This is a genomic window from Pararhizobium polonicum (genome assembly GCF_001687365.1).
GTDB lineage: Bacteria > Pseudomonadota > Alphaproteobacteria > Rhizobiales > Rhizobiaceae > Pararhizobium > Pararhizobium polonicum.
Genome location: NZ_LGLV01000023.1, coordinates 1 through 53,980, shown reverse-complemented (window position 1 = coordinate 53,980; position 53,980 = coordinate 1). Strand labels below are relative to the sequence as shown.

At 59.5% G+C, this 53,980-nt stretch carries 45 protein-coding genes, 5 pseudogenes and 1 other annotated feature; of the genes and pseudogenes, 11 read left to right on the top strand and 39 right to left on the bottom strand.

The genetic code is table 11. The features are described 5' to 3' along the window. From ADU59_RS28480 to ADU59_RS28435, 10 genes are all read right to left on the bottom strand, one after another. A partial coding sequence (locus ADU59_RS28480; RefSeq protein WP_068959072.1) for an aldehyde dehydrogenase family protein occupies positions 1-1,374 on the bottom strand: 1,374 nt, incomplete at its 3' end. Positions 1,375-1,433: 59 nt separating this feature from the next. Continuing rightward, positions 1,434-2,564, bottom strand: a complete 1,131-nt coding sequence (locus ADU59_RS28475) for a fumarylacetoacetate hydrolase family protein (protein ID WP_068959049.1) — start codon at positions 2,562-2,564, stop codon at positions 1,434-1,436. Continuing rightward, positions 2,564-3,055, bottom strand: a complete 492-nt coding sequence (locus ADU59_RS28470) for a RidA family protein (protein ID WP_068959047.1) — start codon at positions 3,053-3,055, stop codon at positions 2,564-2,566. Before ADU59_RS28470 ends, ADU59_RS28475 begins: the two co-directional genes overlap by 1 nt. Beyond that, positions 3,052-4,626, bottom strand: coding sequence for a GMC family oxidoreductase (locus ADU59_RS28465; protein WP_068959045.1), 1,575 nt, complete (start codon positions 4,624-4,626; stop codon positions 3,052-3,054). Before ADU59_RS28465 ends, ADU59_RS28470 begins: the two co-directional genes overlap by 4 nt. Before the next feature lie 80 nt (positions 4,627-4,706). Continuing rightward, positions 4,707-5,456: an SDR family NAD(P)-dependent oxidoreductase gene (locus tag ADU59_RS28460; protein WP_068959043.1), complete on the bottom strand. Its 750-nt coding sequence runs from the start codon at positions 5,454-5,456 to the stop codon at positions 4,707-4,709. Positions 5,457-5,473: 17 nt separating this feature from the next. After that, complete coding sequence (locus ADU59_RS28455; protein ID WP_068959041.1) at positions 5,474-6,223, bottom strand: MBL fold metallo-hydrolase; 750 nt, start codon at positions 6,221-6,223, stop codon at positions 5,474-5,476. Between the two features lie 20 nt (positions 6,224-6,243). Beyond that, entirely contained in the window at positions 6,244-7,455 is a 1,212-nt protein-coding gene (gene argE / locus ADU59_RS28450) for an acetylornithine deacetylase (protein ID WP_158515779.1), read from the bottom strand. Continuing rightward, complete coding sequence (locus ADU59_RS28445) at positions 7,452-8,417, bottom strand: ABC transporter permease (RefSeq protein ID WP_068959039.1); 966 nt, start codon at positions 8,415-8,417, stop codon at positions 7,452-7,454. The genes argE and ADU59_RS28445 overlap by 4 nt, the downstream gene beginning before the upstream one ends. Further along, a complete protein-coding gene (locus ADU59_RS29860) occupies positions 8,414-10,954 on the bottom strand; it encodes an ATP-binding cassette domain-containing protein (RefSeq protein WP_202970092.1) in 2,541 nt (846 codons plus the stop codon). Before ADU59_RS29860 ends, ADU59_RS28445 begins: the two co-directional genes overlap by 4 nt. 21 nt (positions 10,955-10,975) lie before the next feature. Beyond that, positions 10,976-12,007, bottom strand: a complete 1,032-nt coding sequence (locus ADU59_RS28435; RefSeq protein WP_068959038.1) for a sugar ABC transporter substrate-binding protein — start codon at positions 12,005-12,007, stop codon at positions 10,976-10,978. Positions 12,008-12,172: 165 nt separating this feature from the next. Between ADU59_RS28435 and ADU59_RS28430 the strand changes: the two genes are divergently transcribed. Genes ADU59_RS28430 through ADU59_RS28420 form a run of 3 tightly spaced genes read left to right on the top strand, consistent with a single transcriptional unit; the run spans position 12,173 to position 15,365 of the window. After that, a complete protein-coding gene (locus tag ADU59_RS28430; protein ID WP_068959036.1) occupies positions 12,173-12,940 on the top strand; it encodes an IclR family transcriptional regulator in 768 nt (255 codons plus the stop codon). A 20-nt stretch (positions 12,941-12,960) separates the two neighbouring features. Beyond that, positions 12,961-14,247 carry a type III PLP-dependent enzyme domain-containing protein gene (locus ADU59_RS28425; RefSeq protein WP_158515778.1) on the top strand — a complete coding sequence of 429 codons (1,287 nt, stop codon included), beginning with the start codon at positions 12,961-12,963 and terminating at the stop codon, positions 14,245-14,247. 23 nt (positions 14,248-14,270) lie between these two features. Continuing rightward, the gene (locus tag ADU59_RS28420) at positions 14,271-15,365 is read left to right on the top strand and encodes a hypothetical protein (RefSeq protein ID WP_068959034.1); all 1,095 of its coding nucleotides are present in this window, start codon (positions 14,271-14,273) and stop codon (positions 15,363-15,365) included. Positions 15,366-15,368: 3 nt separating this feature from the next. On the opposite strand, the gene ADU59_RS28415 is transcribed toward ADU59_RS28420, so the two are convergent. The 6 genes from ADU59_RS28415 to ADU59_RS28390 form a co-directional block, all read right to left on the bottom strand. After that, positions 15,369-16,559 (bottom strand): MFS transporter, encoded by a 1,191-nt coding sequence (locus ADU59_RS28415; RefSeq protein WP_068959032.1) that lies wholly within the window; start codon positions 16,557-16,559, stop codon positions 15,369-15,371. A gap of 139 nt (positions 16,560-16,698) precedes the next feature. Continuing rightward, a complete protein-coding gene (locus ADU59_RS28410) occupies positions 16,699-17,505 on the bottom strand; it encodes an ABC transporter permease (RefSeq protein WP_068959030.1) in 807 nt (268 codons plus the stop codon). A gap of 2 nt (positions 17,506-17,507) precedes the next feature. After that, entirely contained in the window at positions 17,508-18,374 is an 867-nt protein-coding gene (locus ADU59_RS28405) for an ABC transporter permease (RefSeq protein ID WP_244506536.1), read from the bottom strand. Positions 18,375-18,377: 3 nt separating this feature from the next. Then, positions 18,378-19,460, bottom strand: a complete 1,083-nt coding sequence (locus ADU59_RS28400) for an ABC transporter ATP-binding protein (RefSeq protein WP_068959028.1) — start codon at positions 19,458-19,460, stop codon at positions 18,378-18,380. Positions 19,461-19,603: 143 nt separating this feature from the next. Beyond that, positions 19,604-20,746 carry an ABC transporter substrate-binding protein gene (locus ADU59_RS28395; RefSeq protein WP_083198461.1) on the bottom strand — a complete coding sequence of 381 codons (1,143 nt, stop codon included), beginning with the start codon at positions 20,744-20,746 and terminating at the stop codon, positions 19,604-19,606. A 137-nt stretch (positions 20,747-20,883) separates the two neighbouring features. Further along, positions 20,884-22,215, bottom strand: a complete 1,332-nt coding sequence (locus ADU59_RS28390; RefSeq protein WP_202970091.1) for an aspartate aminotransferase family protein — start codon at positions 22,213-22,215, stop codon at positions 20,884-20,886. Positions 22,216-22,298: 83 nt separating this feature from the next. Between ADU59_RS28390 and ADU59_RS28385 the strand changes: the two genes are divergently transcribed. Beyond that, entirely contained in the window at positions 22,299-23,234 is a 936-nt protein-coding gene (locus tag ADU59_RS28385; protein ID WP_068959024.1) for a LysR substrate-binding domain-containing protein, read from the top strand. Between the two features lie 760 nt (positions 23,235-23,994). On the opposite strand, the gene ADU59_RS28375 is transcribed toward ADU59_RS28385, so the two are convergent. After that, positions 23,995-24,864: an alpha/beta hydrolase gene (locus tag ADU59_RS28375; protein WP_068959020.1), complete on the bottom strand. Its 870-nt coding sequence runs from the start codon at positions 24,862-24,864 to the stop codon at positions 23,995-23,997. A 322-nt stretch (positions 24,865-25,186) separates the two neighbouring features. Then, positions 25,187-25,282: pseudogene (locus ADU59_RS31510) on the bottom strand (hypothetical protein); the annotation flags it as partial. Between the two features lie 53 nt (positions 25,283-25,335). On the opposite strand from ADU59_RS31510, the pseudogene ADU59_RS31285 reads away from it, so the two are divergent. The 3 genes and pseudogenes from ADU59_RS31285 to ADU59_RS28360 form a co-directional block, all read left to right on the top strand. Then, positions 25,336-25,491: pseudogene (locus ADU59_RS31285) on the top strand (GntR family transcriptional regulator); the annotation flags it as partial. Positions 25,492-26,130: 639 nt separating this feature from the next. Beyond that, positions 26,131-27,336 carry an acyl-CoA dehydrogenase family protein gene (locus ADU59_RS28365; protein ID WP_202970090.1) on the top strand — a complete coding sequence of 402 codons (1,206 nt, stop codon included), beginning with the start codon at positions 26,131-26,133 and terminating at the stop codon, positions 27,334-27,336. Positions 27,337-27,353: 17 nt separating this feature from the next. After that, positions 27,354-27,923: a flavin reductase family protein gene (locus tag ADU59_RS28360; protein ID WP_202970089.1), complete on the top strand. Its 570-nt coding sequence runs from the start codon at positions 27,354-27,356 to the stop codon at positions 27,921-27,923. A gap of 73 nt (positions 27,924-27,996) precedes the next feature. Here ADU59_RS28360 and ADU59_RS28355 read toward each other — a convergent pair whose 3' ends face one another. The 13 genes from ADU59_RS28355 to ADU59_RS28295 all read right to left on the bottom strand — a co-directional run bounded on the left by ADU59_RS28355 (position 27,997) and on the right by ADU59_RS28295 (position 40,553). Continuing rightward, positions 27,997-29,106 carry a helix-turn-helix transcriptional regulator gene (locus ADU59_RS28355; protein ID WP_158515777.1) on the bottom strand — a complete coding sequence of 370 codons (1,110 nt, stop codon included), beginning with the start codon at positions 29,104-29,106 and terminating at the stop codon, positions 27,997-27,999. Positions 29,107-29,298: 192 nt separating this feature from the next. Next, positions 29,299-30,051, bottom strand: a complete 753-nt coding sequence (locus tag ADU59_RS28350) for a hypothetical protein (protein WP_202970088.1) — start codon at positions 30,049-30,051, stop codon at positions 29,299-29,301. Between the two features lie 132 nt (positions 30,052-30,183). Next, on the bottom strand, positions 30,184-31,170 hold the full coding sequence (locus ADU59_RS28345; protein ID WP_068959014.1) for a SphA family protein: 987 nt from the start codon (positions 31,168-31,170) through the stop codon (positions 30,184-30,186). A 116-nt stretch (positions 31,171-31,286) separates the two neighbouring features. Continuing rightward, positions 31,287-32,141: an alpha/beta fold hydrolase gene (locus ADU59_RS28340; RefSeq protein ID WP_068959011.1), complete on the bottom strand. Its 855-nt coding sequence runs from the start codon at positions 32,139-32,141 to the stop codon at positions 31,287-31,289. Between the two features lie 69 nt (positions 32,142-32,210). Next, positions 32,211-33,230: a VOC family protein gene (locus tag ADU59_RS28335; protein ID WP_068959009.1), complete on the bottom strand. Its 1,020-nt coding sequence runs from the start codon at positions 33,228-33,230 to the stop codon at positions 32,211-32,213. Between the two features lie 72 nt (positions 33,231-33,302). Continuing rightward, positions 33,303-34,316, bottom strand: a complete 1,014-nt coding sequence (dmpG, locus tag ADU59_RS28330) for a 4-hydroxy-2-oxovalerate aldolase (RefSeq protein WP_068959008.1) — start codon at positions 34,314-34,316, stop codon at positions 33,303-33,305. Further along, entirely contained in the window at positions 34,316-35,254 is a 939-nt protein-coding gene (locus ADU59_RS28325; protein WP_068959006.1) for an acetaldehyde dehydrogenase (acetylating), read from the bottom strand. Before ADU59_RS28325 ends, dmpG begins: the two co-directional genes overlap by 1 nt. Continuing rightward, positions 35,251-36,072 carry a 2-keto-4-pentenoate hydratase gene (locus ADU59_RS28320; RefSeq protein WP_068959004.1) on the bottom strand — a complete coding sequence of 274 codons (822 nt, stop codon included), beginning with the start codon at positions 36,070-36,072 and terminating at the stop codon, positions 35,251-35,253. The genes ADU59_RS28325 and ADU59_RS28320 overlap by 4 nt, the downstream gene beginning before the upstream one ends. Before the next feature lie 365 nt (positions 36,073-36,437). Next, positions 36,438-36,707 (bottom strand): cytochrome C oxidase subunit IV family protein, encoded by a 270-nt coding sequence (locus ADU59_RS28315; protein WP_068959002.1) that lies wholly within the window; start codon positions 36,705-36,707, stop codon positions 36,438-36,440. A 3-nt stretch (positions 36,708-36,710) separates the two neighbouring features. Next, positions 36,711-37,310 (bottom strand): cytochrome c oxidase subunit 3, encoded by a 600-nt coding sequence (locus tag ADU59_RS28310; RefSeq protein WP_068959053.1) that lies wholly within the window; start codon positions 37,308-37,310, stop codon positions 36,711-36,713. Between the two features lie 300 nt (positions 37,311-37,610). Beyond that, complete coding sequence (locus tag ADU59_RS28305; RefSeq protein WP_068959000.1) at positions 37,611-38,126, bottom strand: MarR family winged helix-turn-helix transcriptional regulator; 516 nt, start codon at positions 38,124-38,126, stop codon at positions 37,611-37,613. 41 nt (positions 38,127-38,167) lie between these two features. Next, entirely contained in the window at positions 38,168-38,779 is a 612-nt protein-coding gene (locus tag ADU59_RS28300) for an alpha/beta hydrolase (protein WP_068958998.1), read from the bottom strand. A gap of 43 nt (positions 38,780-38,822) precedes the next feature. Further along, positions 38,823-40,553, bottom strand: coding sequence for an FAD-binding protein (locus ADU59_RS28295; protein ID WP_083198458.1), 1,731 nt, complete (start codon positions 40,551-40,553; stop codon positions 38,823-38,825). A 181-nt stretch (positions 40,554-40,734) separates the two neighbouring features. Here ADU59_RS28295 and ADU59_RS28290 point away from each other — a divergent pair, with 181 nt between their 5' ends. Next, on the top strand, positions 40,735-41,178 hold the full coding sequence (locus ADU59_RS28290; RefSeq protein ID WP_068958994.1) for a pseudoazurin: 444 nt from the start codon (positions 40,735-40,737) through the stop codon (positions 41,176-41,178). A 23-nt stretch (positions 41,179-41,201) separates the two neighbouring features. Here the strand turns inward: ADU59_RS28290 and ADU59_RS31280 are convergent. Then, a pseudogene (locus tag ADU59_RS31280) lies at positions 41,202-41,459 on the bottom strand (IS1595 family transposase); the annotation flags it as partial. 266 nt (positions 41,460-41,725) lie between these two features. Between ADU59_RS31280 and ADU59_RS29845 the strand changes: the two are divergent. Beyond that, positions 41,726-42,704: pseudogene (locus ADU59_RS29845) on the top strand (IS3 family transposase); the annotation flags it as partial. Continuing rightward, positions 42,007-42,123: a sequence feature (AL1L pseudoknot), on the top strand. It overlaps the preceding pseudogene by 117 nt. 254 nt (positions 42,705-42,958) lie before the next feature. On the opposite strand, the gene ADU59_RS28270 reads toward ADU59_RS29845, so the two are convergent. Genes ADU59_RS28270 through ADU59_RS28245 form a run of 6 tightly spaced genes read right to left on the bottom strand, consistent with a single transcriptional unit; the run spans position 42,959 to position 49,814 of the window. After that, positions 42,959-43,918 (bottom strand): glycoside hydrolase family 26 protein, encoded by a 960-nt coding sequence (locus ADU59_RS28270; protein WP_068958987.1) that lies wholly within the window; start codon positions 43,916-43,918, stop codon positions 42,959-42,961. A 1-nt stretch (position 43,919) separates the two neighbouring features. Beyond that, positions 43,920-44,447, bottom strand: a complete 528-nt coding sequence (locus ADU59_RS28265; RefSeq protein ID WP_068958986.1) for a DUF995 domain-containing protein — start codon at positions 44,445-44,447, stop codon at positions 43,920-43,922. Further along, the gene (locus ADU59_RS28260; protein WP_068958984.1) at positions 44,440-45,903 is read right to left on the bottom strand and encodes a UDP-glucose dehydrogenase family protein; all 1,464 of its coding nucleotides are present in this window, start codon (positions 45,901-45,903) and stop codon (positions 44,440-44,442) included. The genes ADU59_RS28265 and ADU59_RS28260 overlap by 8 nt, the downstream gene beginning before the upstream one ends. A gap of 32 nt (positions 45,904-45,935) precedes the next feature. Continuing rightward, the gene (locus tag ADU59_RS28255; protein ID WP_068958982.1) at positions 45,936-47,798 is read right to left on the bottom strand and encodes a glycosyltransferase family 2 protein; all 1,863 of its coding nucleotides are present in this window, start codon (positions 47,796-47,798) and stop codon (positions 45,936-45,938) included. Continuing rightward, complete coding sequence (galE, locus tag ADU59_RS28250) at positions 47,782-48,774, bottom strand: UDP-glucose 4-epimerase GalE (RefSeq protein ID WP_068958980.1); 993 nt, start codon at positions 48,772-48,774, stop codon at positions 47,782-47,784. The genes ADU59_RS28255 and galE overlap by 17 nt, the downstream gene beginning before the upstream one ends. A gap of 11 nt (positions 48,775-48,785) precedes the next feature. Beyond that, entirely contained in the window at positions 48,786-49,814 is a 1,029-nt protein-coding gene (locus ADU59_RS28245; protein ID WP_425332065.1) for a UDP-glucuronic acid decarboxylase family protein, read from the bottom strand. A 1,194-nt stretch (positions 49,815-51,008) separates the two neighbouring features. On the opposite strand from ADU59_RS28245, the gene ADU59_RS28240 reads away from it, so the two are divergent. Continuing rightward, entirely contained in the window at positions 51,009-51,893 is an 885-nt protein-coding gene (locus ADU59_RS28240) for a glycoside hydrolase family 26 protein (protein ID WP_068958978.1), read from the top strand. Positions 51,894-51,965: 72 nt separating this feature from the next. Here the strand turns inward: ADU59_RS28240 and ADU59_RS28235 are convergent, their stop codons facing one another. Next, positions 51,966-53,552, bottom strand: a complete 1,587-nt coding sequence (locus tag ADU59_RS28235) for an ArnT family glycosyltransferase (RefSeq protein ID WP_068958976.1) — start codon at positions 53,550-53,552, stop codon at positions 51,966-51,968. Between the two features lie 102 nt (positions 53,553-53,654). Between ADU59_RS28235 and ADU59_RS28230 the strand changes: the two are divergent. After that, a pseudogene (locus ADU59_RS28230) lies at positions 53,655-53,980 on the top strand (adenylate/guanylate cyclase domain-containing protein); the annotation flags it as partial.

Below are 53,980 nucleotides of genomic sequence, written 5' to 3'. Positions count from 1 at the left end.
CTCGCGCGAACCGAAGCTGGAGGCCTTGCGGCCGCCGAACGGCACGTGGAAATCGACACCGGCCGTCGGCAGGTTGACCATCACCATGCCGGCTTCCGAATTGCGCTTGAAGTGCGTCGCATGCTTCAGGCTCGTCGTGGCGATGCCGGCCGACAGGCCGAACGGCGTGTCGTTGGCGACGCTGAGCGCTTCCTCATAATCCTTCACCCGGATGACGGAGGCGACAGGCCCGAAGATTTCCTCGCGCGAGATGCGCATCTGGTTGGTCGCTTCGGTAAACAGCGTCGGCTGCAGGTAGAAGCCCGGATTGTCGCGCTTGATCGTTTCGCCGCCGAAGGCGAGCTTGGCGCCCTCCTGCTTGCCGATGGCGATATAGTCGGTGTCGGTGGCAAGCTGGCGCTCATCGACCACCGGTCCAATGTGCGTACCAGCCTTCAGCGCATCGTCCACCACCAGCGTCTTCAGCTTCTCGGTGAGCGCTGCCACGAACCTGTCGTGGATGCCTTCGGTGACGATCAGACGCGACGATGCCGTGCAGCGCTGGCCGGTCGAGAAGAAGCCGGAATTGGCAGCGGCTTCGACAGCAACGGTGAGATCGGCATCGTCAAGCACGACCATCGGGTTCTTGCCGCCCATTTCCAGCTGGAACTTGCGGTTATGCTCGATCGAGGCGGCAGCGACGCGTTTTCCCGTGCCCGTGGAGCCGGTAAACGTGATGCCCGCCAGATCCGGGCTGTCGAGCATCGCCTGACCGACGACGGAGCCCTTGCCCATGACAAGGTTGAGCACGCCCTTCGGCAGGCCGGCACGATGCAGGATGTCGGCGATCGCCCAGGAGCAGCCCGGCACCAGTTCGGCCGGCTTGAAGATGATGGTGTTGCCATAGCAGAGCGCCGGGGCAATCTTCCAGGCCGGAATGGCAATCGGGAAGTTCCACGGCGTGATGATGCCGATGACGCCGATCGGCTCGCGGGTGATCTCGACGCCGATGTTCGGGCGCACCGAAGGCAGGGTCTCGCCGGCCAGACGCAGCGCTTCGCCAGCGAAGAAATCGAAGATCTGGGCGGCACGGATGGTTTCGCCGATGGCTTCCGGCAGCGTCTTGCCTTCTTCGCGGGCAAGCAGGTTTCCAAGCTCTTCCTTGCGGGCGAGAATCTCGTCGGCGGTCTTCTTCAGGATGGCGTGGCGCTCGAGGATGCCCGAACGCGACCAGGCCGGAAACGCAGCCTTGGCAGCGGCGATCGCGGTCTTTGCATCGTCGGCGCTGGCGCTGGCATAAAGACCGACCACTTCCTTCGTGTTCGAAGGATTGATGTTTTCAACGCCGTTGCTGCCGACCCATTCGCCGGCAATCAGGTTGTGATGGAGTGTCACAAGCGTTCCTCTATCCATTCAGCTATCTGTGCGAAATCGTTCATCGATCCGTATTCAAATCAAAGCAGTCCGCGACGTGCGAGATTGCGCATGAGATGGGATGCTCCAAAACTCCAGGGCGCGCACTCCGTCGAATGGCGAACGCGATTACTCAGGCTGCCGAGTTTGGAGTTTGAAATCGTAACGATGTCATCGATCTTGTGGGTGAACCCCTGCCCCGGCACATCACGATCCTCGATGGGCGCGAACAGGGTGCCCATGAACAGGACGAAACCGTCGGGATATTGGTGATGACGGCCTGCGGCCTGCGAAACCAGATCAAGCGGGTCACGACTGATTTCCCGCATCGAACTCAGACCATCGAGCACGAACCCATCCGTTCCCTCGACGCGAAGCTCGACTTCGGCCGCGCGAACGTCATCGATTCCATAACTCTCGTCAAACAGCCGGATGAACGGGCCTATGGAACAGGACGCATTGTTGTCCTTTGCCTTGCCGAGAAGAAGGGCCGAGCGGCCTTCCACGTCACGCAAGTTGACATCGTTGCCGAGTGTCGCGCCTTTGACGACGCAACCGCTATCGACGACGAGAACCATCTCGGGCTCTGGATTATTCCAGCTTGAAACCGGATGCAGTCCCACGTCGGCTCCGTGGCCAACCGAGGACATCGGCTGCGCCTTGGTAAACACCTCTGCATCGGGACCAATACCCACCTCAAGATATTGGGACCACAGGCCAGCCTTGATCAGTTCGGCTTTGACAGTGGCCGCTTGCGGCGAACCTGGCTTGATATCCTTCAGACTGTCGCCGACCACTGCGCTCACACGTTGTCGGATGTCGTGGGCCAGTGCCGCGTTTCCAGCCGACCGCTCCTCTATGACGCGTTCGACCATCGAGCGCGCGAAGGTGACCCCGCAAGCCTTGATCGCCTGAAGGTCGATCGGCGCCAGCAGATGCGCGACGTTTGGGTCCGCCGTGCGATTCAGAAAGCTCTCGACAGGCCCGAGGGACGTCCCTTTCGCAGCCCGGACATATGATACGAGATCAGGGCGCTCCATGAGGTCGCGCATCGTCGGCGCCACCGCAGACGTTATATCCTCGAGTTGTCCATTGCGGATCGTGACAAGCGCGGGTCCGCCACATTCGGGCAACCATGCCCGCCCTACGAATGTACCTTCGCCATAGGGCATCAGTGTTCCTCCTGCGGCAGGATGCGCATGATGGCTTCAATCTCAACGGTCACGCCGTTGGGAAGCGAGCCCATTCCGACAGCCGACCGGGCATGTTTGCCGCGTTCTCCAAGCACGGCAACGAGCAGATCGGAGCAACCGTTGATGACCTCCGGATGCCGCGTAAAATCGGGAGTGGCCCGCACCATGCCGAACAATTTCAACACCTCGACATTGGCAAGACCGCCTACCGCCCGGTTGGCGGTGGCCAAAAGGGCAAGCCCGACAGTACGTGCATGTTGATACGCCTCTTCGACCGTGACGTCGGAGCCGACTGTGCCGGTAATCCAGGCACCGGCGGACGATCTTGGCCCCTGCCCCGAGAGATAGAGGATATCGCCGCATAAGCGGAACGGAACGTAGTTGCCGCCGGGCGAGAATTCTTCTGGAAGCTCAAGCTGGAGCGCGCGCAGCCGCTCGTGCGGGCCGTCAATTTTGTCAGCCACGGTCATTGCCCTACGTTGCGCCGGATATCGGCGGCAATCTTTTCGCCGATCATGATGACGGACAGATTGGTGTTGGCCTGGCAGTCGAGCGGCATGATCGAGGCATCCGCCACGCGCAGACCAGCGAAGCCACGGACACGACCACCGGTATCGACAACGCTGCCGGGGTCTCCAGTTCCGCCCATGCAGCATCCTCCCGTCCCATGCTGCGCATCGGACGACTGTTCGAGCAGGAATTCATCGACCTGATCGTCGGTGGCCGCATCGAGCCAGGACAGGGGCAGGTCGCTGTCGCCCAGCAGCATCCGTTCGGTGATCTGTTGCAGCGCCGGCTGCTTGGCGATCTCACCGAGATGACGGTAAGCAAGACGCATCCGCTGAAGATCGAGCGGATCATCAAGCATGTTCTCATCGATAACAGGCTGGTCGGACATCAAGGGCGATGACAGCCTGACGCTTCCCCGGCTCTTGGCCTCCATGAGGATGAGGTTGATCATCGATTCACCGAACTGGGCGCTGTCGGATTCGACACCGATCCCACCATGGTTCATGGCGTTGTAGAGGATGTCGTGCGGTACGCCACCCGGAACACCCGAACTCATTTTTACACAGCAATTGGTGTGGCGCTGGTTCGGGTCGGTCGCCTTGAACTGAGGCTTCAGCTTCAGCTCGATCCGGCAATAGGGATGGTCGAAGAACCCCTCCCCGACCGGAAGATCGGAAACGACTTCGATACCGTGCTGCGCCAGCAGGGCGGATGGCCCGATGCCCGAGCGTTGCAGGATCGTCGGCGAATGGATCGCGCCGGCGGACAGGATGACGAGGGGTGCGCGGAATTCATGACGCTCCCCCTGGACCACGGCGACGACGCCGATCGCGATCTGCCCATTGAGCAGAACTTTGTCCACCTGCGCATCGCCGATAATCGTCAGGTTTGCCCTGTCCCGCGCCGGCTCGAGATAACCGTCGCTGACCGCAACCCGCTTGCCGTCGCGGCTGTTGATGGCGAAGGTGCAGACGCCTTCGGCATCCGGGGCGTTGAGATCGTCGCACCAGCGGTGACCGAGTGCCATGGCGCTGTCGCGCATGGCCTTGTCAACGTTGCCCCATGTTTCGAACGGAGCGCGATAGATCGGAATGGGGCCTCCCTTGCCGTGATAATCCGCCACGATGGGATCATCCTCGAGCTTCTTGAAAAACGGCAGAACATCGTTGCCGGACCAGCCATCGCAGCCGATGTCGGCCCAACGGTCAAAAGCATGCAGCAGGCCGCGAATGGCGATCTGGGCGTTGACGGCGGTGGACCCGCCCAGCCCCTTGCCGCGCCAATAGATGCGATGGTCCTGGCGCTTGGTGCGTCGTGCCATCAGATCCGTGTACATGTACCGATCCTGAAAGTGCTTCGGCAGGATCAGGTTGAACGGGTTTGCGCTCTGCATCTCCGGGGGCTGCTCGGCGCTACGATAGCTTGGGCCGGCCTCCAGCAGCAAAACGCGGCGATCCGCATCCTCGCTCAGTCGAGCGGCCAGAACGGCGCCGGCAGAACCGGCACCAACAACGATGACATCGTATTCCATTGGTTGTTCCCATCTTTTGGTCGCGGGTCGCCTTTTGACGCCGCGACGGAATTGCATTGCCCCTCCGGGCGGGTCCGAGGTCAGTTCAGAATCTGTGCGGACATGCCACCGTCCGCGATGATGTCGGTTCCGGTGATGAACCGGCTTTCCGGCGATGCAAGAAAGAGAACCGCGGCCGCGATGTCTCCCGGCATGCCCGGCTTGCCGCCCGGCAGAACGCGCGCGAAAACTTGCCGCGTCGCGTCCGTCTCAAAATTTCCTTCAGTCGCCGGCGTCGTCACCGGGCCCGGCGCCACCATGTTGACCGTGATTTCGAACGGCGCGAGATCGACGGCCGCAGCTTTGGTCAGGAGACGCACGCCGCCCTTGCTGGCGACATAGGGTGCTGCATGTCGTTCTGCCGCAAACGAGTTGACCGAGCCGATCAGAATGATCCGCCCCTTTGTGCCTTGCTCGATCATTCGCCTGGCAGCCGCCCGGCAAACCAGAAACGAACCCGTCAGGTTGGTGTCGATGTATTTCTTCCAGGTCGCCAGAGTGAGGTCCTGAAACGGCCCGCTTCCGCCGAGAGCTGCCGCGGAGTGCACCACGATATCGATCGCACCCCATCGCTCCATGATGAGATCAAAGGCGCGCTCGACAGCGCTCTCGTTGCAGACATCACAGACTTCATGCATCCGTGTGTCCGACGTCTCGCGCGTCGCTCCTCCAAGCGTTCTGTCCAGAATGGCGACACGCGCGCCCTCGGCAGCGAACGCCTGGGCAGATGCCGCGCCGATGCCGCTGGCGCCTCCGGTGATAACAACGACTTTCCCATCGAATTTCGCCATTTATCCGGGCCCTCCTTCTATATGTTGGCAAGGTCGAGGGCCACCGGGGGCTTCATCGACCTGATGGAAGCCATCGCCACCTGCGCATGACGGGTTCCGCCGGACAGCACGAACATGCCATGCCCCGGCAACAGCGCGTCGAACGCGCGGGCGGCAAGACTTTCTATGCTGCCGCAGGATTGTGCGACGTCGAAATCGTCGGTCGCCTGGTAGATGATGCGGCCGGAGTGGAAAAGCGCATCACCCGAGACGAGGGACGTCACGCCTCCCAACTCGACGATGTAGGACATGTGATCGGCGCTGTGGCCGGGCGTCGAAACCGGCGTAACCGTCATCCGTCCGATCGTCATTGCTTCCCCCGGCGCGACGATCCCGTCAGGTCTGGGGGACCTATAAGTGTAGTCGGGCGGATAGACGCCGGCGGCCCTTGCCTTGTCCAGGCTTATGCCTTTTTCTCCCGCGGCCATCACTGCAGCCGTATCCGCTCCACACAACAGCTTGGCGCCATGCTCAGCCACAATGGCTGCGGCGCCTGCGGAGTGATCCGCATGACCGTGCGTCAGAAACACATGCGTCAGACCGCCGAGAGACAACCCGTCCCGCTCGATCTCGGCATAGATTCGCTCCATTGCGCGTCCGGCACCGGTGTCGAAGAGGACCAGCCCCTCGCCCGTATCGAACAGATAGCAATTGCAGTCGAAGTCATCGGTGAGCGAGCAACCCTGCACGCCCGACGCGACCAGATAGGTGTCTTTGGCAATTCGCATATGCTTTTTCCGTCCAACCTTTATTGACCGGTTTCCCGCGCGTAGTCCGCCAGCCGCTCCATGAAGTCGAGGCAGCGGTGGAGCTGATCGATCTCGATCCATTCATCCGGGGCGTGCGCCTGCTGGATGTCCCCTGGGCCGCAAACAACGGTGACGAAGCCCGCCTCCTGATAAATGCCGGCCTCCGTTCCATAAGATACGGCCAAAGCCCGATTTTGCCCCGCAAATTTCATCGCAAGGGCTGTCGCCTGCGATTGCGGATCCCCCACCAAGGGCGGCGTATCATAGACAAGACGCGTGACAATGGATGGCACCAGATGTCCCGAGGCTCGATAGGTTTCAAGTTTCTCTGAGACGTGGCACTCGAATGCCTGCCTGATATCGACGAGCTGCCCAGGAAGGATCGGACGAATTTCCCAGTCAAAAGCGCAATTGGCGGCGACGATGTTGCGAACCTGACCGCCAGTTATCGCGCCGACATTGATCGATGGATATGCGTAGGGAAAGGCCTCATCCGCCTGTTTGGTTGCCTGATGCGCGCCAAGCGATGTCAGCGCTCCGATCAATTCCCCGGCAATCTGGATGGCGCTCTGGCCGAGATGAACCTGGGACGAATGTGCCGCCTTGCCGACGATCTCGGTGGTGAAACCGACCGAGCCCTTGTGGCGATCCACCACAGCCATGGATGTCGGCTCCCCCACAAAGATCGCCGCCGGCCGGATGCCCCGCTGCTTCAGGAACTCGACCAATTCCCGCGCTCCCAGGCAACCGACCTCCTCGTCGAACGTGATGGCGAGATGAACGGGATGGCGAAGGCTACCATGTTGAAACAGCGTGGCGGCAGCCATCGCACAGGCGACGAAGCCCTTCATGTCCGTCGTGCCGCGGCCATAGACTTTGCCGCCTTCCCGGGTCAGGGAGAATGGTGGCCTCGTCCATTCCTGGCCGGTCACCGGCACGACATCGATATGTCCCGAGAGAACAAGGCCACCTTCGCTGCCTTCACCGAAGCTGATCCAGAGATTGTCCTTCTCCTGTTCCGGGCTCGGCAGCCTTTCGATCGTCGCCCCGAAGCCGGAGAGGTATTCGCAGATGTAGTCGACGACGTCCCGGTTCGAGACCGAGCTGATGGACGGAAAGGAAACGAGCTTGTCGAGAACAGCGATCGCTGTTTCGAGAAGGGTGTCGACGTCGCCCGTCGCGCGCTCCTGTATGGCAGGGTTGACAGTCACTTGGTATTTTCCTTGAGAAATTTGCGCCGAGCCGAAACGATCCCGGCATCACAGAGAAGAGCTGCGATCACGAGCGCGCCCTTCATGAGATCGAGGCTGGACGGATCGATGCCGACCACGCGCAGTGCATTTGAAAACAGGCCGACGATCAGCGTACCGGCGACGACACCGAGCACTGTACCGCGGCCGCCGAAAATACTGGTCCCCCCCAGGACGCAGGCAGCGATGGCGTCCAGCAACAGCGACTGTCCCCCGACATTGGGCGTTACGATCGGCGTTCTGGCAACCAGCATCACGGCCGACAGGAATGTGAAAGCCGACGCGACGACATAGGTCATCAGGAGGACCTTGCCTGTCGGCACGCGGGCCAGAGCCGCGGCAGCGGGATCGGAACCGGTCGCGTACACCCGAAGACCGAAACGCGTTTGATGCATCAGTGCATAGGCAATCACTGTGATCAGGCTTGCAGCCACAAGGGAAACCGGAACCCCGCCGAGCCTGGCGATCCCCAGGAATTTAAGCGAAGGATCAGACAGGATATAGACGCCGCGTTTTGCCAGGAGAAGCGCCACGCCCTGAATGCACGACATCGTTGCCAGAGTTGCGACAAAGGCGGGAACACGCAGAACGCTGATCAAAAACCCGTTGATCATGCCGATGAACAGAACCGCTGAAAGACCGGAAAGCAAAGCAAACGGCAGATCGAGCCCCATGCTGAACGCGCTGGCGATAACGATGCTGCCAAGTGTCACCGTTATTCCGGCAGACAGATCGATGCCACCGGTCAACAACACGATGAAGGCTCCGAGAGCAAGCATGAGGACAGGTACGCTCTGCGTGAGGATGTTGATGAGGTTCTGGGACGCCAGGATCCGCGCATCGATGACACCGCACGCGAGGATGGTCGCAACCAGAAGCGCGATGGGTCCGATATTCGCCAAGAGCTTGCTTCGCGCGTTCATGACTGCGCCCCCTTTCGGCTTTCTTCAGTCGAACCGAACGCGAGTTCCATGACGTCACGTTCACTGGCGCCGCGCGGCAATTCCCCGACGCTGCGTCCCTCGCGAATGACGACGATGCGATCGGAGACGCCCAGCAGTTCAGGAAGCTCACTCGAGACGAGAAGAATGGCAGCCCCGGCAGCTTTCAATTCGCCGATGACCTTGTGAATCTCTGATTTTGCGCCGACATCCACGCCGCTCGTCGGCTCGTCCAAAAGAACGATGCCCGGATTGACCGCAAGCCATTTGCCGATGACGACCTTCTGCTGATTGCCACCGGACAGGGTACCGACTTTTTTTGTCGGAACGGGCGGACGGATATCAAGCTGCCGGATCAACCGGTCGGCCATGGCCTTCGCACCGGAAGTCGACACCACGCCTACCTTGCTGTGACGCCGCATCCAGACCAGACCGAGATTGTCGGCGATGCTGAGGCCGCCGACGATACCTTCGACATGGCGGTCTTCCGGTATGAAGGCGACCCCCGCTTTTGCGGACTGCAGCTGATCACCCGACTTCAGAGCCTGACCGCGCAGGAACACTTCGCCCGTAGAATAGCGATCCATGCCGGCGATGCAGCGCAAGATGTCGGATCGTCCGCTGCCCATCAACCCCGCCAGTCCAACGACTTCGCCCTGCCGAACGGTCAGGGACACATCATGCAGAAGGCCGCCGGAGAGGTTTCTGATATCAACCATGTTCTTTCCGATGGTTGCAGCGCTCCAGGGAAAGACATTTCCGAGATCACGGCCGACCATCATGTGAACGAGTTGCCGTTCCGACATGGTCGACAACGCCACGTCGCCGACGAGCTTGCCGTCTCTCAGGATGATGGCGCGCGATGCGAGCTCGCGAACTTCCTCCATCTTGTGCGAAATATAGAGAACGGCGCATCCCTTTGCCTTGAGCTTGCCGATAATCGTGTAAAGCTGGTCTCGCTCGCGGTTGCTCAGAGCACTCGTCGGCTCGTCCATGACCACCAACCATGCCGATGCCATCAACGCCTTGGCGACTTCCAGCATCTGGCGCTGCCCGACCGTCAGCTGGCGTACGGGCGTATCGACATCGCAATCCAGACCGACTTCACGCAATGCCTCCGCAGCCTTGCTGCGCATGACGGAGCGCCGCAACCAGAAACCACTACGTACGGGTTCGCGGCCAAGTGACAGGCTTTCGGCAACCGTCAGGTCGGGAACAAGACTGAAATGCTGGTGAATGACGGCAATGTCCTGCCGCTCGTCGTTACCGCCTGCACGATCGAGTCCGGAAAATTCGACAGTGCCTTCCTCTGCGGAATGGACACCGGAAATGCACTTGATCAATGTCGACTTACCGGCACCGTTCTCGCCCATCAGCGCGACGACCTCGCCACTGTTCAGTTCGAAGGAGATATTGCTGAGAACCTTGACGCTGGCGAAGCTTTTCGAAAGACCGGTGACTTTCAGCGAGCGCTTCGCATCGCGCGGATCGGCGACGTTCGCATCGGCTGCCGGCGTGACTTTCTTCGCTCCCGGAGCTCCCCACGGCACTCCGCCACGTGCCAGGACCGCACCGAGGATCAGGGCGCCGGACACCATGTAGATGACCTGTTGGGAAACCTGCAGGAACGACAGGCCACTGTTGATCGTGCCGATAGCGATGGCACCGAGCATCGTGCCCGCGACGGAACCCTTGCCGCCAGCCAGACTTGCACCGCCGACGACCGCAGCCGTGATGGCCGCAAATTCCAGCCCCGTTCCGGCCAGAGGTTGCGCGGACCCCAGGCGGCCGATACCGATGATGGCCGCGACGCCGGCGGAAGCTCCGCAGAGAATGTAGGTAATCGTCTGGGTCTTCTTGACGCTGATGAGGGAAGCCTGAGCGGCGTTTCCATTGCCGCCGACGGCATAGATCGAGCGTCCCAAGACCGTCCTTTTCAGCAGGAAAGTCCATGCGGCGCAAAGTAACGAAGCTATAAGCAATCCGGCAGGCAAGCCAAGCACCGTTGCCTGCCCGGCCCACAGCATCAGCGCATTGCTGACAGGAATGCTAGACGCGTGCGAGATGCTCAGGGCCGCGCCCTTGGCAAGGGCCATCGTGCCGAGACTGGCGACGAACGAACTGATGCCGAAGCCGGCGATCAGGATCGCATTGATGCCGCCGAAAGCTGCGCCGACCGAAACGGCGGCAAGAAAGCCGAGAACACCGGAATCCGACGCCTCAATGACCATCGCGGCCACGATGCCGGCCGATGCCATCGTGCCGCCGACAGAAATGTCGATACCGCGCGCGATGATGACGCCGGTCATACCGAATGCGACGACGGCAACGATGGCGCTTTGCTGGCCGATATTGAGGAGATTGCCGAGCGAAAGAAACGAAGACTGCGCAAATGTAAACGCTGCAACCGCGAGGAAGATCAGCGCGACGAGCAGAAGCTCGTCGCGCATTTCCGTGAGGTTGCCAAGTTTGCCAGCCGTCGAACCATTGCCGGGAGGTTTTGAAGTGATCTTGGCCACGTCATTGTCCTCGGGTTTGGTTCAGTTTTCTACGCTCATTGCAGACGTGGGATTCTTCGGGCCAAACTCGTTGGAGTAGTCGACGCCAACTTCCTTTGCCTTTTCCGGCGTGATCGTGGTCAGCTTCTGGCCGACCTTTGCGAGTTCTGCAGCCGAAGCGTCGGTCGCAATGAAGTGGGTCGGCATATAAAGGTCCCTGGGAAGCTTTTCGCCATTGGAAAGACGGGCGGCCACAGCAACATTCCAGTAGCCGACGCGATAGGCACCGGTCAGGACGTCCAGCGACATCGCGCCGCTTTCCATCAGAGGCGCCATTTCCGCGTCGCCGTCATAACCGGCGATTTTCAGCGTCTTTCCCGCTGCCTCGGCAACCGAATTTGCACCCAGGCACATCGTGTCGGAAATGCAGGACAGCCCCTTCAGATCAGGATAGGTGGTCAGCCAGGTCTGAGCGACGTCCGCCGCCTTTGACGGATCCCAGCCGGCCGGCTGAATGCCGACGACCTTCACATCCGGAAACTCCTTGGCGAGCGTATCCGTAAAACCCTTTTCCCGCGTGTCGGAGACGTAATTGCCGCGCGCACCGATCAGGAGGGCGACCTCGCCCTTGCCGCCGATGGAGTGCGCGAGCGCACGGGCGACTTCGGCCATGTTTCCATAGTCTGGATAGAGGGTCGCGTAGTTGCCTGCCGCTTCAACCTTGTTACCCATCGTGATGACGTTGATCCCGGCATCCTGCGCCTTCTTGATGACAGGAACCAGAGCATTCTTGTCGAGCGGATCGATCAGGATGGCGCTCGCCTTTTGATTGATGAAGTTCTCGATCAGCGAAACCTGCTTTTCCGGGCTGCCTTCCGCACTCTGCCAGGACGTCGTCACGCCATAGTCGGCGGCGGCCTTGTCGCCGGCTTCCTGCATGCGAACGAAGAAGGAGCTTTGGAGATCGATTGCGACGATGCCGATCAACTTGTCCTGCGCAGCGGCAGGTGAGACATAGAGTGCGATACCCGCTGCGGAGGCGAACATGATCCTGGTCAATTTTGCGATAGTCATTTTGTTTCCCTCTGGATGACAACCCGTTGTGATGGCGATTTTGATTCTATCCCTCTCGAGCCGCCAATGACCTCGGAGTGTTAATTCAAAGCACCACATTTTGTTTTACATGTAAAGTGCAATTCGTATATGAAACGAACATTGCCAAACGAAGGAGACCTGTTAATGTCAGATGAAGAGTTGAGCACGGACAAATCCTACTCGGCGCCGGCATTGGAAAAGGGCCTCGATATTCTTGAGAGCCTTGCGGAGAAGGAATCCGCCGTGTCGCTGCGGGAATTGGCCGAACGGCTCGGCAAGAGCAAGAACGAGATATTCCGGATGATCCATGTTCTGATTGCCAGGGGTTATGTACAGCGCGACAGCGATACCGACGAATTGAGCTTGAGCCCCAAGCTATTCGCCCTGGGACTTCGAACGCCGCAATCACGAACGTTGCTCGAGAACGCCTTGCCGGAGATGCGAAAGCTTGCCGAAGACGTCAACCAGGCGCCCCATCTGGTCGTCATCTACAAGGGACGGACAGTCATCATCGGATCCATCCCAACGAATTCGGACGTCACCTTCAATATTCACCTCGGTTATGGCCGCCTTGCCTCGGAAGCTGCGAGCGGCCGCGTGATCATGGCCTTCCAGCCGGACGAAAAACGACAGATCATGCTGAAGGACTGCGACGCTCAGCTCGGGAAGAAAGTCGACAGAAAAGCGATCACCGATGTTCTCGATGGCATCGTCGAACGCGGCTACATCCTTGGGAAGAGCACGGACTTCGTTGGCATCACGGACATCTGCTGCCCGATCATCGACGCTGACGGAAACGCGGTTGCGAGCATCATCATTCCCCATGTCGACCGCGTGGCCGACACCCAGAACCTAACCGATGTGGTCGATGCCGTGAAGCGCGCATGCGAACGCATCTCGCATCGATTATAAAATCTCGAAAGGAAAAGACGTTGACCATCATCGATTTGCCGACGCCACAGGACCTGGTCCTCGACTCCACGACCCGAGGCGTGCCGCCAGGTATTTCGTTGCATGATAGCGCCATCACATCGGAACACTGGTCTCCGCTCGACGGAAGCATGACACTGCCGGTTATGACCCTTGACCAGTCTGTACTGCTTGCAAACACGAACCACTTTCTGGCGTTTGCAAAAGATGAAGGCGTCTTTCTGGCACCGCATGCCAAGACGCCGATGATGCCGCAATTTGCAGCATCGCTTGTCGCAAGAGGTGCGTGGGGCGCAACGGTCGCCAATGTTCAGCAACTGTCTGCGATGCAGGAACAGACCATAAGCGACATTATCTATGCCAGCCCTCCCGGGGGGCGCATAGGCGCTTCCCATCTTGCCGCAGCGATCGGTCGCCGCCCGGCCTCGAAAGTCTTCGTATTCCTGGATTCCGTCGAGACCGTAGATGCACTGCATCAGGCGCTCGCACGCGTCGATGGCGCCTGTGCCTACGGCCTCGTCGAGGTTGGCTTTGGCAGAACCGGCGCCCGCAACCTCGCAGCATCCATTGCCATACGCGACGCAATCCTGTCCACAAAAGGGCTGATCGCGTTGGCCGGCGTCGCGACCTACGAGGCCGCAGCGGTGGTCAAGGATGTCGATCATCGCAAAACGTTCGATCGACTTTTCAAGCTTGTGGAGGAGACATTTCTCAGCGTCCACGATGCAGTGTCCAACGATACCCCGCTGATTATCAGCGCCGGCGGTTCGACCTATTTCGACGACGTTATCCGGGCGCTGCGACCACTTTCGAAGAAATACGACGTGCCGCTCGTACTTCGCTCAGGTGCCATCTTCTTTTCCGATGACGGTCTTTACAGCCGGGCGTTCGAAGCAATGGCAAAACGCGGATTTGCCGCGCCAATCGCCCGTGCGATCAGGCCGGCCCTTTCACTATGGGCCGAGATCATCTCCCGGCCGGAACCGGGTCTGGCCATCGCAGGATTCGGAATGCGTGACGCGCCGAACGATCAGGGCCTCCCGGTCATTCGCCGCGTTTTTCGCAACGGCAGCGACATCGGTATCGGCGGCGAACAACTGCCGGTCGTCGACAAGCTCAACGATCAGCACGCCTTCATCGGCAGCGGTGCAGTTGATGATGTGCGCGTCGGAGATGTTCTGGAGCTTGGCATTTCCCATCCATGCACTGCGTTTCAACGCTGGAATGCCGTCTACGCAACCGACGAAAGGCACGTTGTTCAGGCCGTCCTCAGAACCCATTTCGGTTAGAATTCACGTAGGAGACAGCAGCAATGGGTAACACCACGAACAGCTTTGTTCTGTCGGCAGACGGCATAGAGGTTACGCTCGATCTCGATGTCGGCCATATCTCGTCCTTCATCGTCAGGCGCTACGGGCGGACATTTTCCCCGTTCCACAGAGCGCCATGGATCGACGAGCCGCTCGATGCCTCTACTCCCCCTCACCTGCAAAGATTATCGATCGATTTCTTCTGCGCGCCGTTCGGGCAATCGGATGTCGAGTCGGCTCCCGCCCATGGCTGGTCGGCCAACGCTCCCTGGGTTTTGACGGACCTGGAAAGGCTGCCGAACGGGTCGCGCGCAACCTTCGTGCTGTCACGGACCATCATGTCCGCCACATTGACGAAGACGTGCACGGTCAAGGATGGCCACCCATTTCTGTATCAATCGCATCGGTTTGACGGTGGCATAGGCCGCTTGCCGGTCGCCTATCATGCGATGGTCGATCTGCCCCATGGTGGCATTCTGTCCGTCTCCCCCAAAATACGTGCCGAGACCATGCCCGACAGGCTGGAAACCGACGACATCAAAGGCAGATCCATCCTAGCTTACCCCGCTTCGTCAGATGATTTGAGGACGTTTCCGCGCGAGGATGGCGGCGTCTCGGATCTTCTGCGCTACCCTCTCGATGATCGTCACGTCGATCTCGTCATGCTTCACGAACAACCGTCGAATCCGTTGGGATGGGCCATTGCGGCGCGGCCGGTCGAACGCGACATGGCGATTGTCCTGAAACCACCGGGCGTTCTTCCCAGCACCGTGCTCTGGTACTCGAACGGCGGCCGGCACTACGCGCCCTGGAACGGCCGTCACCACGGCGTTCTGGGCATCGAAGAGGCAAGGACGTTTTTCGGTTACGGCCATAAAGCCTCGATTGCACCGAATGCGCTGTCGGGCTCGGGTATTGAGACATCGCTGTCTGTGGTGGAAACACGCGAGGTCAGAACCGTGATCGGTGCAGTCGAAATGCTTGCCGATGGCCTCGTTCGATCCATCACACCGGGCAATGACACGCTGCAGATAACAGGTGGAAAAGGCGAAACGATCGACATCCCTTTCGATACTGCATTTCTGTTTGAAGCATGAGGTTCATGCCCTTTGCTCGCCGCCTCCATCATCGCCTTTCGCCTGTTTGATGCCAAGGGCGCCGGTTGCCAGCAAGCTGACCGCGACAATCGGCAGGCAGGCGCCGAAGGCCCAGCGGATGCCGATATGTTCGGCGACAAAACCGAGAAGAGGCGGTGCGAGCAGGAAAAGCACGAAGGTGATCTGTGCAAGTGCCGCAACGTTGACAGCTGCGGAGCGATCGGTTCGCTGAGCGGCAGCGGACATGGCCAGCGGAAACAAGACACTGGTGCCAACGCCCATCAAGAAGAATCCCGCCAGTGCGAACACGGCGCCGGGTGCCAAGAGAACGGCCAGAACACCCGCCATGAGGATGCACAGCATGACGCGTGCGACTTTCACAGGCGAATACCGCTCAACGAAACCATCGGCAAAGAAGCGAAAGAACGCCTGGCTTCCGGCACCGGCTGCAGCCGCGAAGCCGGAGAGGAACGGCGACACGTCGAATTCCTTGCGCATGTAGATCGCCGACCAGTCTGCGCCTGCCCCTTCCAGCACCATGGCCGAAGCGCTGACGGTGACGAGGACGAGGATCCCGAAGGTCGGAAATGCGAAAAGCGGCGCCGCCTGCTCTTCATGCACTGTGACGCGGGGTGGTGCCGGCTGGATCGTCGATAGCAGAATGGCCGTGACTGCGCAGATCACCGGCACCATCAGGCACAGCTGCAGGGTCGGCGGCAGCCCGGTCTGGGCAAAACCGGCACTGACCAGGCCGGCTGTAAAGAAACCGAAACTCCAGAAGGCATGGCAACGGTTCATGATGCGCCGGCCGACGAGGTTTTCAACGCGGTCGGCCTCGAGATTCAGCACAAGCTCGAGCATTCCCATATTCAGGCCGACAGGGACAAGAAGAACAAAAAACAGCAGCGGACTGGATGCGCTGCTCGCCAGCGCGAACAGAACCGACAGCGCCGGTATAAACGTGAGGATAATCATGCGCGCGTCGAATTTCGCTGCAAAGCGTCCGCCGAAGGTCAAGGATAGCAGCGTTCCCGCCGCTATGCCGATAAGCGCGCCGCCCAAAGCCCCCTCGCCGACAGCCATGTTCTTCTGGATATCGGGCAGGCGAGGATAAAGAGATCCGATACAGGCCGCATAGGTGAAGAAGGCGGCAAAGATTTGTTGCTGAGGTGGCAACGCAAGCGCAAATCGCATGAAATAGGCCTTCCGGATGCTGGCAACGCAACACCCGCAAGCAGCGGCCGTTGCGAAGTAAAAAGGCTTTCGCCTGTCTGAAAAGGAAGGGCCACCGCAGCATTTGGTGCTGCAGTGGCCCTGTTTGCCGATAGGATTTTCAAGCTACCCCATTCTTGCGCGACCGGATCATCAGGTAAAGCCCGAGGATGGCAGCGAAGACGGCGATATTGATGATCGAGGACAGGGCGTAGAGTTCCGGCTTGACCCCGTAACGCAGCGCACCCCAGGCGACCGACGGCATGGTCGGTGTCGCCCCCAGCAGATAGAACGAGATATCGAGACCGTTGAGCGACAGAACGAAGGCGACGATCAGGCTGCCGAGAATGCCGGACCATGTCAGCGGCAGCATCACTTCGATGAAGGCCCGGAACGGAGAGGCACCGCAGACGATAGCTGCCTCGTTCATCCGCCAGTCGTATTTGTAGAGCATGGCGGCCATGATCAGAAAGCTGAAGCTGAAGCAGTGGACCGAATTGGCGATGATCGCGCTCACCATGTTTCCCTGCAGTCCGAACACCAGATAGTAGAGCGACATGCTGGAAATGCCGAGCAGGATTTCCGAAACGAACAGCGGGCCGGCGAAGAAGACGGCGTAGAACAGCGTCCGCTTTCCGCCGAAGCGCAGCACGCCGACCGTGGCGAGGAAGCCGAGCACCGTGGACAGGATCGACGTACAGGCTGCAATGATCAGGCTGTTGACGAAGGCGCTCTGGTAGACCGAATTGGTGTAGAGCCGCACATAGCTGCCGGTGTTGAATTCCGGCGGATACGGGAAGTTCGGATGGCTTGAGAGCGAGGCGAACAGGATGTGCAGGATCGGCATGTAGAGGAAACAATAGGCGACAACCAGCACGCTCCCCATCGCCCATTTACCGAGATTTTCCTTGAAGACAATCATATCCATAATCAACGCCCCAATCCGGTAAAGCCCGTGCGGCGCAGGTTGACACCGAGGCTGAGGATGGCCAGTGCCGCCACCGAAAACAACACGAGCACGACACCCATAGCGGCTCCCAGCGCCCAGGTTCCGGACTCGCCGAACTGCTGCGCCATCGACATGCCGTAAAGCGTGCCATTCGGGCCACCGAGGAACCGCGGCACCAGCGATGCCGAAAGCGTCGGGATGAAGCAGAGCAGGAAGCCGACGATCGTGCCGGACAGATTGAGCGGCCAGATGATTTCGAGGAACACCCGGATCCGCCCGGCCCCGCAGGCGCTGGCAGCACTGGCGAGCCGCAGGTCGAAATTCAGCAGCGACAGGTAGATCGTCGTCACGACCATCGGCAGATACAGATAGACGAAGGCAATGAAGGAGGCAGTGTTGGAATACATGATGAAGCGCAGGGGTGCTGCGCCCATTTTTAAAAGCGCCCCATTGACCAGACCCGCCGGCCCGAGCATGCCCTGCAGCGCGATGAGACGGAGCACCTCGCCGGAGAGGAACGGCACCGCGAGCAGAAGCGAGAAGATCAGCTTATAGCGGCCACCGTAGCGCACGATGAAGAACGCGATCGGCCAGGAAACCACCACGAGGAAAACCGAGACGCAGATCGCCATGATCAAAGAGCGGATGAAGAAGGTGATATAGGCCGTCTCCGTCGCCAGCGTCACGTAATTGAGCGTCGTCCATTCCCGGACGATCTTGTAATTTTCGGTCTGCCAGAAGCTCAGGATGACCAGCGCGATTAGCGGCAGGACAAAGAACAGGATCAGGAACGCCGCCGGAATATGCAGGAACATGCGTTTGTTGATGGCATTGTCTGTGTCGGACATGGATCAGCCCTCCGCCGCAAAGACGTGGCACTGTGCCGGATCCCACGACAGTGAGACCCGGTCGCCGATCGACAGATGATCCTTGCGCTTGGGCTGCACCGCGATGATGCGGGTCTTGTTGGCCGTTTCCAGAATATATTCGACGAAGGGGCCACGCAGCACCACGTCGGCAACTGAGCAGGGAATGCCCGTCGATTTCTCTGTCCAAGGCGACAGCTCGAACCGCTCATTCTTCACGAAGACATCAACGCGTCCGTCCGCCCCCATCCCGTCGACGGGTTGATGGGCGAAGGTATAGTCGTGTGCCTTGATGGTGATGTTGCCGCTTGAACGGTCGAAAACACCATCGAACCGGGTCGAACGGCCGACAAAACGGGCGACGAAAGGTGTTGTCGGGTGATCGTAGATCGCCTGCCGTTCGCCGAGCGCTTCCAGCCGGCCCTTGTGGATCACGGCGACGCGGTCGCTCATGCTGAGCGCCTCTTCCTGATTGTGGGTGACATAGATGAAGGGAATGCCGAGCTGTTTCTGATAGCGGCGGATTTCGACCTCCATCTCCTGGCGCAGTTCGCGGTCGAGATTGGCAAGAGGCTCGTCGAGCAGAAGCAGTGTCGGATTGGCAACCAGGCCGCGGCCGAGCGCGACGCGCTGCTGCTGGCCGCCGGACAACTGATTGGGGTAGCGGTCCATCAGTCCACCCAGCGACAGGATGCCTTCGGCCCATTCGAGTCGTTCGACGATCTTCTCCGGCGTTTCCCTGGTCATGCGAAGGGGGAAAGCAAGGTTTTCACGCACCGTGCGATGCGGAAACAGGAGGAACTCCTGGAACACCATACCGATACCGCGCTTGTGCGGCGGCAGATTGGTGACGTCCTCTCCTTTTATGAAGATCTTGCCCGAAGACGGGCGATCGAGCCCGGCGATCAGGCGCAGCAGCGTACTTTTTCCAGAGCCGCTGGGGCCGAGTATGGCGATGAATTCGTGCTTGTCGATGTCGATGCTGAGGTCGTGCAGGGCACGCACCTGGCCATACTGGCGCGAGACGGCGTCGATGCGGATATAGGGTGCGGTTTTGGTCGGACTCATGAATGCTCACCTTGTGAAAGCCGGGCGGCACGGCAGGAGAGTGGTCGCTCTCCTGCCCGATGCGTTCAGGACTTACAATTTCCAATTGGAACGGATGTCAGGCGGCCTGAACAACGAGTATCAGGCGGCCTGAACAACGAGTATCAGGCGGCCTGAACATTCGACCAGATACGTTCCCATTTTTCAGGTGAGGACGGCTGATCGAACATGAAGAGGCCGGCAATCTCGCTGGAGCGATCCATGAGGTAGAGTTTGCGCTCTTCTTCCGACGACACCGAACGCAGATCGATCGTGGTCGAGCAGCCGGCCACCTCGCCGATCCGCTTCATCACAGTCGACGAAATCATCGTATCGATGAAACTGTTGCAGATATCGAGCCGCTCGCCATCGGCAACACCGGAGGTGACCAACCAGGTATCCACCCAGCCAAGGCCGCCCTCCTTCATCTTGAGCGTATGACGGAAGTCGCCTTTCGGATTGCCGTCCTTTGACGTCAGCAACTGTCGGAACACCTGGGCAAATTCGGTCGCTGCAACAACGGCGCCGCTCTGGAGCAGCTGGAAGAGCGTCGGGTTGTCCTGATAGCGGGTCAGCAGCAGGGCTTTCTGTTCGGTCAGGAGCTTCTGAACGCCATCCAGTTCTTCATCGGTGAGCACATAGGGGTTGAACGGCTTGCCGTCCGGGCGAGGCTTGTCGCGCGTTCCCATGCGGTCGGTGACGAGCAGGGCGGCCAACGCGATGTTCTCTTCAAAACGGGCGCTGGTCGAGAGCCGGCCGGCATAATCGGGATTGAACAGGCATTCGATGGTTTGCGTTTTTTCAGGTGCGACGTTGGCTGCGTCATAGGTGATGCCATAGGCGCCCCAGCAGAACGGAAAGCCGATCTTGCCGCCCGATTTTGCATCGGTCAGCACCTTGAAGGTCTCGGGCTGGAACTCCGGCAGGTAGTTGGCAGCACCGGGAACCGCAGCATAGTCGACGGTGCGGATCAGGCCCTCGTTGAAATAGAGCTGCGGCCAGAAGCCATCGGCCTGTACGAGGTCGAACTCCTTGGCGCCACCGACCCGCAGCTTGTTATAGGCTTCGGAATTGCCGTCAAAGAAGGTCGCGACGAACTTGACGTTGTGTTTTTCCTCGAAGGCCGTGACCACATCGGGCAGCACATAGGCTTCCCACATCAGGGCACGGATCGTTTGTGGCGCCGCCCAGGACGGGCGGACGAACGGCATGGAGAGAGCGGCAGCCGCCCCCGTTTTCAAAACAGTTCTTCTCGTCAGCTTTTGCATTTTTTATTCCCCTTTTTTGGTTGTCACTATGCCCACTTTTCGTGGTTCTGGAATGCCTAGGTCTGTGAATATCCTTGTCTTTTGAAAGCAATCGGCCCGGGCGTATTGCCGCCCGAGCATGCTGCGTCCGCCGTCGCTCAGGCGATGCCGTCGGCCTCGATCGAGCCCAGCACGTCATCGAGAACGTCGAGGGCGCGGGACATGTCCTCGTGCGTGCAGTCGAGCGGCGGCTTGACCTTGATGAGATTGCCAAGGCCTGCATAACGGCTCTCGCCGAACAGCACGCCCTTCTCGACACCGCGACGGTAGACTTCGGATGCCGCCTTCGGCGCCGGTTCCTTCGTCTGCTTGTCCTTGACGAGCTCGATGGAGACGAAAAGGCCCGGCCCGCGAATGTCGCCGATCAGCTTGCGGCGTTCCGACATTTCGACAAGGCGTTGGGTCGCATAGTCGCCGAGCTTGCGGGCATTGTCGCAAAGCTTGTCCGCGATGATCGCATCGACGGTTGCCACGGCTGCCGCCATGGCGACAGGGAACTGGCCGAAGGTTAGGGCATCCTCACCGGAATTGAAGCCGTTGAGCTTTTCGCTGGCCATGATGCCGGCCAGCGGGAAGCCGCCGCCGATGCCCTTGCCGAAGGTCATGATGTCGGGAACGATGCCGTAGAGATCGGCCGCAAACATCGCACCGGTGCGGCCGAAGCAGCTCTGGATTTCGTCCCAGATCAGGATGATACCGTGACGGTCGCAAATGTCGCGCACACCCTTGTGGAAGGACAGCGGCAAGACGATGTGCCCGCCATTGCCCATGATCGGCTCCAGCATGATCGCGGCGACGCCGCCGTCGACGCTCTTGAGGATCGTTTCCTCGAGCAGGTGCAGGCAAAGCTGCGATTCCGCTTCGATATCCATACCGAGGCGCGGACGATAGGGATCGGGATGGGGCACGCGCGTGAAGCGTGGCTGGATCGGCAGGAAAGGATTGTTGGGATGCGGCCAGCTTGCGGCCATCGTGGTGATCGAACGGCCATGGTAGGCGTCCTGCAGCACGATCAGGTTCTGGGCGCCGGGCCTGTTCTTGAAAGCGAGCTTGATCGCCATCTCGACGGCAAGGCTGCCATGCAGGCAGTAGCCGATCCGGTTGAGGTCACCCGGAGAAATCTCACGCAATTTCGACGTCAGCTGCAGAAGCGGAACTGTGTTGAAGTTCGGCCGCGCATGGGTAATTTCGCGAAGCTGGGCAATAGCTGCCTCGACGACGCGGTCATCATTGGCGCCAAGACTGTTGGACCAGGCTTGCGACGTGCAATCCAGATACTCACGGCCCTTGTCATCCCAGACGGACGACCCCTTGGCGCGTACCAGCGTGATCTTGCTCGTATCGCCGTCCAGCGGATCGTGAATGAGAGATTTCTTGCCGCGCTCGAGCACTGAATCGGCGGCGATCGCCGCTGTCTGACTGATGTTCACTTGCCTACCTCCGTCGTTGGATATGCCGCGATTATTCATCAAAGTTCATTGACAACAAGGACGATTCCCTGAAGGATTAATTCATGGCGCTTATGAATATTCAGTTCCGGCACATCAGGGCTTTCGTCGCTGTTGCGAAAGAAAAGAGCTTCGCGCGGGCATCGGCCAAGCTCAACGTGTCGCAGCCCGCACTCTCGCAGACGATCATACAGTTCGAGGAAAATATCGGCTTTCCGGTGTTCGAGCGGACCACGCGCAACGTCAGCCTGACGAAGCCCGGAGAGCTTCTTCTCGAAAAGGCGCTGACCCTGAGCCGCCATATCGACGGATTCCACAACGAGATTCATCAGCTGCAACAATCGGTGCACAACGAACTGCGTGTCGGTTACCTGATCGGCACCGCAGTCGAATTCATTCCGGCAATTGTCCGGGAATTCAAACGCCGCCGTCCGGAAGCTACTCTGCATCTAACGGAATTCGATTTTACGGATTCCAGCGCGGGGCTCGCATCCGGCCAGGTGGACTGCGGCATCATTCGACCGCCGATCGACGTCAGGGATATCCAGATTGTCGAGCTGACGCGTGAGCAGTGTGTGGCTTGCCTTCCAACCGGACATCGGCTCAGCGACAAGGAAAGCGTTGTGCTGGAAGACATTCTTGATGAGCCATTCGTTGCCGCTCCAACGCGTGGCCCGTGGCGCGACTACTGGCTGGCCAACGACCATCGGATCGACCGGCCGGCGAATGTGGTGTTCGAGGCTGCGACGGTGGAATCCGAGCTGCAGGCGGTTGCAACGGAAAAAGGCATCAGCATAACAGCCGACAGTACCGCGAAATTCTATGCGCGGCCTGGCGTTGTTTTCAAACCAATCATCGACATGCCATTTTGCTCCATCGCGATAGGTTACCGCGACACCTCAAACAGACTTGTAAGGGATTTCATTTCCGTCGTTCAAAACATATCCGAAGCGCAGCCTGTTACCGGCCTATCGCACGGAACGGGTACCAAGGCCCCATGAGATCAGCGCTGGCCGACAGGATTTAAACGCCCCCGTCAGAGGGGGAGCGCGGTATTATTTGAGAATCGCGCAAACAGGACTTCTTGATAAAATAGTCCTTTATTTCGGAAAACAGGCCAAGGATCATAGGGGAAGCAAAACCCAGATATCGGATATTATTCATCTGTTTATCCCTACTGCATCGGAAACGACCAACTCAACCGAAGAGTGCAAACGGCGCCGAGCAGATGACCCAATCCTTGTCCCTGCCGGCATGGAAATTATGAACGGACCTCCTTCGACAACAATGACGAGTTTTGAATGGATTAATTTGTATCACTTATGAATTTATTGCGTGTCATCCGACTGGAACCGTATTGCCGGATATCATTCCCGTTTCTGTCAGCAACTTGACGAAGCGTCGTGACGATCTCTTTTGCCCCGTGTCCTGTCGCTGCCATTTCAATGTTCTTCTTCGGCTCGTGAGCCGTGACTTCAAAAAGGATCATTTTTCAGGGGGCAGACCAGTCAGATCAATGCAATTACTCAAACATGAGAAGACTTTTCAATTTAAAATCCAGAATTTGTGAGCGTCCTGTGATCGGTGAATCGAACTGAGATAGTCTCCCTGTTAAATTCGAAATCAGCACACGGAGGACGCGTCAGGCACCGCGGAAGTCGACGAATTTGCAGTTGTCGGATGACCACGAGCAGCCCGTAACAGGGTACTCAATCTTTGATAGCGCCAGATAAAACCAACCCCACTTCAGGGTGTACCTGGTCAGCGCCCGACGGCGAACGCAATACTGATCGCGCGGTTAACCGCTGCGGCAAGGACGGACATGTGGGTCTCACCGGCGTAAAGCTCGAATTGTGCCCGTAACCCGTCATCAGAACCATCCAAGCGCTGCGCCATTTCACGGGCCAGCAGGACAGTTTGCTCCAGCTGTCTTTTCTCCAGGCGTGCGGTGGCGTCCTGGTTCCGGTACTGAAACGGCGCAAGCTGATCGCCCTCGTATTCGCCGGCTGACAGATGCAGGAAGGGCGCGTTGCCGGGAGCCTCACGACGGCGAGCCTCGTTCTTGAGAATTTCATGGCCCTCCCAGTAGATGCTTGGACTGGCCGCAATCCAATTGGCAAACAGGCCGGGTCGTTCGAACAGGGCGTAGAGGGTAAAAAGGCCGCCGAAGGAATGCCCGAAAAGCGTTCTGCGCGAAGCGTCCAAAGCCGTCATCTCCGCGATCCGCGACAGAAGCTCATTTTCGATGAAGTCGAGCAGCTCGCCGGTCCCGCCAATGACAACCGGGGGCCCCCCCTCAAAGAACGGCGGATAGGACTTGACCGGCGGAGGCCCCAAATCCCAGGATCGACGGAGTGCATCATAGGGCGCGTCGGAGGGATAGCCGATCGCTGCGATCACACCCCAGCCAACATTCGTTCCTGCAGGGTAAGGCGCCTGCGTAACAAGACTGGCAACAGCGAAAGGAAAAGTAGCGTTGCCATCGGTCAAGATGAGCAGCGGCCATCCCCCTGCCGGCGCTGGCTCCGCTGGAATGGAAAGAAAGATGCGATATGGCTCGCCGCCCGCGGCAGGAGCCAGGTCGACAAAGCACGTTCCGGGTATTGAATAGGCGCTGGTGCGGTCGATCACGTAAACCTCATTGACATTCGGACGGGAGCCAGATGACTACGGGACCTCCCACAATCAAGGCAAGCAGGCTCGCGGGCATCTCTTACGGGAACCACAGGTTTCGGCCAAGCCAGTTGGTAAACAACGCTGCACTGATGATCGGCGGTGTCGCACGGTAAAGTCCAGACGCGCAACACACGCGACCCAATGAGCCCGCCGGAGTTTAAGTATCCGACGGCAGTGAACTGCCCCCTCTTTATGGCAATGTGCTTGCCAGTCAATCGTTGCTTGCGAAGACCGACGACGCGCTCGACCAGAGTGCCGCCGTCTGCCGGGGACTGGTTCAGGGTCGTGATGAACGGCCCGCCATGTCGTCGTGTCCCGCCGTTTTGAACCGTGCGATCCAGCACGACCCGATCTTCGGAGAAACGCGATAGGCGCGGGCGGCTTGTGTTTAAGATAACCGGCCACTGGTCACCGCCAAAGCTATTTCTTCTCGACGCCATCAGGGACAAGAACTTGGATCTGGCGGATGAACTCGCCCACGCCCGCACCCGGCAGTTTCAAGACAATTTCATACGCGAAAACTATACGGCGGACGTCGCGCTAGGACCACTGCGGGGAGCGGAGCGAGATCATGACGATTAGAAGCATCGGATTCGCCGGGGCGGGCGCCATTGCAGACAACCGTGATCCGTGGCCTTCTCGTCAAGCCGACTTAGCCGCACAGGTTCATGTCTCGTCCAGGAACGCTGAAACTGCTGTAAGGCTGCAGCCGCCTTCGGCGCCTGCAGCTTGCCGCGATAACCAGTCCGTGCTCGACCACGTTCGACTGGTAACGAAGCAAACTAGACGACCGTGACGACGGCATGCCCATCGCCACGGCGGACGGAGCCTTCAAGCGCGCTGTCGTCCCAGATTATGACCTCCCAATACCGCTTCCTGCCGTCTGCAGTATCGTATGCACCACATACGATGTCACATTGAGTTGCGCGCACCGTATTCATGGCATCGTAATGATGTTCAGGCGACAATCGTAATGGATCTCCATTCAGCCATGGCCTCGATGCGATGCAGAGGCGCCCGCTCGTCATAATCCTTCCCCTATAGCCATTTTCGCAGAGTATTCGCTCCCGACGAGACCCGCTCTTAGCCAGGTGGGTAATGTGCCGCCCCTCGCGATACGTCACGATAACCCCCGCAACTGACGGCGGTGGCCACGGATCTTGGGCCGCTGCCACCGCAGAAGCAGGGCGAGAAGAACCAAAGCAATCTGGGAGTGAACATATGGGATACGAGGGAGGAAAGCTGATGGCGCAGAGCGTTGCCGATCGAATTAACGAGGCCGGCCCCGAGCTGGCGGAACTGGCCTGGCAGAACGAGCGGCTGGGCAAGTTGAGCGACAGATCCGCGCAGATCATCCGTGAGGCGGGCGTGATGCGCATATTGCAGCCCTGCGAACATGGCGGACTGGGCGGCACCCCCGCCGACTTCCTGGAAGCCGTGATGACCGTGGCGCGCCATGACGGTTCTGCGGGCTGGGTCTGTGGCGTGGTCGGCGTCCACCCCTGGGAAGTCGCGCTGTTCGACCCGAAACTGGGGCATGATATCTGGGGGCAAGATCAGGAAACCTGGATCGCCTCCCCCTACACGCCGACCGGAATTGCCGAGCCCGTCGAGGGCGGCTACAGGCTGACGGGACGGTGGCAATTTTCCTCGGGTACCGACCATTCCGATTGGGTTTTCCTCGGCGCACTGCTCGGAGACGGCAAGGGCAGGCCCGCCATGCCACCCCGGGCGATGCACCTCATTCTGCCGAGGCCGGATTACAGCATCATCGACGACTCCTGGGATGTCATCGGCCTTCTGGGAACCGGCAGCAAGGATGTTGCCGTCAACGGCGCCTTCGTGCCGGCCTATCGCGCCATCTTTCATGAAGACGTCGCCTCCGGCGCCGCCGCGCAAAAGGCTGGGCTCAGCAACCCCATCTACAAGCTGCCCTTCTCGGTCATCTTCCCCGTCGGCATTACCGGGGCGATCATTGGCATGGCCGAAGGCGCATTGGCCGCTCACGGCGCCTATCAGCGGGATCGTGTCTCGGCCGCCGGTGCCAAGGTCCGCGACGACCCCTACGCGGCCTATTTCACCGGCGAGGCCGCGTCCGAAATCCATGCCTCGCGGGTGCAGCTTCTGAGCGGCATCAACTGGGCCTACGATCAGGTCACCTCCGGCAGGGAAATCACATTCGAGGACCGTTCCCGGATCCGGCGCAACCAGATCCGTTGCGCATGGCGTGCCGTGGCCGCGATCGACACGATCTATGCACGCTCTGGCGGCAATGCCAGCCGGCGCACCAATCCGATCCAGCGCTTCTGGCGGGATGCCCATGTCGGGCTGAACCACTTCATCCACGTGCCGGGGCCAACCTACCACGCCAATGCGATGACCCAGTATGGGTTGGAGCCGCCAGAGCCGTTGCGCATGGGCATCTGACAATGGGATCGCTTTCGATGACGCAGGACAACAAGAAAAGCGACGGAATGGCCGCTGCCGCTGAGCCTTCACCCATCGACGCGCGCCACTTCCGGACTGTTCTGGGAAGCTTCCCGACCGGAGTGGTGGCCATTACCTGCGTGGAGGCGAGCACCACCCCGGTCGCCATGATCGTCGGGTCATTCACCTCCGTGTCGCTGGAACCGCCGCTCGTCTCCTTTCTGGCCGACCGTTCGTCGTCGACGCAGGCGCGGATCCGGGCCAGGGGGCGATTCTGCGCTAATGTGCTGGCTGCCGATCAGGAGCGGCTTTGCAGAACGCTCGCAGCCAGGGGTACGGACAAGTTCGACGGCATCACCTGGGAACAGTCGCCTCTGGGCAATCCCATCCTTCCCGGCATCGTGTCGTGGATCGACTGCATGGTCGATGATGTGATCGAGATCGGCGATCACTATCTCATCGTTGGCCGGGTGCACGCGTTGCATACCGTGACGGACAAGACACCGCTCCTGTTCCTGCGCGGCGCTTACGGTGATTACTTCTCGAACGCAGCCCTTGTCCTCGACCGGCTGATGGATTGGCCGTAAGCGAAGCGGCAAAAGCCGGCCCGAACCATCGGGCCGGCTTTTGGGTCTCCGCCGCCGCGGAACGGCACTTGCCTTATGTGTTCTCTTTCTCGATCTGCAGCAGCTTCAGCAGTTCGACCTGCGAATGCGTTCCAGTCTTGGCATAGATTGCCTTGAGATGGGCGCGTACCGAATTGATCTGAAGACGCAGTTCCGTCGCCATGTGGCGGGAAGTCTTGCCATCCAGCAGCATACCGGCGACGCCAGTCTCCGCCTGTGTCAGCCCGTAGGTTTTGCGCAGCCTGTCCGCAAGCAGGCCTTTCGGCCGGGAACTGTCGGTTACCAGCAGCACGACCTTGCTTTCGTGCGAACCTTCCCAGTCGAAGGCCATCGGCGCCGGATAGGCGATGATGCTGCCGCACCGTTCTGTTGACGTGTCGCCGTAGAACAGGCGACCGGAAACACCGCTTTTCTTGGTGCGGTTGACCATGCCGGACAATTCGGGCAGCCGGATCTCGGAGCCCGGCGCCAGCTTTCCCTGATCCATCCGCAGCACGCTTCCCGCATGCAGCATCTCGTTCATGCTGCCGTTGGCGTGTTCAATCCGCCCGTCTTCCGTCAAAAGCGCGACACCGATCCCCTTCTGATCCAGACTGCGAATAATGTTGGCGGCCGTGTTCGTGGCGAGCATCAGGGTGCCGGCGATCTCGAAGCACAGCAGGAGATCGTCGCGAAGGTAGGCCAGCAGTTCCTGCTCGATCGGCCCGAGCTGCGGTTTCCTTGGCTGGCTGGCATGCACGAGCACCTTGGCCGTGCGGATGCCGAGCAGCATGCAGACACCCCCGCCGAGGTCCAGATGCTCACGGTAGCGCGAATAGAACTCCGTGTTCCTGAACTTGTCGTCTATCAGTGTTCCGTCAATCCGGAATACCTCTCCCGGCGGTGCCGTCTGCCAAAATGATCGCAGCGGATTGATGTACTGATATTTCTCGAGGTAATCTTTCCAGGCCTCGAGATTGGATCCGACACTGCCACTCTCGACCGCCAGGCCGGACGGCGCCAAAACGGTCAGGCCGGCGATCTGGGTATCGAGCAGATTGGCGATCGATCTCGACCAGTTTTCCAGTGGTTCAGGCTGCAGGGCCGCACGATACAATTCGAGCGTAACATCCCGCAGACGCTGTCTAGGCTCCAGATATCCCACCCGTTCCTCCTCCTCGCAACAAAACTCCCCCGAAAAGCAATATGGATCGACCATCGGCCCATCGAGATGCGGCCCCAACGCATATCGATATCATGATCGGTCGTTTGCGAAACGCAAGCGGCAAAAAGGCCGCCCTGACACGGGCGGCCCTATGATCATAGGCGTGCGACGCTTCCGGGCCGCGCAAAAGCCTCATGCCGCCGCTTGCAGCGCAGCAGCCTCTTCCGCCTCTTCGGATTTGACCGCACGCAGCAGGCCGACGATCATCATGATCTTCCAGACCGGGAATGTGCATGCCGGAATCCACAGCGCGAAAAGGCCGTTCCAGGCCAGCGGGCCGTCATGAAAGGCGTAGACGAAGATGCCCGGTGCGAAGAGCAGCGCCATGAAAAGATTCGCATAGCCGAACCAGCGCGGAAACACCGGCTTTTCCCGCCGGTCAGCAAGTGCAGCGATGCCGATCGACACCAGGTTGAGCGAGAAGATGAAGGCGACACCGACAAGGGTCAGGAAGAACTGATCGCTGATCAGCAGCAACAGTTCGGGGTTGCGCTCCGGCCGGAAGGTCCCGGTAGCGAGAGCCGACATCGGATAGACCCATCCCGTCGGAGCGATGACCCCTGTGGTCAGCTGAACCAAGGATAGAAGTCCGAGTTCACCTTCGATGCGCTTGATCTGCAAAGTGGTGATGACGGCGAAGAAATAGAAGAACGGCGCGAAGAACGCCATCATGATCACGCTCCAGATAATCCGCGTCCGGTTCTCGGTGAAAAACGCGGTGATCTCCGTGGTTCCCCAGCTCGGGTCCGGAGGCGGAAACAGCTTGCCCAGGAAAAAGAAGGCAACGGTGCTGGCGATCAGGACGATCACCCCGCACCAGACCGAAAAGCGATAGAGCCGGTATTTCAGCGCCGGGTCCAGCCCGGCATGCGTGTTCTTTGCCATGTTCATTCTCCTCCGTAGTGGCCGTTCCCCCATCGTCGAAACGTGCCTGTTTTCATTCCGCATGCGTTCAAGCAGCGACAATCGTGTCTTCTGGCGGCCAGCACCGGGGCACCGATGCCGGCCGGTCGGGCTTTAAAATTTCGTGCTGAATCGAACGAACACCCCCGTCGACTTGGCGACGTTGCGGCCATAGACGCTCTGGATGCCCTTGATCGTGATGTTGGCAGGACGATCGCCCATGGTGAAATCGCGCGAGATGATCGGTCCAAGTCCGATGACTTCCGAGCGATTGCCGTTGTTGGGGTGAACGATCCCGTCTATCCTGTCGTCCCCGAGCTGGGCGTACATGAGCCCGGCCAGACCGTATTGCCATTGGCCTTTCATCATGACGGCAGCCCAGTCGAGGCTCACCACGGAGCCGGTCTGATACTGCGTGTCCTTGTTCTCGGTATACATGTGGTAGAACAGGCGGCCGTTGAGCTGCACCGCATCGCCGAAGATCTCCGGCAGAGGGCTCGGAGCCGTATAGGTGAGCGCGATGTTGGGAGAAAAACCCCAGAAGTTCGCGCTGTTGTTGATCACATTGTCCTTGCTGTAGTTCCCGGTCGGAACGGTCAAACCCAGACCGACGAGAACAGCCGTGCCAAAAGGCCTCTGAATATCGCTCTTGGACTGGCTGAGGGCGGCAGCGCTTGGAAAATACCGACTCCACATCAGCACGTCGGAATAGATGTCCTTGACGCCGCTGGAGCAGTTCTTCTTGTATGGGTCCACGCCGAAGCAGAGCCGTTCGTATCCCGTGAAAAACGTCGATGCCAGCTGGCCACCGTAGAATGTGCCCGGATAGGAATAGAGCACCCCGATACCACCGAGCGTATCATTCCCTCTCGAACTCAGCTCGTTGCCGTGGTCGTCATAGTAATCGGAAAAGCCGACCGTGGCGCCGATGGCGGTTATCCACAACCCTTCCGGGGGCAGGAATGCCGCATTGATATCGGTTCCTCCGATCGGTCCCGTTGCAGCGATCGATTCCGCGGCCTGCACCGCCGCCGCTTGCAGTCCGATCGCAATGACGAGAGCCCCGCATAGCGCTCCAGGCGAAAGTTTTGTCCCAAGCATTCCGTATTCCCTCCCCTTGTATCGAACGGAGCGCCCCCATGGGCGATCCGTTTGTGGCATGTGTCGGCGGCCGTTCCGGCAAGCGCCTCCTCGCGCATGCCGGAACGGAAAAGGTGTCAACGCGTGTGGAATTCGGCCGATACGCGTTCGAAATCCGATTTGCGCTCGATCTGTACCCAGTGGCCGCAGCGCGAGAAGCTGTGCAGCTCGACCTGGGGCAGCAGGCGGTTGGCCAAATGGGCGTGATCGTAGGGCAGCATCCGGTCGTCGCGCCCCCACAGCAGCAATGTCGGCGTCTTGATCGTGCCCGACCGGGTCCATAACGGCGCCACGCCCCGGCGCAGCGCGGGGTTGAACATCGCCCCGAAGATTGCCTTCATCCGGGGGATGACGCCCTCGGCCAGCGCGTTCTTCATCCGCTCGTCGATCAGCGCGTCGGTGATCAGGCGATGGTCGTAAACCATGGTCTTGACCCAGCCGATCATGCGGTCGCGCGTCGGATCGTCGAGGAACTCGAAAAGGCGTAAGAAGCCTTCGCTGGGATCCGTGCCGAAAATGCCGACCGACAGGCCGCCCGAGCCGATCAGCGCCATCCGGCGTACCCGTTCGGGATGCAGCACCGCCAGTTCAGCCACCACGGCACCGCCCATGGAATTGCCCGTGAACAGGGCCGAGCCGATCTCCAGATGATCCATCAGCAGGGCGATCCAGCGCGCCGCCAGCGTGGCATAATAGTCGTCGAGCTCCGGAAGCCCGGACGCGCCGAACCCGGGCATATCGGGCATGATGGTCCGGAAACGCCGAGCGAACACCGGCAGGTTGTGCCGGAAGTTCGACCAGGCGCTGACCCCCGGCCCCGAGCCGTGCAACAGGATCAGCGGTTCGCCTTCGCCGGCCTCATGCCAGGACAGGGTGACGCCGCCGATTTCAACGGTCTTGCGCGTATTCTCGTAGGTATAGTCGATCGTCATTGGTGTCTTTCCTCCCCAAGGGCCGGATCGCGGCGGGTTGATCCCGGCGCGATCCGGCAAGGCGCCTCATCAGGCCGCCGCAGCACGGCGGCTGGGCAGGACCAGCCCCGCCGATGGCGTCGTCGTGACATAGGGGCTGGTCTGCGGGTCGACATTGGGCAGGTCGCCGTACCAGGTCATGCCGTAGGGGCTGTTGATCTTCCATTCCAGCGCCTGCCAATCGGGCTCGAAGAATTCGCGGCCGCCGGAATAAAGCTCGATCCGGTGGTTGGAGCCGGGATCGCGGACATAAAGATACATCGCCTGGCCGATGCCGTGCTTGCCGGGGCCCGCGTCGATCTGGATATCCAGATCGCGCAGCTGGTCGGCTGCCGTCAGAATGTCGTGGAAGTTCTCGATCGAGAACGCGACATGATGGAACTGGGCGTCCTGCCCGTTCGGCGAGGCGCCGATGGCGATGTCATGCAGTTTCGAGTTCACCGACATCCACGACGCGACGATGAAATTCGGATCCTGCGGCAAGGTCAGGAATTCCCGCCGCTTGAACCCCAGCCGCTCGCGCAGCCAGCCTTCGGCCTGAACGATGGTGGCAGCACCGGTCATGATGTTGAGGTGGTCGAGACGGCGCACGCCGAACCCGCGACGGCGGGCGCTGTTTCCCAGCAGATGGGAGCGCAGCCCATCGGCCGCCTTCGGTTTGTCGATGTCGTAATAGAGCTCGATCGGATGGCCGCCACCGGGCAGCAGAAAGCGGATCGCCTCGCCGCGTCCCGTCTCGGTGCCGGCGGGGATCACCTTCACCTCTACGCCTTCGGCGGTGAACTGTTCGTGGAAAAGCTCCACGTCCTGCGGCCGCGCGACGCGGAAGCTGTAGGTGTTGATGACCGCCTCGTCCTGCTGGGTCAGCACCAGCGAGTGATGATCGAATTCCTGATAGCCGCGCAGATAGGCGACGCCGTCGCCCTCGGCGGTCACTTCCATGCCGAACAGGTCGCGGAAAAACCACAACGAGCGTTCGAGGTTCGGTGTGCCGATATTGATGCCGCCGGCATGGGCAATGCGCGGGCCCGGATCGTAGGTGTGAATCATGTTGGTCTCCTCCTGGTATGGTATGGTTCGATGCGGATGCGGCGGTGCGCATCCATGAAAGGGTTTTGAAACTTAGTGGGATCGGCGGCCGAGGTTCAGGGCGATGTCCGTCAGCATGTCTTCCTGCCCGCCGACCAGCTTGCGCCGCCCGGCTTCGATCAGGATGTCGCGGGCATCCACGCCATAGGTGGTGGCCGCGTTTTCGGCATGACGCAGGAAACTGCCGTAGACGCCGGCATAGCCAATGGTCAGGGTCTGGCGATCCACGCGGACGGGACGGTCCTGCAATGGCCGGACCAGATCGTCGGCTGCATCCTCCAGTTCGAAAAGATCGCAGCCGGTTTCCCAGCCCAGTAGATTGGCCACCGCGACGAACGGCTCGATCGGTGTGTTCCCGGCCGCGGCTCCATGCCCGGCCAGCGATGCATCGATCCGCCAGGCGCCTTCCTCGATTGCCGCGACCGAATTCGCCACGGATAGCGAAAGGTTTTCGTGGCAATGGATGCCGATCTGGGTTTCCGGCTTCAGCACGTCCCTATAGGCACGCACGCGGTCGCGGACCCCTTGCGTCGTCAGCCGCCCGGCAGAATCGGTGATATAGACGCAATGCGCACCGTAGGATTCCATCAGCTGCGCCTGTCTGGCCAGTTGGGCGGGCTCGCCCATATGCGCCATCATCAGGAACCCCGAGACGTCCATGCCGAGATTGCGGGCCTCCGCGATGTGCTGGGCGGCAACATCGGCCTCGGTGCAATGGGTGGCGACGCGGACGGAACGGACCCCCAGCTCATAGGCGCGGCGCAACTCGCTGATGGTGCCGACACCCGGCAGCAGCAGCGTGGTGATGACAGCACGTTCCGCAGCCCCGACGGCGGCCTCGATCCATTCCCAGTCCGTGTTCGAACCGGCGCCGTAGTTGAGGCTGTTGCCGGCCAGACCGTCGCCGTGACTGACCTCGATCGCGGCAACGCCGGCCTTGTCGAGCGCCCGCACGATCTGGCCCAGCTTTTTCGGATCAAGGCGGTGGCGCAGCGCATGCATGCCATCGCGCAGGGTCACGTCCTGCACATACAGTTTCTTGGTCATCAGGCCACCTCTTTCGCGCGCACGGCTATCTGTTCGGCCACGCGCATGGCGGCCGAGGTCATGATGTCGAGATTGCCGGCATAGGCGGGCAGGTAATGCGCAGCCCCCTCGACCTCGAGGAAGATCGTCACCTTGGTATCGACCGGCCCCGAGCCCTTCGGCAGCAAGGTGGCAACCTCGGCCGGATCGACCGGAGTGAACTGCACGTCCTGCACCAGCCGGTAGCCCGGCACATAGACAGCAACCTCGGCTGCCATGTTTTCGACGGACGCGCGGATATTCTCGGGGTCCGCACCGCCGACCAGGCAGTAGACCGTATCGCGCATGATCAGCGGCGGTTCGGCCGGATTGAGGATGATGATCGCCTTGCCGCGTTTCGCGCCGCCAACCTGTTCGATGGCATGTGCGGTCGTCTCGGTGAATTCATCGATGTTCGCCCGCGTTCCCGGTCCGGCCGATTTCGAGGATACCGAGGCGACGATCTCGGCATAGGGCACCTCGGTGACGCGCGACACCGCCGCCACCATGGGGATCGTCGCCTGCCCGCCGCAGGTCACCATGTTGATATTGGCAGCGCCCAGATGCGCGCCGAGATTCACCGGCGGAATGACGAAGGGGCCGATGGCCGCGGGCGTCAGGTCGATCAGCCGCAGGCCATAGGGTTGCAGCCGCTTGGCATTGGCGACATGGGCCGAAGCGCTGGTCGCGTCCATCACGATGCGGACATCCTTGAATTCCGGCATGGCGATCAGTCCCTCGACGCCACCCGCCGTCGTCGCGACACCCAGCCGGGCCGCCCGCGCCAGACCGTCCGAGGCAGGGTCGATCCCCACCATCGCCACCATGCGCAGGTTCTCGGAGTGCCGCAGGATCTTGATCATCAGATCCGTGCCAATATTCCCCGAGCCGATAATCGCGACACCGATGCGATCCGTCATTGTTCTCCTCCTTCTTTTTCTGAAAACCGGGCTTTTTCTGAAAACCGGGCGGTGATCGTTCCCAATGGCTCGATCTTCGCCTCGAAGACATCGCCGGGACGGACCGGAACCATCGGCCCGAGCGCACCCGACAGCACGATATCGCCGGCGCGCAGCGGCAGGCCGATCTCGATTGCGGTGCGGGCAAGCCAGGCCAGCGCATTCAGGGGATCGTCCAGGCAATCCCGGCCAGTCCCGTGCGAAACCACCTCGCCATTTCGCAGCATGGTCATCACCACATCCGCTGGCTGGACAGCATCGAGCGCGACGCCCTTAGCGCCGATCACGAACACCCCCGACGAGGCATTGTCCGCCACCGTATCGGTGATGCCGATGCGCCAGTCGGCGATCCGGCTGTCGACGATCTCCAGCGCCGGAAACGCCAGCGCCACAGCATCGCGCACGGCAACCGGATCGGACGCATCCGGAATGTCCCGGGCGAGCAGGAAAGCCACCTCGGCTTCCGCCTTGGGCTGCAACAGGCGTGAAAACGGAACCTCCGCGCCATCCGCAAACTGCATGTCGTCAAACAGCACGCCGAAATCGGGACGGTTCACGCCGATCTGCGCCTGCACCGCGCGAGATGTCAGGCCGATCTTGCGGCCGACAAGCCGTGCCCCGCCGGCGATCCGCCGTTCCGTGATCCGCTTCTGCACCTCATAGGCGGCATCGATATCGCTGGCACCGAGCAGATCGGCGATGGGCTCGCATGGCACACCGCTGGCGCTTGCCCGCTCCAACCGCTCGACGGCGGCGGACAGATTTTCAAGGGCGATCATCAATTGCCGAACCCCTTCGCGCCGGACCGCATTTCAGAGCAGATGCTCCGCAAGACATGTCCGGCCGCGTTCAAATCGCACATCATTGGTTTTCCTCCTTGAATGCCGGACCTCCCGATCCGGTTAGTAAAGACTTCAACAGGCCTGCCCCGCGCGGCAAACACGCGGGATACGATCCGGGCGCCCGGTGGCCCGCAGCGTCGGTCCGTTCCCGCACCATGGGTGATCGCAGCGACGTGTGCATTACCCACCTGGACAACATCGGCAGCTCGTTTTGATACCGCGATGTGATTGGAGAAACCGGAGTGAACGCCCACAGTGCACGAGCGTAAACCGCGAGACGCGCCCAGCCCGACAGAGCGAAATCATAGGAAGACGTAGAGCCCGGCGAGCGTGCTCAGGAGCACGGCGCAATAGGCCTCGAAGACGGCGAGCATCGCCACGGGTGCATGGCGCAGTTCCATGAAATCCAGCCCGACGAACCGGACTTTGACCACGGCAAAGGCGAGCACGATGACGGCAATCGGCGTGCTGCCCTCGCCTTCGATATTCAGGATCGGCCCCAGGATCGACAGGGTGACGAGGACCGCCCAGGTGACCGCCACGCGGAAGGGAACAAGGTCTTTCAGAGCCACGGCTTACCCCAGCAGATAAAGAAGCGGGAAAATGACCATCCAGAGAAGGTCGACGAGATGCCAGTAACAGGCGCAGGACTGGAGCGTGGAGAGATTCCGGCTTGTTATCTCCCCCGGCTGCCGCGCCTTGGCGATCATGATGCCAAGCGTGCCGAAACCGATCAGAACATGCATCAGGTGAAGGCCGGTGAGGATAAAGAAATAGGTGAAGTAGTGGTTCGACCCCGGACCGTTCCCCGCGGAAATCAAGTGTGTGTACTCGACACATTTGAGGGTCACGAATGTCGCGCCGCAGAACAGCGCGGCCCAGAGCGCCCGCACCGCGATCGCCTTTGCGCCCGCGCGCGCCGCATTCACCGCCATCACCACGAGCAGCGAGCTGGTCAGAAGGATGATCGTGTTGACGAGACCGAGCGTCAGCCCGAAAGACTGCCGCGAGGCCTGGAAAAGCAGGGGATCGCGGGCGCGTTCCACCAGGTAGGAGGCAAAGAAGACAAGGAAGATGGCCATATCGCCGAAGAGGAAGACCCAAAGTCCGGACTCGCCGGGGATTTCCCTCTGCCGGAGCATGCTCCTTGATGGGCGCACGGAGATATCAGACATCGGCATCCCCCCGTCCGGGGCAATTCCCCAACCATGCCATCATCGGCTGCGGCCGGTGGACGACGCAGATCACTCGCTCGATCATTCCTTCATTCCTCCCGATTGCCAGCCTGCGGCAGGGCCACCGGTTATGCATTGCCCACATGGGCAACGGTTTTGAGATTTTTCAGGAAATCGGAAGTCGCATGTTCGCCGGCAGACTGCGAAAAACGCGGCTCCGGTGAGAGCCCTGTTCTGCGGTAAAGCCATGCGTGGGAACGATGAAAAACGGCGATGGAAGTGTGGGGTCGGGTCCCGGCCCTAAAGCCAGCTTGCGCGGCCGTTCACGCCGGCTGCACGCTCGGCATTTGCCCTGATCTTGCCGAGGCCGGACAGGATGGCGCGCTCTTCTTCCTCGGAAAGTCCGTCGAGAAGCGTTTCGAACAGGGGTGGGCCGCCGGACACGATCGCATCGAAGACAGGGGCGACACCCTCGAGCAGGAAGACGCGCAGGAGCCGCTGATCGCCTTCGTCGGGCCGACGTTCGATCCAGCCCTTGGCCTCGAGGCGGTCGAGCAGCTTTCCAGCCGCCGATCGGCCCATCTGCATGACGCGGGCCAGATCCGACTGGCTCTGCCCTTCGTTCAGCATGATGTGCATGATCGCCCACCACTGCGCCCGGGTCAGATTGTGAGGCTCCATCACCTTGTCGAAATGCGTGCTGATCAGCCGCGACAGCTCATGGATCGTGTACAGCAGATCGCCGTGCCGGAGCTGCTCCGCATTCGGATTCAGGCGGGCGGCGAAATTCGAGTTGGTGCTGCTGCGGTCTGTCATGTCTTTGGCGTTTATCAATCTTCGCTCTTCTGGTGCGGCCTCTAGTCTTCCACAAACACCCCGCCCTGGCCACCCCTCGCTTCGGATGATTGCCTGCTCTCGCACACCGACACGGCAAGACCGGGCGCGATGCGCGTAAGCTCCGCGGCCGTGACGCCATCGTCTCTGGATAGCACCACGGTCAGCCCGGTCACGTCGCCGATCTGCACGGGCATGCGGGCAAAATTCCGCGGGAAGAACGCGTTCATGGCCACGACGTGGCCGATCATGTCGGGACGCAGCAAGGCCAGCAACAACGCCACCGTGCCGCCCTCACCGTCGCCAAGCAGGCTCAGGCGCGAATACCCGTCAATGTCCCTCACATCATCGAGCAGCCGGTCGAGCTGATAGAGTGCGTCGCCGAGCGTGGAGAGTTCCGGCTGGTGCAGCGGACCGATGAACCAGAAATTGCCCTTGGGCGGAACGAGGCTGCCGCGCGTCTGGGTCCGGGCGCTGCGCACGGAAATGCGGCGCGTACCCGGCGTCAGCTGCGCCTCGCACAGCTGACGCGCGGCGGCCAGATCACCGTGGCGATCGTGAAGGATCAGCCACGGCTCTCCCGTCTCCGGTCCGTCGAATGCGATATGCAGAAGGCTGCAGCGTTTCGCTGTCATGATGCTCTCTCTCGCATGTCAAACCGGCACCTCGCCCCAATGGTCAACTGCGCTGCGCCGCATGCTCTCCCGCGATAAAGCCGAAGGTAATGGCAAGCCCCAATGTTCCCCCCGCCCCCCAATAGGACTGCCCCGAAGGCGAGGCGCCCGCATTGCCGGCGACATACAGCCCCTCGATCGGCTGATCGCGGGTGTCGAGCACCCGGGAATGCTCGTCGTAGACAGCGCCGCCTTTGGTATCGAGCGTGCCGGCGGCAAGCACGATGGCGTAATAGGGGCCCTTGTCGGAGAGCGGATGAAGCCAGGGGTTCGGCCCCTTGACCTCGAAACCCTGCGCCGGAGCGAAGTATCGGTCGATCGGCGCCTCCCCGCGCAGGAAGTCCGTATCCTTGCCGGTCTCGGCAAAACCCTTGAACCGCTCGATCGTTTCTTTCAGGCCGTCGAGGAAGTGATCGTCCAGCCGGAAATGACCGATCCTGTCCTCATACGAAGCAAGTTTTTCATCGATCTTTTTGGCCAGCTCCTCCAACGTGTCGGCGGTGATGATGTAGGGCGGCACGAATTCGCCGGGCGGCGGGATCATGACGCCGCCGAAGCCGCGCGCGTGTTCGTCGAAGATCATGAATTGCAGGCGATTGACATATTCGCCCCGCGCCGGATCCCAGACTAGGTGCGAGCGCGTGCGCTCATTGTAGGTGGTCTTCTCGTTGCAGGTGCGGCGGCCGAATTTGTTGACCATCACCATGCTGTCTCCGCCCAGAAAGAACACGCCGAAGGGAACGCTGTTGAACTCCAGCACCTCATCCAGCACCTCCTGCTGCAGCCAGGCTTCGTTCATATTGCCGAGCTGCGCGCCGAGATCGATGGCGATCTTGACGAAATCGCCCTGGTTGGTCGGCACCGCGCAGCCGCCCAGAACCGGGATGCGCAGATAGGTCTCGCGCATGTCGGGATTCTGGGTAAATCCGCCGGAGCCGAAGATCACACCCTTGCGCGCGCGGATGCTCAGCTCTTTGCCGTCAAAGGTTCTCGCCACCACGCCAAGCACCTTGCGGTTTTCGTCCACCACGACCTTGATGACGGCGGTTTCCAGCGCGATCGTGGCGCCATGGCCTTCGATGAAGGTCTGCAACTGGCCGACGAGGTCCGATCCATAGCCGGGTTCGCCTTTGGCATCGGTTGGATGCACCGAGCGGCCGAGCGGTGCCTTGTTTTCGGGAAGGTTGGCGTAATAGTCCGGGATCGGTGTGGCACCATAGGTGGGGTAGCGCACGGATTTCAGCGCTCCGATGTCCGACAGTGTCTGGATCACCGTGCTGCCGCGATCGTACAGCACCTCCATCAGGCGGTGGTTGCGGTCCGTCATGCCGAAGGTCGGACTGTCGGGACGGTAGAGATGCGGAAAGGCGCAGCGCGCCATGTAGCGCAGGGCATCCTCCTTGGGGTCTGCGATGCCGTCGGCAACCATGAACGGATTGTTGGGGATCCAGTAGACGCCGCCCGATTTGATCGTCGTGCCCCCCACCAGTTCGGCCTTCTCCAGCACCTTGACGCTGGCGCCGCCGTGAACGGCGGCGGCCGCTGCCGCCAGCGCCGCTCCGCCGGAACCGACAACGACCACGTCATATTCCTCATTCCACGCCTGCGCGTTCGCGTCGGTGACGACAGAAGCGCCGATCACGGCCCCCGCTGTCGCCATCGTCGCCGCTTTCATGAAATTACGCCGCGAGACGTGAGACGTCGTCTCCGGCTGTTCGGATAGAGTTGATTTCATAGACTATTCCTCCCTGTAAGCGCTCTCCCCCTCAGGCATTGCTGAGGACGCTCCAGACGGCGGGGATATCCCGTCGTCTGGCCATCTTGTATCCTACGATACATACTTGTTTCGTAGGATACAAGATGCTATTGCGCCGTCGAGGACGTCGAATGTCGACGGGGTTCAAGGAGGAAAGAGCATGAGGATCGTTCGCACATTGGCTTTCGCAACCGCGTTGCTGGCCGGCATGAACGCCGCGTGGGCCGAGACGCATGAGGTTCGCATGTTGAACCGCGGCGAGACGGGCGCCATGGTTTTCGAGCCGGCCTTCCTGCAGATCGCCCCCGGCGATACCGTCCGTTTCGTCGCGGCCGAGCCGGGGCACAACGCGGAAAGCATCAAGGATCTGATCCCCGAGGGCGCCAAGCCCTTCAAAGGACGCGTCAACGAGGAGATCGAGGTCACCTTCGATATCGAGGGCGCCTACGCCTACAAATGCGCTCCACATTTTTCGATGGGAATGGTCGGGCTGATCGTTGTGGGCAAGAACCTGGCCAATCTCGACGCCTTCGCCAAGGTCAGGATGCCCGCACGCGCGCAGGCCCGATACACCGCCTGGCTTGCAGGGCTGCAGCAGCAGTAACTGCCGTCGATCGTTCCGCCAACGCGGCCGACGCCTGCGGCGGAACCCGGAGTGACATCTGCTTGTCGCTGAACAATCGCCACGACCGGCGTCTTCAGCGTTTTCGCTTGCCCCTTGCGGCCTCTTCCGAGCGATGAATCATCGGGATGCTTTCGTGGTCCGCCACCAAGATAGAAAGGGGCAATCTCTACCGTGCCGTCGAGCATGTTTTCGCGCACCACCATGAGACGCAGCGCATGGCCGATCCGCCAGGCCATGGGTTGGCTTACACCGAGCATCTCGGGGCCGGAACAAAAACTGCTCGAAATCATACGGTAGGCATGAACGAAAAATGAATCTGAGGCTGATCGCGCCATTGCCGTTGAAGTTCGTAGCGGTCTGAAGCTGCTGCCGGCGAAGCGTGGCAGTTCGTCCCATGAATAGATGCCAGTCAAATTGATGTGTTTCCAACTCAACGGCAAAGCATACTTGAGCATGTCATTAGGAATGATGCTTGAACCGCGCCGGGTTTGCCGGAGGCTCCAACTTCTGAGAAAGTGGAGCCGATATGAGCAAGACAGCGAACAAATTTTCACCGGAAGTGCGCGCCCGAGCAATGCAGATGGTTTTGGATCACCAAGGCGAATATTCGTCGCGATGGGCGGCGGCTTCCTCGATCGCTGCCAAGATCGGCTGCACGCCACAGACGCTCAATGAATGGGTAAAGAAGGCGGAAGTGGACGATGGCTCCCGGCCTGGACTCCCAAGCGACGTGGCCGAGAAGATGAAGGTGCTTGAGCGGGAGAACCGCGAGCTTCGTCAGGCCAAAGAGATATTGCGCAAAGCGTCTGCATATTTCGCGATGGCGGAACTCGACCGCCCATTGAAGCGATGATTTCCTTCATCGACGAACACCGGTCGGTGTTCGGGGTCGAGCCGATCTGCAGGGTGCTGCCGATTGCCCCGTCAACCTATTATGAGAACGTTGCCAAACGCCTGGACGTGGAACGCCTGTCGATCCGCGCCCGCAGCGACGTTGCCTTCAAGATCGAGATACGCCGTGTCTTCGAAGAGAACTTCCTCGTCTACGTGGCCTTGGTCATTGACGCCTTCGCCCGCCGGATCGTCGGCTGGTGGGTGAGTCGGACGGCGCATGCTGGGCTCGTCCTCGATGCCTTGGGCAGGCGCTTCATGAGCGGCGCCCCGTTCATGTCGGCGGCCTCTCGTCCATCACTCGGACAGAGGCGTGCAATACGTGTCCATTCGCTATTCCGAGCGGTTGGCCGAGGCGGGAATCGAGCCTTCCGTCGGAAGCGTCGGCGACAGCTACGACAACGCCCTCGCCGAAACGATCAACGGTCTCTACAAGGCCGAGGTCATCCACCGGCGCGGACCATGGCGCAGCTTCGAAGCGGTTGAATTCGCCCCCCTGGAATGGGTCGACTGGTTCAACCATCGACGGCTTCTGGAGCCCATCGGAAGCATCCCGCCAGCCGAAAGCCGAGGAGCAGCATTACGCCATGCTGGACGAACCAGCCATGGCTGCATACCTTAAACCAAACGGCCTCCGGCAAACCCGGCGCGGTTCAAGGGTGTCATTCCAGCATCCCAATCTCGAGCAATTCAGAACCAGATCGAGCGACTGCAGCGCAGGCTCCGCAAGACGCTCGCCAAGATGACGGTGGAAGGCGGAATCCTCAAGGAAGTCTTTGACCAAATCGCCAATATCGCCCTGAATATGCTTGGGCTTGTCTGCGAATATGCCCGACGCAAGCGCGCCGAGCCTATTCGCAGGCCGGATTTAGTTGCCAGACGCGGCAGGCTTTACGCGCCAATTCGGCCGACCGAGTCCGAAGGGCCAGGCATGGACGTCGCGGTCGTTGAAATAGACGACTTCCTTGAGATCTGGAAACTTGGCGTCCTTGGCAGTCGCCGTTTGTATCCACGGCTGCATGTAGGTGACATCGCCTTCATAACCCAGTTCCGCCACCCAGATTGGTTTTTTGAACGACATCACGCGTTCATAGCCCGGTTGCAATGCCTGAGTGAAAGTCTTGGGCGCGCCATAGGCCCTTACGTCATATTCCTGCAGGCCAAAAACCGAGAGACCGACAAGATCGACATAGTTGTCACCGGGGTAGTATTTCTCCAGGCCCTCCAGCCCTTTTGGAGACCACATGATCTGGACCGTCGGGGTGTCTCTGCGGAATTGTTCGGCAACTTTCTTATAGGCACTGATGTAGTCCTGTGCCGGCCAGTTGGACCACGAGAAGCGGCCGGATTTATCTTCCATTTCCTGGCCCCAGCGAATGATGACGGGGCTCTTCAAGGTCTTCACGACATCGGAAATCGCCTTGACGTTCGCGTCGTAATCCCCAGCCAGTACCTTCCGGCGCAACTCGTCGGAACTAAGCCGCCAACCTTCATTCCAGGACCACGGTTCGATAGTGATCAGCAGCTTGCGGTTCCGCTGCATGGCGTAATTGTCGGCCACAGTCAGGGTCGTCAGATCGACGTCTTCCCAAGGGAGAAAGAGAGCTTCGGTTTCGACACCATTTTGAGCTCCGAAATCACCATAGGGGTCATAAGCGCCGAATTTGGTCGCGTTTGCGTGGAGGATCGGCCGCTTGTCGGCCGCGGTTGTGTTCGTGCCGGCATCCTGAGCATAGGCGGGCCACAGGGCTGCGCCGGCGAGGATGGGTGTGACGGGCATCAGCAAAAGTGCGCCTCCCGCCATTGTTCTGACAAGTCTGTGTTTCATTTCAACCTCCTTGGCTGGCCGAAACAGTCAAGCTCTTCTTGAGTCTGTCCATGTTCGGTGAAATCGTGTCTTCTTTTACGAGCTTTGCATATTCATCTTCAGGCTTGGATTTGTAAGTCTTGAAGATGTACCAGTCTCCATTGGGTTCGCGCCGTTGATAGATCGTGCCACGATCGCGAACATGCAGGAAACAGGTATTGGCCGGCGCGCTGCCTTCCCGGGTGACCCACACGGCCACCAGACAAAGACGTCCGTTGTTGTCGATTTTCCATCTGCCCTCGGCAAATGTCGCTTTGCCCGGCCTCTCGGAGAAAGCGACCAAGCGCCGACCCTTGCCAATGAAGCGGGCGCCGCCCGCAGACCACTTCCAGGTTTTATCGCTATATATCTGGCGCAGTTCGTGAGCAGTTACTGGAACGGTTTTCTTCGGTAGTATGTTCGGCTGAGCAAGCACCGTAGTCGGCAGTATTCCGATCAATATGGCACCAGCCGAAAGCGCTATGGTGCAAATTCTTGCGGCTTTATTCATGGTCAAGATCCTCTCTGACACTTACGGTAACTGGTTCGGTAAAACTGGAATGAGGGAGGTTGCGGATACCGTTGCGCGCCTCAACGCTAGGCGGGGTATAGTTGATGCGGCGCTTGAGTCTGATGACGCTATTTTCGGGCGCGCGCTTGGCGGGATGGCCGACGCGCTCGACCGTGAATCCGTATCTATTAACCAGCGTATCGATGTCATAAACACCACGGAGGTCGAGAAGCACACGCCGCTTCATTGTCGCACCCAGCCGTTTGAAGTCGAGATTTTGAAGGCACTGCCAGTCTGTCATCAGGACAATCGCATCAGCGCCCTCCGCACATTCATAAGGGTTGCTGGAAAAGGTCACGCCGCGCAGCAGCATATGAGCATTCTTCATCCCCCTGGGATCGAATGCGCGCACATTTGCACCTGCGCTTTGCAGCGCGTGGATGAGCGTCAGCGACGGGGCGTCGCGCATATCATCAGTCCCTGCCTTGAATGTCAGACCGAGGACGGCGATCTTCTTGAACTGCAGGGGTTCGCCCAACAATGCTCTCAGCCGATTTCCAAGGGTGCGCTTGCGTGATGTATTGGAGGCGATCGTTTCTTCGACAAGGCGCAAGGAAATCCCGTACTCCTGGGCGGTACGCAGGAGCGCCATCGTGTCTTTTGGAAAACAAGAGCCGCCATAACCAGGACCGGCTTTCAGGAACGCCGCACCAATGCGCTTGTCCATCCCCATTCCTATCGCGATTTCATCGATATTTGCACCGACTTTCTCGCAAAGGTCGGCCATTTCGTTGATGAAGGCGATCTTCGTGGCAAGGAACGCGTTGGCCGCATATTTGATAAGCTCTGCACTGCGGCGCGTCGTGATGATCATCGGCACCCCGCTCTCAACGAGCGGGCGGTAAAGTGCGAGAAGCAGAGCCTTTGCCCGGTCGCTATCGCAGCCGAGAACAACACGGTCTGGCTTGTTGAAATCGGCGATTGCCGAACCTTCGCGCAAAAACTCAGGATTTGACGCAACCTCGAAGTCTGCGTCGGGCCGAGCGGAGCGCATCAACGCCTCGAGCCTTTCACTGGTGCCGACCGGGACGGTTGATTTGGTGACGATCAACGCCGGTCCGCACAAGGCCAGAGCAGTCTGTTGGGCCGCCTTCAAGACACACGACAGGTCCGCATCGCCGTCATGGCCACTTGAAGGGGTCCCGACAGCGATGAAGAGGACGTCTATGTCACGAACTGCGCGCTTGAGATCGGTCGTGAACTGAAGCTGCCCTGACCGCAGATTTGATTCCACGAGATTGGTGAGACCGGGCTCGAAAATCGCGACCTCGCCGCGATTGAGCGCATCGATCCGGGTCTGATCTATATCAACACAAATTACCTGATGTCCCCAGGCGGCGAAGCACGCTCCACTCACGAGACCGACATAACCTGTTCCAATAATTGCGATTTTCATTTGGTCATCTCCTCCATCAGTTTATTATTTCGTTATGAAATCCCATGCCATCTGATCTTGAACCGCGTGATCTTGACCTGAGACCCCCCTTGGCCCGCACCTGCGACGGCGAAGTGTGTTTCGGTGAATGTGATAACGTTTTGTCCGTAGGCGACCGCTTCCAGGCCATGGTTACCACGCGAATAAATCGCGTTGGCGGTCACGGCTAGGCACATCACCAGGGCTGCCGCCGCGGCAAGGCCTCTCTTTGATGTAGATACTGACGAAAGGGCATTTTCCCGGGCGTGGCCGATGACTATGACGGCGAGGACGGTGCAATAGATGATCGAATTGACGATCGCGAAGAGGTAGTAACCTTGAGCTGAGCCTGGGTTGGAAGCAAGCAACGCTGCTGCCGACGAAGAAACAGACATCAGCATATAAGGAACGAGCACCCGGAGCGGTGGGAACGCGGCGAACTTGCCATCCTTCGGCGTAATCCGGAAGTCCACGAAGGAGCCTGTGATCTGGTCCCGCATTGCAAACAAAGAGCCGGCGAGCGACCATGGCCAGCGTGCAAGGAGAAATACAGCCGATTCCCAGCCGAGAACCTTGGCATCGTGAGGCCTGAACGCACCAGTCGATCGCCAGTAGAAAGCCAGCCCGATCAGCACAAATGACAAAGGCAGGATATGCGCGAGAAAATCCGGATACGTCACATTGACGAAATTACGGCCCGTCGCCAGCGCTATGATCGGCAACAGGAACATCGCCGCCATGAACAGCGAGAACAGCGGATACCAAAGTTGCGAGAACAGGAATTGAAACTGAAGCTTGCCTGACAGGCTTGGCACATAATCCTTCGAATAACGAAGCAAGATCGTGACAAGGCTTCGCGACCACTGGAATTCCTGGATGGCAAGATCGGCGAAGGTTCTGGGCCCTTCGCCATGAGCAATTGCATCGATAGCGTGAACGCCTTTCCAGCCCCCGGCATTCATCAGCAGCGTGGTCGAATGATCTTCCGCCAGTTCAGGACCGAGACCGCCGATTTGTTTCAGCGCCGCGGTTCGCACAGCATAATGCGAACCGATGCAGAGCGGTGCCCAACCGTTATTATAGGCGATCTGCAGGCAGCCATGCATACTGGCTTCGGCCTGAAGCCGGCCCCGTGCCGCCCAGCTTTGCGATGCGTTGGAATCGCAGATACTCGGAGCCGATACGTAGCCCACGGCTGAATCTGCGAATGGCCGCATGATTTCCCGCAGATAGGTCCGGTCCGGCACATGGTCCGCGTCGAACTGGGCAACAAAGTCGTATCGGGCATATCCGTAGTGATCGTAGAAATAGGCGAGATTGCCTTCCTTGCAGCGTGTACGCCGCGGCCAGGTCTTGCAATGATAGGCGTCTACCCCCTGCCGCGTCGAAATGAAGATGCCGTGGCGGGCACACCATGTAATCGTCGCGGGATCCGGCGCCTCGTCCGCCAGCCAGACGTCGTAGTCATAGCCAAGCTGTTCAAGCATAGCATTGAGTGTTTTTCGAACAACCTCGAACGGCTCTGAAGGCGCCTTGGTAACAACCAGTGCAATGCGCCCTGGGACGCATTGCTTGAGAATGTGCCGGGGCTTCCGGCTGCCGGCGAACAGATAGATGAAATAAGCCGGGAGCAGCGTTATCCACGCCATGATCAGGCTTAAAGCGACAAACGGCACGACCGCGATGATGTGCCCGGACCTGAACCACCATTGCCAGAACCAGAGTAATCCCCCCAGCCATGCGATAGCACCCGCGAAATACGCAATGCGCCGTTCGCCCGAGAATACCGGAACCAGCAGTTCGGGCAGCCTGCGTCCTTCAACGCGCTGTCGCGTGCGGTTCGATCGGATCGGGGATGGCTCACGCCAGAATGTCATTAGCCACCTCCAGTCCGAAAGTCGGAGCAGCGGTACGAATAATCGTTTCGATGTCCGAGAAACGGGGGGTGAAATGCAATTCTGACTGGGCGACCGTGAAATCGGAATAAAGCGCGGGCGGATCGCCCTCCCGCCGTGCTTCGCGACGAACGGGGACGCGGCGCTGCGTGAGCCGTTCGATCGTGTCGATAATCTGTTGTACGGACGTGCCCTGGCCGGAGCCCAGATTGGCCACCATGTTTTTGCCGCCAGCGATCAGATGCTGGACCGCCGACACATGTGCCTGAGCGAGATCCGTGACATGGACATAGTCGCGAATACATGTGCCGTCCGGTGTATCATAGTCATCGCCGAAGACGATCAACTCGGAGATTCTGCCTGCCGCGGCCATAAGGGCGCGAGGAATGAGATGGGTTTCCGGGTCGTGCCTCTCCCGAAGCTCGCCATCGATATCCGCGCCAGCCGCATTGAAATAGCGCAGTGCCACATAGCGGAGACTGTATGCCGAAGCGTAGTCCTTCAGCATCATTTCGCCGATCAGCTTCGTGCGCCCATAGGGATTTATGGGAACCTGTGGACTACCCTCGGCAATGGGTAGTTTGGTCGGAATTCCATAGGTGGCGCAACTGCTTGAAAAAACGATATTTCTAAGTTTGACTTCTATGCATGTGTCAAGCAGCGAGAGGATTCCGGCAACATTGTTATTGTAATATTTGCGTGGATCGACTGTAGATTCCCCCACATAGGCCGATGCGGCGAAATGTATGACGCAGACGGGTTGCCAAAGTTTGATCGCATGTTTCAGCTGGTCGCGGTCGTGTACGTCGCCTCGAACCAACGGCCCCCATTTTGCATTCTCTTTGTTGCCGGTCGAGAGGTTGTCAAAGGCAACAGGCGTGAAGCCTGACTGATGCAAAAGCTTGCATGTCTGACTGCCGATATAGCCAACTCCACCGGTGACCAGAACAGTGTCCATCGCCGTGCCTTTCAGTTGCCCGCTGCGGCATGTCGCAGCGCGAGGTCGAAATAGGCGATAGTCGAGAGAAGGCCGTCCTCGACATCGACATATGGGCGCCAGCCAAGCTGCACGGCCGCTCGGCTAACGTCCGGCCGGCGTTGCTGGGGGTCATCAACGGCGGGAAGGAGATGAACGATCGGGGACTTCGAATTGGTGAGACGAATGATGCGCTCGGCCAAGTCGATCACGGTCAGTTCCGTCGGGTTGCCGAGATTGATCGGCCCGGTTACCGCGTCGGATGTGTCCAGAAACTTCCTGAACCCGCCGATCAGATTGTCGACGTAGCAGAACGAGCGCGTTTGCAATCCGGATCCATAGATCGTGATTGGTTCGTTGCGCAGGGCCTGAACGATGAAATTCGATATGACGCGCCCATCATCGGGACGCATGCGCGGCCCATAGGTATTGAAAATGCGGGCGACCTTGATCTTGAGGCCATAAAGGCGGTGGTAGTCGAAAAACAGAGTCTCCGCACAGCGCTTTCCTTCGTCATAACAGGCGCGAGGTCCTATGGTGCTGACATTGCCGAAGTAGTCCTCGCGCTGTGGCGACACCAGCGGATCGCCATAAACCTCTGAGGTCGATGCCTGGACAATGACCGCATCGCGGCGGCGGGCAAGTTCCAACAGGTTTCGCGCACCGACGACGTTGGTGAAGAGGGTACCGATTGGATCAGCCTGATAGGCGGGAGGCGAAGCCGGGCTCGCAAAATTGAAGATCGCGTCAACCTTGACATTGAGCGGCGTCCGCACGTCGTGTCGCCGGAAAATGAAGTTCGACAGATCGAGCAGGTGCTTGATGTTTTCGATGCGTCCCGTCGAAAGGTTATCAACGCATATGACCTCGTAGTTTGCCGTCAACAGCGATTCACACAGGTGAGAGCCCAAAAAACCGGCGCCACCGGTAACAAGTATTTTCTTGAGAAAATTACTCCTATTACTAGGAAATTGGAGAATATTTTCAGTAGTAGATTTTTTCCGATTGCCCATTCTCGCCATGTCTCAACCTCCCGCATGGACCACAAAAAACCAAATGCCGAACGCAGAACCCCCAAAATTCCACGGAAATAGAAGCGCAATCTCGCGATACTCCGGATGGAGCGCGAAAGCGGGGTGGATTCAGTGATGTTTGTGAATGGAAAAGTCAGATCGCAGAGCTCGATCCGATTAAGTAAAAAATGGTTATCTATACGTTAAATTTAATTATGCTCTTGATTGTGACAGGAGTCAAAGAGGATTTAATCGCTTCTTAAACGTCGAAAAACCACACGTTTTCAGCGCAAGAAAGGAGCGCAACAGGCTAACGCCGCGATGAAATTTACTTAAAATGCAATAATAATACTTTAGGTATAGGCACGTGTGCGCCACGCGTGAGGAAGTAACAGCGCGGATACGGAGCTAGATTCCTGTGGGAGGCCTAATGAAAGAGGTTGCGAATATACGTTTATTCTGCCTATAGGAATTTGCGTTGTGCCAAAACTGCGCAGACGACCTGACTGGCTACAATGATCGAAATTGCTTCACTATGTTCGCAGATCATCTAATTGAATGATTTCTAATAAATCGATTATTAAGGCCCCGGTGAGATACTGACATGCGAGACAGGAATTGATCATGAGTGAGGCAAGAATGCATTCGAAAGATGTTGAGACATGCGTAAGTTTTGCGTCAGCAATCGCACAACTTCACAGAGTTTCGTGTGCCGTGGCTGTTGGTCTGGCTTCCCTGTTGGTCGCTTGTTCTTCTGGAGCACCCCTTGAGCTGACATCAGCAGTTCCTTATCACTCCCCCAAGAAGATCGATCAGAGCGTGGCAGCAACCAAGCCTTACCAGACGGGAACAAGAGTCGCCTCCATGGAAACGACGAGATACGTTGCAAGCCTGAGAACCGATACCCGCACCGTTGCCTATGGTCGCGGACCGTATATCTGTTCACCCAGCGGTTTTGGCCAAACATCCCGCTGCTTCCTTCGCTGAAGGTCCAGCTAACATTCCGGAGAAGACTATGCCTTGCGCGCACAAATCGTGCCGGCAAGGCGTAGCGTCGTTGCGGGGCTTCCTATGACTGCATTGTGCTCGCCCCCTGAGAAATGCTGGTCCTATGTGAAAGCATGTTTTTTCGTGTTGGCGCTTTCAATTGCGTTAGGCGCAGCCGACGGAGAGGCATCCGAAACTGGATCGCCGTTGGTAGATATGACTGCGAAGACGGGTGCAGTCGATGCCCGCGCTGTCCCCATCGCCCACGCGGCGAACCCGGTGATCCTGGGCGTCTACGATCCTCACTCCATGGTCAAAGGCAGCGACAACTTCCAGATCGAGCATGTTTTCGTTGCCTGGCAGGCGCCGGATAAACGTGCGCTGGATCGTAAGATCAAAAGCGCCATTCGCGACGACCGTGCCTTGATGATCTCGGTCGAGCCCTTCACGCATGCGGCGGATTGGCGCGAAGGAGGCGATCACCTGTTCCAGGACATAGAGGACGGGCGCTTCGATTCCGAGATCGAGTGGATTTGCAACGAGGTTCACGACATCCACAAACCGGTGTACATGCGCTGGGGTCACGAAATGGAAGACGTGGATGGCCGCTACCCTTGGGCGCGCAATGATCCGGAAGGCTATCGCAAGGCCTTCGCGTATTTCGTGTCGCGCTGCCGCACGATCTTGCCGGAGGCACGCTACGTGTGGTCACCGAAGGGACATAAGAACCTTGAAGCCTATTATCCCGGCGACGAATTCGTCGATATCGTCGGAATTCCCATCTGGGGTCTCGAAAAGATGGACATTGATTACTGGAGTCGTCGCCGGCGTTTCAGCGAAACGGTCGAGGAGAAATACGAGCGCGTGCAGCAGTTTCGCAAGCCGGTGATGATAGCGGAACTCGGTGTTTCCGGGAGCAGGACCTACAAGCAAGGCTGGTACGCGGAAATTTTCAATTCGCCGGAATATAAAACGCAGTTCCCGTTGCTGCAGACGATCCTATTCTTCAACGATAAGGAACCTTACAGCTGGCCCATGGGATATGGCTCGCCGGATTGGCGTTTTGACCCTAAAACACTCGCGGCGCTGGTTCAGCGCTAGCGCAATAGAGCAGCGCAAACATGCATTGTTCCAGAAATTGCGCGCCCAAAGCCGAAATCTCTTTTCTCGCGACTATCTCGATAAAATGATAGCCGGCGGCGTGAGGCGATAAATCAGCATGGTTTCATCATCGACAACACGATCGGCTGTCTTGTCCAGATGCGCAATGAGACCTTTGTTGTATTTGATTAGCTCGCGTCCTTTCGAGTCTCGGGCGTTTTTCGCTATGCCGAACCAAGCCGCGTTTTGTGTTCGCAGCGTCTCGAGTACGTTGATCGCGTCGCCGTCTTCGAGAAGCACCGACCAATCGCTCATCCCTCCGCCGGGCGGAAAAACCCATCCGCGGCGTCTGCTGTAATACACAGCGATTGGATCGCCGATCGTGGTCGAAACCGCAACGACTAGGTCACCCGGCTTGCTAACGGAACTCAGCCGCTCACCGAGTTCATGACCAGATTGCGCATAGGGCGTCTTCATCAATCGGAGCCCGGGAAGAGTTCCGCCAATAATCACGACGCCGACAATGGCCGCCAGTCGCAGCCAGCGTGATCGCGAGCCCGAAGGAAGGTCGCCGCCAATTGCGCTCAACAGGACGAGCCCTCGGCCAGCCAATGCCGCAACCGGCACGCTGAAGATATGAAAGTTCCACGGATTGGTTTTGATCTCACGCGCGGCGAAGAAATAGACCAAAGTAGCGCCGGCGAACCATATATGAAAAAGCCACGGGGCCTTGCCGCGTGCCAGATGGGACGTGGTCGGCGGCGTAACCAGCAGCGCGATCCCGACAAGCATGAGGACCGGTAAGGTGAAGAGCCAGTTGCCGGCTATCTTCCAGGTGGCGGGCAGATAAAAAGCCTCGTTGAAGAATTTAAGCAGCCCGTCGTCCCACAGATAACCGCTACCGGCCACATGATAAGGCGGATAGTTCGCCCCGACATAGAGCGCCCATCGGTAGTAGCCCAGGATCAGTGTCCCGGCGATCAGCGCGACCGGTACGATGTGAAAGATGCGGCGCAGATTAAGCTTATTTCTCGTCTGGAGAATTGAAAATGTCGCATAGGTCATCGGAACGACCACGGCAACACCAGGTAGCTTGGCGAGCACGCCCAACGTCGTAATCAAACCCGAGAGTACCAAAAGACCAGGTTGGTCATCCTGCAGGTAGGCGACATACAGCCAGGTACCGGTGATGACTAGAGACAGCATCGCGGGATCGGGAAGAAACGACTGGTCGATAAAAACAGCGCCCGGCATGACAGCAAGCAGAAAGGCGCCGGCGTGCGCATGGGTGTCGTCCCAAATGCGACCGAGCAATCTGTGCAGTGCGAAGACACCCCACACTCCGAAAACAACAGCCACCAAGCATCCTAGCCAGTCGTGCCAGCCAAACACGGTGTAAAGCAGCGCGGTAATATAGGAAATTATCTGGAGTTCGCGGCCCTGATAGGCGGGGCCTGGCCCGGTCCAGCTTACCTCCGGAAAAAAGATGTTCCAGCTGCGCGCATAGAAATTGTCCGCCATCATGGCCGTGCTTGCCTCACGCCAACTAAAGGCATCCACCAGGGGTTGCTGTACCTCATGGAGTCGAAACAAAGCGGCGAGCACCAGTATCGCAGCCAGAACTGCGAAATTGCGTTGCCCGATCCGGAACTCCGGCATTGTTTCCTCCTGAACCGCACCGGGTTTGCCGAAAGCTGTTCGATTTAGATTATGCGTCCGGGGCCGGTTCGTCCAGCGTGGCGCAATATTGCTCCTCTGCTTCAGCTGAAGCTTGGCGGCGAGCGGCGGACACTGACGATCCTGTTTTGCGACGTGCGTGGCTTCACCACGATTTCCGAGGCCCTGAAGGACGATCCCGAACAGCTGACGACGCTGATCAACCGGCTGCTGACGCCGCTTTCCGAGATCGTGCTGGAAAGCGGCGGCACCATCGACAAATATATCGGCGATTGCCTGATGGCGTTCTGGAACGCACCGCTCGACGACCCGCGCCATGCCAGCCACGCCGTCGGTGCGGCGCTTCGCATGCTGGATGCAATCGACCATCTGAATGCGGAGCTTGGCCAGGAAGCGGCAGCCCTTGGCAC

Coding starts and splice junctions, on each gene's coding strand:
- ADU59_RS28475 (WP_068959049.1), bottom strand. CDS start 2,564: ATGCCCTATGGCGAAGGTACATTCGTAGGGCGGGCATGGTTGCCCGAA.
- ADU59_RS28470 (WP_068959047.1), bottom strand. CDS start 3,055: ATGACCGTGGCTGACAAAATTGACGGCCCGCACGAGCGGCTGCGCGCG.
- ADU59_RS28465 (WP_068959045.1), bottom strand. CDS start 4,626: ATGGAATACGATGTCATCGTTGTTGGTGCCGGTTCTGCCGGCGCCGTT.
- ADU59_RS28460 (WP_068959043.1), bottom strand. CDS start 5,456: ATGGCGAAATTCGATGGGAAAGTCGTTGTTATCACCGGAGGCGCCAGC.
- ADU59_RS28455 (WP_068959041.1), bottom strand. CDS start 6,223: ATGCGAATTGCCAAAGACACCTATCTGGTCGCGTCGGGCGTGCAGGGT.
- ADU59_RS28445 (WP_068959039.1), bottom strand. CDS start 8,417: ATGAACGCGCGAAGCAAGCTCTTGGCGAATATCGGACCCATCGCGCTT.
- ADU59_RS28435 (WP_068959038.1), bottom strand. CDS start 12,007: ATGACTATCGCAAAATTGACCAGGATCATGTTCGCCTCCGCAGCGGGT.
- ADU59_RS28430 (WP_068959036.1), top strand. CDS start 12,173: ATGTCAGATGAAGAGTTGAGCACGGACAAATCCTACTCGGCGCCGGCA.
- ADU59_RS28420 (WP_068959034.1), top strand. CDS start 14,271: ATGGGTAACACCACGAACAGCTTTGTTCTGTCGGCAGACGGCATAGAG.
- ADU59_RS28415 (WP_068959032.1), bottom strand. CDS start 16,559: ATGCGATTTGCGCTTGCGTTGCCACCTCAGCAACAAATCTTTGCCGCC.
- ADU59_RS28410 (WP_068959030.1), bottom strand. CDS start 17,505: ATGGATATGATTGTCTTCAAGGAAAATCTCGGTAAATGGGCGATGGGG.
- ADU59_RS28405 (WP_244506536.1), bottom strand. CDS start 18,374: ATGTCCGACACAGACAATGCCATCAACAAACGCATGTTCCTGCATATT.
- ADU59_RS28400 (WP_068959028.1), bottom strand. CDS start 19,460: ATGAGTCCGACCAAAACCGCACCCTATATCCGCATCGACGCCGTCTCG.
- ADU59_RS28395 (WP_083198461.1), bottom strand. CDS start 20,746: ATGCAAAAGCTGACGAGAAGAACTGTTTTGAAAACGGGGGCGGCTGCC.
- ADU59_RS28385 (WP_068959024.1), top strand. CDS start 22,299: ATGGCGCTTATGAATATTCAGTTCCGGCACATCAGGGCTTTCGTCGCT.
- ADU59_RS28365 (WP_202970090.1), top strand. CDS start 26,131: ATGGGATACGAGGGAGGAAAGCTGATGGCGCAGAGCGTTGCCGATCGA.
- ADU59_RS28360 (WP_202970089.1), top strand. CDS start 27,354: ATGACGCAGGACAACAAGAAAAGCGACGGAATGGCCGCTGCCGCTGAG.
- ADU59_RS28350 (WP_202970088.1), bottom strand. CDS start 30,051: ATGGCAAAGAACACGCATGCCGGGCTGGACCCGGCGCTGAAATACCGG.
- ADU59_RS28345 (WP_068959014.1), bottom strand. CDS start 31,170: ATGCTTGGGACAAAACTTTCGCCTGGAGCGCTATGCGGGGCTCTCGTC.
- ADU59_RS28340 (WP_068959011.1), bottom strand. CDS start 32,141: ATGACGATCGACTATACCTACGAGAATACGCGCAAGACCGTTGAAATC.
- ADU59_RS28335 (WP_068959009.1), bottom strand. CDS start 33,230: ATGATTCACACCTACGATCCGGGCCCGCGCATTGCCCATGCCGGCGGC.
- dmpG (WP_068959008.1), bottom strand. CDS start 34,316: ATGACCAAGAAACTGTATGTGCAGGACGTGACCCTGCGCGATGGCATG.
- ADU59_RS28325 (WP_068959006.1), bottom strand. CDS start 35,254: ATGACGGATCGCATCGGTGTCGCGATTATCGGCTCGGGGAATATTGGC.
- ADU59_RS28320 (WP_068959004.1), bottom strand. CDS start 36,072: ATGATCGCCCTTGAAAATCTGTCCGCCGCCGTCGAGCGGTTGGAGCGG.
- ADU59_RS28310 (WP_068959053.1), bottom strand. CDS start 37,310: ATGTCTGATATCTCCGTGCGCCCATCAAGGAGCATGCTCCGGCAGAGG.
- ADU59_RS28305 (WP_068959000.1), bottom strand. CDS start 38,126: ATGACAGACCGCAGCAGCACCAACTCGAATTTCGCCGCCCGCCTGAAT.
- ADU59_RS28300 (WP_068958998.1), bottom strand. CDS start 38,779: ATGACAGCGAAACGCTGCAGCCTTCTGCATATCGCATTCGACGGACCG.
- ADU59_RS28295 (WP_083198458.1), bottom strand. CDS start 40,553: ATGAAATCAACTCTATCCGAACAGCCGGAGACGACGTCTCACGTCTCG.
- ADU59_RS28290 (WP_068958994.1), top strand. CDS start 40,735: ATGAGGATCGTTCGCACATTGGCTTTCGCAACCGCGTTGCTGGCCGGC.
- ADU59_RS28270 (WP_068958987.1), bottom strand. CDS start 43,918: ATGAAACACAGACTTGTCAGAACAATGGCGGGAGGCGCACTTTTGCTG.
- ADU59_RS28265 (WP_068958986.1), bottom strand. CDS start 44,447: ATGAATAAAGCCGCAAGAATTTGCACCATAGCGCTTTCGGCTGGTGCC.
- ADU59_RS28260 (WP_068958984.1), bottom strand. CDS start 45,903: ATGAAAATCGCAATTATTGGAACAGGTTATGTCGGTCTCGTGAGTGGA.
- ADU59_RS28255 (WP_068958982.1), bottom strand. CDS start 47,798: ATGACATTCTGGCGTGAGCCATCCCCGATCCGATCGAACCGCACGCGA.
- galE (WP_068958980.1), bottom strand. CDS start 48,774: ATGGACACTGTTCTGGTCACCGGTGGAGTTGGCTATATCGGCAGTCAG.
- ADU59_RS28245 (WP_425332065.1), bottom strand. CDS start 49,814: ATGGCGAGAATGGGCAATCGGAAAAAATCTACTACTGAAAATATTCTC.
- ADU59_RS28240 (WP_068958978.1), top strand. CDS start 51,009: ATGACTGCGAAGACGGGTGCAGTCGATGCCCGCGCTGTCCCCATCGCC.
- ADU59_RS28235 (WP_068958976.1), bottom strand. CDS start 53,552: ATGCCGGAGTTCCGGATCGGGCAACGCAATTTCGCAGTTCTGGCTGCG.